Source organism: Streptomyces coffeae, assembly GCF_016741875.1.
GTDB classification, from domain to species: domain Bacteria; phylum Actinomycetota; class Actinomycetes; order Streptomycetales; family Streptomycetaceae; genus Streptomyces; species Streptomyces coffeae.
Map to the genome: position 1 here is coordinate 115,344 of NZ_JAERRF010000019.1, position 56,778 is coordinate 172,121.

Consider the following 56,778-nt stretch of genomic DNA (forward strand, 5'->3'; position numbering starts at 1 on the left):
CATCAATACCGCCGACGGCGTGCGGTTGAACGCCTCCCTCACCCCCCACCTGCCCATCCCCGGACGGCTCGGGCTGTTCACCCAGTCCGGGGCCATCGGCATCGCGCTGCTGTCCGGGCTGCACCGGCGCGGCGCGGGGCTGGCCGGCCTGGCCGGGATTGCCGGGATATCGACCTTCGTCTCCGCGGGGAACCGCGCCGATGTCTCGGGCAACGACCTCCTCCAGTACTGGTTCGACGACCCGCAGACCGACGTGGCCCTGATGTACCTCGAATCCATCGGCAACCCGCGGAAGTTCACCCGGCTCGCCAAGCGCACCGCCGCGGTCAAACCGGTGGTGGTGGTCAAGGGCGCCCGGCACAGCGGCGCCGCCCCCACCGGCCACGCCGTGCCCACCACCAGGATCCCCGACGCCACCGTCTCCGCGCTGCTGCGGCAGGCGGGCGTCATCCGCGTCGACACCGTCACCGAGCTCGCCGACGTCGGCGTCCTGCTCGCCTCCCAGCCGCTTCCGGCCGGGCCGCGCGTCGCCATCCTCGGCAACTCCGAGTCCCTGGGGCTGCTCACCTACGACGCCTGCCTCACCGAGGGGCTGCGCCCGCTGCCGCCCCGCGATCTCACCACGGCCGCCGAGCCCGGGGACTTCCACTCCGCCCTCACCGAGGCGCTCGCCGACGACGGGTGCGACGCGGTCGTCGTCACCGCCATCCCCTGGGTCGGCGACACCTGCGCCGCCGATCTCGCCGCGGCCGTGCGCGAGGCGGCCGACGCGGCACCGGGGCCCGGCGGCACCAAGCCCGTGGCCGTGGTCCATCTGGAGATCCCGGACCTGGTGGAGTCCCTGGCCGGGATGCGCGACGAGGGCGACGCCCCGCGGGCCCGGCGGATCCCGGCGTACCCCGCGGCCGAGCGGGCCGTCCGGGCGCTCGCCGAGGCCGTGCGGTACGCGCGCTGGCGCGAGGAGTCCGCCGAGCCAGGACGGGTACCGGAGTACGACGACATCGACGAGTCCGGGGCCGCGGCCGACATCGAGGTGCTGCTCGCCCCGGCCGCGAGCGCCCCCGCTGAGAGCGTCCCGGCCCCCGGCGTCCCGGCCGAGGGCCGACCGCACTCCGGCGCCCCGCCGCCGGACGACGCCGCGACCGCCGCGGCCGGTGTCGAGCTGTCCGCCGCCGACACCCAGCGGCTGCTGGCCCGCTACGGCGTCAGTGTGCTGCCCGCCCTGCCCGCGCCCGGCCCCGACGCCGCCGTCCGGGCCGCCGAGCGGCTCGGCTTCCCGGTGGCGCTCAAGCCGACCGCCCCCCATCTGCGCCACCGCACCGACCTGGGCGGCGTACGGCTCGGCCTCGGCGGCGAGGCGGAACTGCGCCGCGCCTACGCCGAGTTGACCGACTACCTCGGCCCGCCCGAGGAGCTGGGGCTGGTCGTCCAGCGGATGGCGCCGCGCGGTGTGGACACCGTGGTCCGGGCCGCGATCGACCCCGCGGCCGGGGCCGTGCTCTCCTTCGGCCTCGCCGGTGCCCCCTCCGAACTGCTCGGCGACACCGCCCACCGCCTCGTCCCGGCCACCGACCGGGACGCCGCCGAGCTCATCCGGTCCATCCGGACCGCCCCGCTGCTCTTCGGTTGGCGCGGCTCCAAACCCGTCGACACCGCGGCCCTGGAGGAGCTGCTGCTGCGGGTGTCACGTCTGGTCGACGACCATCCCGAAATGGTCGCCGTCGACCTCGAACCGGTCGTTGTCGCTCAGCGTGCTCTGTCGGTGCTCGGCGCCTCCGCCCGCCTCGCCCCACCCCCCGTCCGGACCGACCTCGGTCCCCGCCACCTCCCCGCCTACTGACCGCCAGGAGGTCCTGACGGTGGACACCACCTTCCCGTACCCGGCGATCCGGCTCCCGGAGGGCTCCTGGTGGGACTGGGACGTCCTCGCCTCGGACTCCGGCGCGTTCCGGCCGGCTGCCGGGCCCGACCTCACCTATGGCCACGGACGGGAACTTCTCCTCCGCGATCCGGCCTTCGTCAGCTGCCCCACGGCGTTCCACGATCCGGTCTTCCGCGCGCCGACCCCCGAGGAGCCGGCCGCGGTCACCCGGCACCGCGGTGAACAGCTGACCGTCCTGGTCGCCTTCGAGGCGGACGCACACGGCCCGGAGCCCGGCTCCTGCGTCGTCGCCGCGGAGCGGCTCGAGATCATGCGGGAGCACGTCCTGCGGTACTGGCGCGACGATGCGCCCCCCGGGCAGCGCTTCGCGCCGTGGGTCCGCCCCGCGGCGCACCGGACGGGCTCTCCGGCCGCGGCCCCCGGTGGGGCCCGAACCGGCCGTCCGCGCATCCGTACGGCCGGACCGGCCACACCCACGGATTAGGATGGTGCACATGGCGAAGACCGGTACGACGACCCAGGGGCTGCGCGCGGCGATCGAGCGCAGCGGCTATTACCCGGCACTCGTGGCCGAGGCGGTGGAGGCCGCCGTGGGCGGGGAACCGATCGTTTCGTACCTCGTCCACCAGGAGACCACCTTCGACGCCAACGAGGTCCGCCGCCATGTCACGGTCCTCGTCCTCACCCGCAACCGCTTCATCGTCAGCCACACCGACGAGCAGGCCGCGGACGGCACCTCGCCGTCGCCGTACGCCACCACCTCCACCGAGTCGGTGAAGCTCCAGCGGATCTCCTCGGTCGTGGTCAGCCGGGTCGTCGCCAATCCCGAGTCGTACACCCCGGGCACCCTGCCGCGGGAGGTCGTGCTCACCATCGGGTGGGGCGCGGTCAACCGGCTGGACCTGGAGCCCGCCGCGTGCGGCGATCCCAACTGCGAGGCGGACCACGGCTACACCGGCTCCTCCACCGCCGACGACCTGAGCTTGCGCGTCAGCGAGGCGGGCGACGGTCCCGACAGCGTCCGCCAGACCCTCGCCTTCGCCCAGGCGCTCTCGGAGGCCACCGCGGCCACGCCGGACTCCGGCCGCTGATGTCCGGTTCCGCCATCGGCCCCGCCCCGGCCGGCTCCGCCTGGCCCGAGCCCGCGCCGCTCGACCCGCGTTCCGCGCCGCTGCCGAAGTACGGCTCCGCGTCGCTGGCCGATCTGCTGCCCGCCGTCGTCGCGGGGCAGGAGGTCCCGGGCTTCACCTCCGGGCTCACCCTCGCCCCCGCCGACCGGGTCTGCGTCTTCCTGGTCGACGGTCTCGGCTGGGAGCTGCTGCGCGCCCACCCCGCCGAGGCGCCCTTTCTGACCACGCTGCTGTCCAGTTCGCTGAACGGCGCCGGGGCGCCGCTGACCGCGGGCTTCCCGTCCACCACCGCGACCTCGCTGGCCTCGGTCGGCACCGGACTGCCGCCGGGTGCCCACGGGTTGCCCGGCTACACCGTGGCCGACCCCGCCACCGGCCATCTGATGAACCAGTTGCGCTGGCAGCCCTGGACGGATCCGCATCTCTGGCAGCCGTACCCCACGGTCTTCCAGCAGGCCGACGCGGCGGGTGTGCACACCTGCCAGGTCTCCGCGCCGACCTTCGAGGAGACCCCGCTCACCAAGATCGCGCTGAGCGGCGGCACCTTCCACGGACGGCTCACCGGCGAGGAGCGGATGGACCTCGCGGCCGAGCAACTCGCCGCCGGGGACCGCTCGCTGGTCTACACGTACTACAGCGAAGTGGACGGCAAGGGCCATCGCTTCGGTGTGGACTCCATGGAGTGGCGCGAGCAACTGCGCTATGTGGACCGGCTCGCCCAGCGGCTCGCCGAGCAACTCCCGCCCCGCGCCGCCCTCTACGTCACCGCCGACCACGGCATGATCGACATCCCCTTCGATCCGGAGTCGCGGATCGACTTCGACGAGGACTGGGAACTGCGGGCGGGCGTCGCGCTCCTGGGCGGCGAGGGCCGTGCCCGGCATGTGTACGCGGTCCCCGGAGCCGCCGGTGATGTGCTCGCCGTCTGGCGCGAGGTGCTGGGCGACCGGATGTGGGTGGCCGGGCGCGACGAGGCCATCGAGGCGGGCTGGTTCGGCCCGCCCGGCGACGGCGGGGTGGACGAGCGGGTCTACCGGCGGATCGGCGATGTGGTGGCGGCTGCCGCCGCCGATGTCGCGATCGTCGCCTCGGAGACCGAGCCGAAGGAGTCCGCGATGGTGGGGCTGCACGGTTCGATGACCCCCGTGGAGCAGTTGGTGCCGCTCCTCGAAGTACGCTCCTGAAGCGCGATCCGTCATCTCCGCCGTACGAAAGGCTCTGCCACCCTCATGCCCGAGCTGGTGTTCTTCTCCGGAACCATGGACTGCGGAAAGAGCACCCTCGCTCTTCAGATCGAGCACAACCGCTCGGCGCGCGGACTGCAAGGGATGATCTACACCCGGGACGACCGGGCGGGCGAGGGCAAACTCTCCTCCCGGCTGGGGCTGGTCACCGAGGCGGTCGAGGCCGTCGAGGACCTGGACTTCTACGCCCATGTGGTCGGGGTGCTGACGGCCGGGGGCCGGGCCGACTACGTCATCGCGGACGAGGCGCAGTTCCTCGCCCCGGCCCAGATCGACCAACTCGCCCGGATCGTCGACGATCTGGGCGTGGACGTCTTCGCCTTCGGCATCACCACCGACTTCCGCAGCAAGCTGTTCCCCGGCTCTCAGCGCCTGGTGGAACTCGCCGACCGGGTGGAGGTGTTGCAGGTCGAGTCGTTGTGCTGGTGCGGGGCGCGGGCCACGCACAACGCCCGTACCGTCGGCGGCCGGATGGTCGTCGAGGGCGCCCAGGTCGTCGTGGGCGACGTCAACCAGTCGGAGAGCGCGGTCGGTTACGAGGTGCTGTGCCGCCGCCACCACCGGCGCCGGATGACGGCCGCCACCGCCCACGCCGCCGCCCTGTCACCGGATGTGCTGCCCGTCGACGCGCCCTCCGGCCCGATGGCGGCCGGTACGGGGCCCGACGGGACCGCGCACCGGCGTCACCACGACCCGGCCGTCACCTCCGCCTGAGAGGCCCTGAGGCCATGGCCGTCGTACCGTCAGCGGTTCGCGGCCCGTACGACGGTGAAGGCCGCGCCCTCGGGGTCGGTCACCGTGGCCGAGCGCCCCGCCGTCCCCTCCGACGGCGGCCGCACCACCTGGCCGCCGGACGCGGTCACCCGGCGCACCGCCTCGTCCACATCCGTCACCGCGAAGTGCGTCATCCAGTGCGGTCCCCGGTCGCGCGGCAGCGCGCCGCCCACGCTCCGGATCGCGCACACCGGCCGCCCGTCCAGCCGCAGGGTGCGGCAGCGGGAGTCCGCCGGGTCCGCGGGCTCCGGCTGGTAGCCGAAGACCATCTGGTAGAACGTGGCGACGCCGGCGGCGGAACGGGTCATCAGCTCGTGCCAGACGGGTGCGCCCGGCGCCCCGGTCGCCGGGGTCTCCGGCTGGTGCACCTCCTGCCACACCCCGAACACCGCGCCCTCCGGGTCGGCCGCCAGCAGCATCCGCCCGGCTTCGTCCGCGTCGAGCGGGCCCACCGCCACGGTGCCGCCGCAGGCGCGGATCATCTCCGCCGTCTCATCGGCGTCGTCCGACGCGAGATAGGTCATCCAGGCCACCGGAAGGTGGCGCTCCGGAGGCAGCTCACCCAGCCCGGCGACCGGCCGGCCGCCCTGTACCGCGCGGACGTACGCGCCGAGCTGCTGTGGGCCCGGTGTGAACTCCCAACCGAACACGGCGTGGTAGAAGTCCTGTGTCGCGGCAAGGCCGTGCACCATCAGACTCGTCCAGCAGGGCGTGCCCGGTGTGCGCCGAGTCGCTGCCTCGGTCATACGTCAATCTCTCCTCGGACCATTTGTTGTGGTCGTACGTCCCCGGGCGCCGGTCGGCGGCGCGGGGCGGTGGTGCGGAGGTACTGCGTGGGGGGTCCGGAAGATATTTGCACCACCCGTCGCACAGCGACCCCCGGCCGCGCCGCAATTCGCGGGTTCCCACTGGAGAATGCCCGAAATCACACGGTGCATCCGTTTCGGCTTCATTGCGGTCTTGTGGCCATCAGCTGTACGTCGGGTGACTCGATAGTCCAAAAGTCGCAGGGATTTCTACGTAAGGATGGTTCCCATGAATCCCCTCATCACCGCATCTGAACTCATGGGTGAGATGGCTGGAGACCGGCCGCCGCTGCTGCTCGATGTGCGCTACCAACTCGGTGGCCCTCCGGGGCGCCCCGTGTACGAGGCGGGCCATCTGCCCGGTGCCGTCTACGTCGACCTCGACACCGAGCTCGCGGGACGGGCCGGAGCCGCGGGGCGTCATCCGCTGCCCGAACTGTCCACCTTCGCAGCCGCGATGCGCGGGGCGGGGGTCGACCGGGACCGGAGCGTGGTGGCGTACGACGGCGGCCAGGGGTGGGCGGCGGCGCGTGCGTGGTGGCTGCTGCGCTGGGCGGGACATCCGTCCGTACGGGTGCTGGACGGCGGTCTGCCCGCCTGGACGGCGCAGGGCGGCGCGCTGACCACCGATGTCCCCGCCGTGGCCGAGGGGGACTTCGTCCCCGAGCCGGGCGCCGTGCCGCTGCTGGACGCGGACGGCGCGGCGGCGCTCGCCCGGCGCGGTGTGCTGCTGGACGCGCGGGCCGCCGAGCGCTACCGGGGCGAGGTCGAGCCCATCGACCCGGTCGCCGGCCATATCCCCGGTGCGGTCTCCGCCCCCACGGCCGAGAACGTCACCGCCGACGGCCAGTTCCTGCCCCCGGCACGGCTGGCCGAGCGCTTCGCGGGGCTGGGCGTCACGGAGGCCACCGAGGTGGGGGTGTACTGCGGTTCCGGTGTCTCGGCCGCCCACCAGGTGCTGGCGCTGGCGGCTGCGGGCGTACCGGCGGCCCTGTACGTCGGCTCCTGGAGCGAGTGGACCGCCTCCGGTGAGCGCCCGGTGGCCACGGGCCCGCAGCCGGGCTGAGCGCGCCGATGGGCCCCGTCGACCCCCAACGGGGTGGCGGGGTCCACCGGATGAGCACCTACGGGCCGTGGGCGCCCGGCGCGCGGCCGGGGCGCCCCACGGCTACTCCTGCTTCTTGCGGCGGGTGCCGAAGACGATCTCGTCCCAGCTGGGCACCGCCGCCCGGCGGCCCGGACGCACCCCGTCAGCCTCCGCCTGACGGTCCGTGGTCCCGGTCAGCCGGTCGCGATGGCCCGCCACCGACCGCGGCATCAGCACATCCGCGTACGCCGAACCGGCGCTCGCCGCCGGGGCGGGCGGCTCCACGGCCTCCGGCTCCTCGGTGGGCTCGTCCGGCGGGGAGGTCGACGCGACGGGCGCGTCGGGCACGACCATGTCCCCCCGGAAGTTGGGCACGGCCTCCAGCAGGCTGGTGAGCGAGTCCCGCTCACCGCCGACGCCGTCGTCCGCCGAGACGGACGCCGATGCCGACGTGGGGCTGTCGGTCTCCTCGCCGCCGCGCTCGCCCGACGTCCGGTCGCGGTCTCTCTCCCGGTCCCGGTCCCGGTCGCGCGGCAGCCGGGCGATCCTCGGCACGAAGGGGAAGCTGGGCTCGGGGGTGTCGTCCGCCTCGCCGATCAGCGCCCGCGCCTCGTCGTCGACGGCCTGGACCAGCCGCCGGGGCGGGTCATAGGTCCAGCTCGCCGAATGCGGCTCACCGGCGACCCGGTAGACCAGCAGCACCTCCCAGGTGCCGTCGTCACGCCGCCAGGAGTCCCACTGTGTGGTGTCCTTCTCGGCGCCGCGCAGCAGCAGCCGCTCCGCGACGGCCTCGCCGAGCTGCGGGCCGGTGTTCTCGCCGGGGCGGCGCACGGGTGTCTTGCGGGCGCGCTCGGCCATGAACGCGCGCTCCGCGAGCACCGGGCCCTCGAAGCGGCGCACACGGTCGACGGGGATGCCCGCCATCTGCGCGACCTCTTCGGCCGAGGCGCCGGCGCGTATACGGGCCTGGATGTCACGGGGCCGCAGATGGCTCTCGACCTCGATCTCGATCTGGCCGAGCCGAGCGCGGTCATTGCGCACCGCGGCGCGCAGTCGCTCGTCGATGGGAAGTGTGTACTCCGTGCTGTCCGCAGCCTTGAGCACCAGCCGTGTGCCGTCGTTGCTGACGGCCACGACACGCAGTTCGGGCATGGGGACCTCCCGGGTGGTGCCTGCCGACGTCACGGTTGCGTCGCTGCTCTCCCGCTAGACGAGTGTGGCCTGCCCGGGTGCAGCCTGCCACAACTTTGCCGAGTTGCCCGGCGTGTCGGGCATGGGCCCCGATCCGCCGTTATGGCACGGTGACCTGTTTGCAACCCAAAGTGACGGCGCTGTCACCTCGGGCGGCGATCCCCATGTCATGTCGCGGCGGCGCCGGTTGAGTTGCCGCCTTCCGGCCCCTCTCGTTGGGTCCGGGCAGCCGGACGGGGGGAGGGGGGCCAGGGCTCGCCACAGTACTCCATTCGGGCCGCTCGGGTGGAGCGGCGCGCCAGTCGAGTTCGGCCGCGGCATGGTGATCGGACCCTCAACCCTTCGAAGTGAGCCCGGATGTGGGTGGCAATGTTCACAGAATCGCCAGAATCGGAACGATCCGCTTCGTTTATCGGTCACTTCTCCTTGCAGGCTGGAACGAATGTCCACGCAAGGGCGAGAGATGCACGGCAAGGCCGAGAGCGACGGACAACAGAAGAGCGGGCGCGCGGAGCTGAGTGTGGCCCAGGTGGCCGGGAGCGCGCTGGCAGCCGTGGCCGCCGCGGTGCTCGCCTCCAAGCTCGGTGTGTACGGGACGATCCTCGGCGCCGGTCTGGTGAGCGTGGTCGCGACCGCGGGCGGCAGCATCTTCCAGCAGCTGTTCCGGCGTACCGGTGAGCAGATCAAGGAGGCGCGGGACCAGACCCGGACCCCGCGTCTCGCCGGCCGTGGCGCCGCGACCGCGCCCAGGGAGCACGGCGTCTGGAACGATCCCACCACGCACGGCGCCCGGCGGCGTGGCGGGCGGCGGCCCGCGCTCGCGGCGCTGGCCGTGTTCGCCGTCGCCATGGCGGCCATCACGGGGATCGAGTGGGCATCGGGCGGCCCGGTGTCCAACGTCTGGGGCGGCGACCGGGGCGGGACAACGGTCAGCGAGAGCGTCAACGGCCCGTCGGGCTCCTCGGGGTCGAAGAGCGACCCTGCGCCATCGGACACCCGTTCGGGCACCCCGTCCCGGGACCGGGGCCCCGAACGTGGATCCTCTCCCTCCCCGGGCTCTTCCCGCGAGCGCGGCGACGACGGTGCCGACCGTCCGGCCACGCCGACGCCCGGCCCGTCCAGGTCCTCCGGTGCGGGGGGCGGTGACGGCGGCGCGTCACCGGATCGCACCCCCGGAACCTCCGACCCCACCCCGGCTCCCTCGACGACCCCGTCGCAGAGCGCTCCGGACGGGAGCGCCGAGGGCACCGGGGGCGCCACGCCCGAGCCGGACTCCTCCGCCGGTGAGTGACTCCGCGCGGTGAGCGACCCCGCGCCCAAGGAGCCGGGACCGGGCGTCAGTCGCCGAGCACCCGCCGTAGATAGTCGTTGGCGAACAGCCGGTCGGGGTCCAGCCGGTCGCGGATCGCGGTGAACTCACCGAACCGCGGATAGACCCCGGCCAGATAGGCGGCGTCACGGCTGTGCAGCTTGCCCCAGTGCGGGCGGCCGCCGTGCGCGGTCATGATCTGCTCGGCGGCGGTGAAGTACGCCCGGTGCGGTGTGCCCTGGTACAGATGCACCGCGATGTACGCGGTGTCCCGGCCCGAGGCGGTGGACAGCGGGATGTCGTCGGCGGGCGCGGTGCGCACCTCCACCGGGAAGCTGACCCGCAGATCCGAGCGGTCGACGGTCCGCTTCAGCTCGCGCAGCGCGTCGACCGCGGCCTCGCGCGGCAGGGCGTACTCCATCTCCAGGAAGCGGACCCGGCGCGGACTGGTGAAGACTTTGTAAGGAATGTCCGTGTAGCTGCGGGCGGACAGCGCCCGGCTGGAGATCTTGGCGATGCCGGGGATGGTCGCGGGGACCGCCCGCCCCACCGAACAGGCCATCTGGAAGATGCCGTTGGACAGCAGTTCGTCCTCGACCCAGCCGCTGACCCGGCCCACCGGCTCGGCCGGACCCTGGCTGCGGTTGTTCCGCTTGGTGTTGCAGTTTCCGGTGTGCGGAAACCAGTAGAACTCGAAGTGCTCGTTCTCGGACACCAGGTGCGGGAAGTCGGCCATCACCCGGTCGAAGGACATCGGCTCCTCCCGCGCGGTGAGCAGGAACTCCGGCTCCACCCGGAAGGTGATCGCGCTGACCACACCGAGCGCGCCCAGTCCGACCCGCGCCGCCGCGAAGATCTCCGGGTGCTCCTCCGCCGAGCAGCGCAGCACCGAGCCGTCCGCCGTCACCAGTTCGAGTCCGGCGATCTGGGCGGAGATCGAGGCGCTGTCCCGTCCGGTCCCATGGGTGCCGGTGGAGGTGGCCCCGGCCACCGTCTGCTCCATGATGTCGCCCATGTTGGTCAGCGAAAGACCATGGGCCGACAGCGTCTCGTTGAGCTGCTTGAGCGGAGTGCCCGCGGCCACCGTCACGGTCCCGGCCCCGCGGTCCAGATCCCGTATCCCCACCAGCCGGTCCGGGCGTATCAGCAGCCCGTCCGTGGCGGCGGCGGTGCTGAAGGAGTGGCCGGTGCCCACCGCCTTCACCGTCAGCCCCTCGGCCGCCGCCCCGCGCACCGCCTCGACGAGGTCCTGAGTGGACGACGGGCTCACACTCCGCGCCGGACGGGCCGCCACATTGCCCGCCCAGTTACGCCACACGCTGCTCCGACCGGTCCTCACGGTCCTGACGGCCATCCGCACCCGACCCCTCCCGTTCTGGCGCCGACCGCAGCCGGCGGTATCCGAGGAACGCCACCGCCGCCGCGAGCGCCCCGGCCACCGCCGGCACCAGGTACCCCGCCCCGGCCCCGGCGGCGTCGACCACCGAACCGGCGGTCGACGAGCCGAGCGCCACCCCGACCGCGAGCCCGGTGGTGGTCCAGGTCATGCCCTCGGTCAGATGCGCGCGCGGTACATGCCGTTCGACGAGGGCCATGGTGGTGACCATGGTCGGAGCCACCGTCATGCCCGCGACGAAGAGCGCCCCGGCCAGAAACGGCAGGTTTCCGACCAGTAGGAGGGGGATCATACTCACGGCCATCGCACAAATACCCACCAGCCACTGGCGGGACACCGACCCGCGCGGCCTCTTCATCCCGAACACCGCGCCCGCCAGACACGAGCCCAGCGCGTACACCGACAGCACCAGGCTGGCCGCGGCCTTGTGGCCCTCCTCCTCGGCGAAAGCCACCGTCACCACGTCGATCGCGCCGAAGATGGCGCCGGTCGCCGCGAAGGTGGCCACCAGCACCCGCAGTCCGGGCGAGCGCAGCGCCGAGCCGCCGGTGTGGTGCTCGCGCGGATGCGGAACCGGCTCGGTGGCGCGCTGGAGGGTCAGCGAGAAGACGCCGACGGCCAGCAAGCAGGCCGACAGCAGTACGCCCGCCTCCGGGAACCAGGCCGTGGACAGACCGATCGAGATCACCGGTCCGACGATGAAGCACACCTCGTCGACGATCGACTCCCAGGCGTACGCGGCGTGCAGCTCCCGCGGCGCGTCCTGGTGGATCGCCGCCCAGCGGGCGCGCACCATCGCCCCCACGCTCGGGACGCACCCGGCCGCCGCGGCCCAGACGAACAGCGTCCAGTCCGGCCAGCCCCGGCGCGCGCTCACCAGCAGCCCCGCGACACCGATCAGCGCCACGAGGGTCGCCGGGCGCAGCACCTTGCGTTGGCCGTACCGGTCCACGAGCCGGGAGATCTGCGGCCCGGCGACCGCCACGGACAGCGCGACGGTGGCCGAGAGCGCGCCCGCCAGTCCGTACCGGCCGGTGAGCTGGGAGATCATCGTGACGATGCCGACGCCCTCCATCGCGATCGGCAGCCGCCCGACAAATCCGGCGAGGGAGAACGCCGTGGCGCCGGGAGTGGCGAAGAGCGCACGGTAAGGAGACTTGGGCACGACAGGACTCCGCCGATGAGCAGGACTGGACAGCGGGACAGGCCCGCTGGGTAAGGAACGTGAGAGCTGATACAGCTTACGGCCGCCGTCGGTTCCGCGCAGGGGTATTTCCCGCCTGTCAGAGGCTGGTGGCAGGATCGGGAGCATGCCGGATCTGTCAGAACAGCCATCTTCCGCCCCGTACGACGCCCTGCTCCTGCTCTCCTTCGGCGGGCCGGAGGGGCCGGAGGACGTCGTCCCGTTCCTGGAGAACGTGACGCGCGGACGGGGCATCCCGCGCGAGCGGCTGAAGGAGGTCGGCCGGCACTACTTCCTCTTCGGCGGCGTCAGCCCGATCAACGCCCAGAACCGCGAGCTGCTCCAGGCGTTGCGCAAGGACTTCGCCGAGCACGGGCTCGATCTGCCGGTCTACTGGGGCAATCGCAACTGGGCGCCGTATCTGACCGACACCCTGCGCGAGATGGTCACCGACGGCCGCCGCCGCATCCTGGTGCTGGCCACCAGCGCCTACGCCTCCTACTCCGGCTGCCGCCAGTACCGGGAGAACCTGGCGGACGCGCTCGCCACGCTGGAGACGGAGGGGCTGCCGCTGCCGCGCGTCGACAAGCTGCGGCATTACTACAACCACCCCGGCTTTGTGCGCCCCATGGTGGAGGCGACGCTCGCCGCGCTCGGCGAGCTGCCCGAGGGGCTGCGCGCCGCGGCGCACCTGGCCTTCACCACCCACTCCATCCCGACCGCCGCCGCGGACACCTCCGGGCCCCCGGCGGACCACGGCGAGGGCGGCGCGTATGTGGCCGAGCACCTCGAGGTGGCCCGGCTGGTCGCCGACGCGGTGCGCGAGCGGACCGGTGCCGACCATCCGTGGCGCCTGGTCTACCAGTCGCGCAGCGGCGCGCCGCACATCCCGTGGCTGGAGCCGGACATCTGCGATCACCTCGAGGAGCTGCACGGCGAGGGCGCGCCCGCGGCGGTCATGGTCCCGATCGGCTTCGTCTCGGACCACATGGAGGTCAAGTACGACCTCGACACGGAGGCCGCGGCCAAGGCCGCCGAGCTGGGTCTGCCGGTCTCCCGCGCCTCGACCGTCGGTGCCGATCCGCGGTTCGCGGCGGCGGTCCGCGATCTGGTGCTGGAGCGCGCGGCCACCGAGCGCTTCGCCGAGGGCGGGGCTGCCGCCGCCCCCGAGCGGTGCGCGCTGGGCTCCCTCGGCCCGAGCCATGACCTCTGCCCGGTGGGCTGCTGCCCGGCCCGCTCACCGCGGCCCGCGGCCGCGGGCGCCGACTAGGGCCGGTCCCGGTGGATCCGGGTTGATCCACAACGAGGGCCCGGCCCACCGAAGTCCACGGCCCGTCACCGCCGCCGGCGCCGCTCGCACCCACGGATACATCCGCGAAGGAGCACGATGACCGACCCGCTCACCACCGAACTGCTCGACCTGGCGCTGGAGGTCGCCCGCCGGGCCGGGGACCTGCTGCGGGACGGCCGCCCGGCCGACCTCGGCGTGGCCGCCACCAAGTCCAGCCCGATCGACGTCGTCACCGAGATGGACATCGCCTCCGAGAAGCTGATCACCGACTTCCTGGAGCGGCACCGCCCGGCCGACGGTGTGCTGGGGGAGGAGGGCGCGAGCCGCGAGGGCAGCAGCGGTGTCCGCTGGGTGATCGATCCGATCGACGGCACGGTGAACTACCTCTACGGCCTGCCCGCGTGGGCGGTCAGCATCGCCGTCCAGAAGGACGGCGAGACGATCGTCGGGGTGGTGGCGGCCCCGGTGCGCGGTGAGACGTACCACGCGGTGCTCGGCCAGGGCGCGTACGCGGACGGTCGGCCGGTGCGCTGCCGCCCCGCGCCGGAGCTGGAGCGGGCGCTGATCGGCACCGGCTTCGGCTATGTGCGGGAGCGGCGTTTCGGGCAGGCCAGGGTGGTGCACGAGCTGCTGCCCACGGTGCGTGACATCCGCCGCGGCGGCTCGGCGGCCATCGATCTGTGCGACGTGGCCTGCGGGCGGCTCGACGGCTACTACGAGCGCGGGCTCAACCCCTGGGACTACGCGGCCGGGGAGCTGATAGCCCGCGAGGCGGGGGCGCTGACCGGCGGACGGCCGGGGACCCCGGGCTCCGGGGAGCTGATGGTCGCCGCGGCCCCCGGGCTCTTCGAAACGCTCCAGGGCCGTCTGGACGAGCTGGGCGCCTGGCACGACTGACGCGGTGCCCCGCGGGTGACTTCCCGCGGACGCCGAAGCGCCCCGGTGCCACTGGGACACCGGGGCGCTCGGGCGTGGGACCGGAAACAGCCGCTGGATCGTCGGCGCGTTTCCGCTCTTGAACCTGGATCTTCTGAACCTGGATCTGTATCTGGATCTTGAAGCAGCGGATCAGTATCCCCGGAGGGATCAAGCGACGGCGCTGACCTCCACGCCATGCTCGGCGGCCAGCCGACGAAGGTCGTCCAGCTCCGCCTGCTCCACATCGGCGAGGAATTCGTCGCCCGTCTCACGGGCGCGAGTGAGGTCGGACTGGGTGGTCTCTATACGCTGCAGAATGCCTGCGGTGAACGCGTCCATGGTGCGCCCCCTCGTCGTGGGTCGGTGGCACGGGGGTGTGCCGACGGCGGGGCGATCACGTACGTGGTCCCTGCGGATGACAGCAAGATCATGGGATGCCAAAAGACAGGGCGTGATCGCGGGTGTGCACTCGTCCTCCCCACCCCGTTGTGAGCGGAAACCTCCGGCGCGAAAAGAATCTGAATTGCCTGTTCCGGTGGATCCGTCCCGCGCCGGTGGCGGTGCGGCGGGCCCCGCTCCCCCTTACCGCCGGTTTATGAGACTTCGAGGCAGGATGGAGGGCGCCGAACGCTCATCGAGTTTGGCGAGATCACGCCCGCTGTGGCCATGACGGAAGGACTAACGACGTGCGTGTACTCGTCGTCGAGGACGAGCAGCTGCTCGCGGACGCGGTGGCCACCGGTCTGCGCCGGGAGGCCATGGCCGTCGACGTCGTGTATGACGGAGCGGCCGCCCTGGAGCGCATCGCCGTCAACGACTACGACGTCGTCGTCCTCGACCGGGACCTGCCCCTCGTCCACGGCGACGACGTCTGCCGCAAGCTCGTCGAGCTCGGGATGCCCACCCGGGTCCTGATGCTCACCGCCTCCGGTGACGTCAGCGACCGGGTCGAGGGCCTGGAGATCGGCGCGGACGACTACCTGCCCAAGCCCTTCGCCTTCAGCGAGCTGATCGCGCGGGTGCGGGCACTCGGCCGCCGTACCACCGTCGCGCTGCCGCCCGTGCTGGAGCGCGCCGGGATCAAGCTGGACCCCAACCGCCGCGAGGTGTTCCGCAACGGCAAGGAGATCCAGCTGGCGCCGAAGGAGTTCGCGGTGCTGGAGGTGCTGATGCGCAGCGAGGGCGCCGTGGTCTCCGCGGAGCAGCTGCTGGAGAAGGCCTGGGACGAGAACACCGACCCGTTCACCAACGTGGTCCGGGTGACCGTGATGACGCTGCGTCGCAAGCTGGGTGAGCCCGCGGTGATCGTCACCGTTCCCGGCTCGGGTTACCGGATCTGACCGGGCATGGCGACGACCCCGCTTCCGCCGACCGCGCCCCCCAAGCCCAGCTGGGACCCGCCGCACGGTTCGCCGCCCAACCCGTGGCTGCGCCCCACCATCCGGATACGGCTCACCCTGCTGTACGGCGGGATGTTCCTGATCGCCGGTGTGGTGCTGCTGACGATCATCTATCTGCTCGCGGCCGACGCCATCCGGCGCGGCAGTGAGTTCCCGCTGCAGATCGTGCGGATCGACTACAAGCCGACCGACACCTGCCATCTGCCCAGCCAGGGCAACAACGACGCGTTCAACCGCGCGGTGGCCCAGTGCATGAAGCAGCAGCGCGACTTCGCCCTGGACGGGCTGCTGCGCCGCTCGCTGATCGCCCTGCTGGGGCTGGCCGTGGTTGCCTTCGCGTTCGGCTACGCCATGGCCGGACGGGTGCTCTCGCCGCTGGGCCGGATCACCCGTACGGCGCGCCAGGTGGCGGGTTCGGACCTGTCCCGCCGGATCGAGCTGGACGGCCCGGACGACGAGCTGAAGGAGCTGGCCGACACCTTCGACGAGATGCTGGAACGGCTGGACCGGGCGTTCACCGCCCAGCAGCGGTTCGTCGCCAACGCCTCGCACGAGCTGCGCACCCCGCTGGCGATCAACCGCACCCTGCTGGAGGTCCATCTCTCCGATCCGCAGGCGTCCCCGGAGCTGGTACAGCTGGGCAGAACACTGCTGGCCACCAATGAGCGCAGCGAGCAGCTGGTGGAGGGCCTGCTGCTGCTCGCCCGCAGCGACAACGAGATCGTCGACCGTAAACCGGTGGACCTCGCCGAGGTCGCCTCCCAGGCGCTGGACCAGGTCCGGGCCGAGGCGGAGGCCAAGGGCGTGGAGGTGCGCGGGGTGCGCGAGCCCGCGGTGGTCCAGGGCAACGGTGTACTGCTGGAGCGGATCGCGTTGAACCTGGTGCAGAACGCGGTGCGCTACAACGTCGCCGAGGGCGGCTGGGTACAGGTCACCACCGGGATCGAGCAGGGTCAGGCGGTGCTGGTGGTGGCGAACACCGGCCCTGTGGTCCCGGCCTACGAGCTGGACAACATCTTCGAGCCCTTCCGGCGGCTGCGTACCGAGCGCACCGGCAGCGACAAGGGCGTCGGCCTCGGACTGTCGATCGCGCGCTCGGTGGCACGCGCCCACGGCGGCAGGATCGCGGCGGAGACGCGCGAGGGAGGCGGCCTTGTCATGCGGGTGGCGCTCCCGCTCTGAGCGGGCAGACGGGCCGGGAATCGGAAGCTGGGGTACCGTCGGGAGGTGTTCGCTTTGGGCGGAATTTTCGTGATCCGACCCGCACCTGTATGGTGTGTGATCGATCACATGGGCGATTTTCAGGCCATATACTCTGCGTGATCGCCGAGGTTGACGGAAAGCCGGGAAAATCCGGGTTTTCGGTGACCGAGATCACGGGAAGTACACGTCATGGCGCATGCGAGTGCGACAGTCGGACCGTGTACGGTCCCGATGGCCATCCAACCCGATCACCTCTTCAGGGGTGCGGTTGGGTGTCGATTGAGTAACAGACCTTGATGTGAGGCAAAATCTCCGCCTCGGGTCGGGCACAAGTCCGGCCTCTCACGCGTTACGTGCGCTGGAGACACCGCAGACACCCAGAGGGGGAGAGCGACATGGCAACGGATTACGACACCCCACGCAAGACCGACGATGACGTCAACGAGGACAGCATCGAGGAGCTGAAGGCCAGGCGGAACGACAAGTCCGCCTCGACCGTCGACGTGGACGAGTTCGAGCAGGCCGAGGGCCTCGAGCTGCCCGGTGCGGACCTCTCGAACGAGGAGCTGTCCGTGCGGGTACTGCCCCGCCAGGCGGACGAGTTCACCTGCATGAGCTGCTTCCTCGTGCACCACCGCAGCCAGCTGGCCAACGAGACCAAGAACGGCCAGCCGATCTGCCGCGACTGCGCGGCCTGAGCCACGACGCAGGCGTGGACGCGGAGCACGGCAGCGTGACCGAGGCGCACCCCGAGCGAGGCCGGACGGCCTCGCTCGCGAGCGCCCTGGGCCGTGGTGTCCGCTCAGGCGGCGAGCGTGCGAGAGCGGGGGTTTACGCGGTCGCCGACCGAATCATCGCGAACGCTCCGCGGATCCCGGTCCGCGACCTGGAGACACTGCGTCGGCAGTTCCCCGGGCTCGGCCCGGAGCAGATCGCGGACAAGTTGGTGGCGGGTGCCGTACATGGCACCTCCACCGTGGGCGCGGGCGTCGGGGCGGCGGCCATGCTTCCTGCGCCGCCCGCCATGCCCACCGAACTGGCCGCCGAGATCATCGGGGTGGCCTCCATAGAGATCAAGCTCATCGCCGAGCTGCACGAGGTCTACGGACTGCGGCCGCCCGGCGGAGTGCGCCAGCGCGCCACCGCCTGTCTCGGGGCGTGGGCCGCGGAGCGCGGGATCGACGTCACGGTCCCGGCCACCGTCAACGCCGCGCTGGGCGTCCAGATGCGGCGCGAGATGCGTCAGCAGGTGCTCAGGCGCAGCTTCCGCAATCTGCCGGTGCTGACCCCCTTCATGGTGGGCGCGGTCGTCGGGGCCGCCATGAACCGGCGTGACACCAAGAGGCTCGCGCGCAAGGTCCGTAAAGATCTGCGCGCCAAGCAGATCCCCTGGAGCGAGCTGGTCCCGCTGGCCGAATGAGCCCCCGGGCCCTCGGCCCCACGGGGAGCTACGAGGCGTCCGAGCGCACCGCCGCGAGGGCGGCGGCGAGGGCCTTGGGGTCCCGGGTCGACACATACACATAGGGCGTCGGGTCCTGCGGATCGGTGACCTCCACCCGCAGTGCGGTGGGGATGTAACTGCGCAGCAGCATGAACGCCCGCGGATCGGCCTTGTAGCTGCGCCAGGCGGTCGCCTCGTCGGCGTCCAGCACCTCGGCGGTCCCCAGCGCCGACACCGGGATCTTCGCGTCTCCTGCCACCAGCGAGCCCGCCACCACCCGCACCCGCGCCGAGCCGTACGAACTCACCGCCACGGCGGCCAGCGCGCTGCCGCCGATCAGACCGCCGAGCATCGGCAGTGTGCCGAACGGCAGCATGATCAGCCCCATGGCGACCCCGACCATCAGGGCGATGAACCACCAGGAACGGGGCGCGGTGAGGCGTTCGTCGTAAGGCTCCATGCCTATCAGCTTGGCATGGCCGCCGATCCCGGCTGTCCGCGCGGGTAAGGTCAGCCGTTGTGAGTGGAACAACTACAGCGCTGAAGCCGCCGGAGGATGCCAGGGCACCCGTGCGCCACCCCGACGCGCCCGCGCCCGGGGAGCTTCTCGACGCCCACAACCACCAGTGCTTCGGCTGCGGTGACCAGGAGAGCGGTCTGCTGCTTCGGGCCCGCGCCGGCGAGGGCGTCGCCGTCACCGCCGAGTTCGAGGTGCGCCCGGTCCACCAGGGCGCTCCGGGGCTGGCCCACGGCGGGCTGCTGAGCGCGGCGCTGGACGAGACGCTGGGGGCGCTCAACTGGATGCAGCGGGTGATCGCGGTGACCGGGCGGCTGGAGACCGACTTCGCCCGTCCCGTCCCGGTCGGCACCGTGCTGCACCTTCAGGCGCGGGTGACCGCCGTGCACGGCCGGAAGATCTACTGCACCGCCACCGGCCGGATCGATGCGCACGACGGCCCCGTCGCCGTCCGCGCGGACGCCCTCTTCATAGAGGTACGGGTGGACCACTTCATCCAGAACGGGCGGGCGGAGGAGATCAACGCGGCGATCGCCGACCCGGACCAGGCGAAGCTGGCGCGTGTGTGCGAGGTGAACCAGTGAGTCCGCAGCCGGTCGAGGTGCTGATCCGCAGGGTCGATCCCGAGGTGCCGCTCCCCGGGTACGCCCACCCCGGCGACGCGGGCGCCGATCTGGTCACCACACAGGCCGCGGAGCTCGCCCCGGGGGAGCGCACGGTTCTGCCCACCGGGGTGTCTATCGCGCTGCCGGAGGGGTATGCCGCCTTTGTGCATCCGAGGTCCGGACTCGCCGCCCGCTGTGGCATCGCCATGGTGAATGCCCCGGGGACCATCGATGCCGGGTACCGTGGAGAGATCAAGGTGATCGTGGTCAATCTCGATCCGCGCGAGAGCGTGCGATTCGAGCGCTTCGACCGGATTGCCCAGTTGGTCGTCCAGCAGGTCGAGAAGGTGCGCTTCCACGAGGTGGCGGAGCTTCCCGGGTCGGCGCGGGCCGAAGGGGGCTTCGGGTCCACCGGCGGCCACGCCGCCGTGGACGGCATAAAGGGTGGGAATGGATACGCTTCGGTCGGTTCCGACCGGGAAGGACGATGACGTGTTCGGACGTCGCCGCAAGCGCAGCGAGGAGGACGTCGAGGCCCTCGACGTGGCCTCCGAGGAGTTGACCGAGGACGCGGAGGACGCGGAGGACCCCTCCGAGGCGGTGGAGGCCGCCCGGGTGAGCCTGCCGCCCGCGCCGCGCCCCGACGGCCCGTGGGACGTATCCGAGGTGCGTGAGCCCGGCGAGGGCCGGGTGGACCTGGGCGGCATGCTCGTCCCGGGTGTCGAGGGCATGGAGCTGCGGGTGGAGGTCGCGGGGGACGCGATCGTCGCCGCCACCGTGGTGCTGCGGGACAGCGCCGTGCAACTCCAGGCGTTCGCCGCGCCCAAGAAGGAAGGCATCTGGACCGAGGTCCGGGACGAGATCGCCACCGGTATCACCCAGCAGGGTGGCGTGGTGGACGAGGTCGAGGGACCGCTCGGCTGGGAACTGCGGGCTCAGGTGCCGGTGCAGCTGCCCGACGGGAAGAACGGCGTGCAGGTGGTCCGCTTCATCGGCGTCGACGGGCCGCGCTGGTTCCTGCGTGGAGTGATCTCCGGGCAGGGGGCGGTGCAGCCCGAGACCGGCAGCCTGCTGGAGGCGATCTTCCAGGACACGGTCGTGGTGCGCGGCGAGGGCCCGATGGCCCCGCGCGATCCGATCGTGCTCAAGCTGCCGAACGACGCGCAGATGGTGCCCGACGGGGTGCAGCAGGACGAGGCGCAGGGCTCGCGGTTCGCGGGCGGCGCCGACCGCCTCCAGCGCGGCCCGGAGATCAGCGAGGTGCGCTGAGGCTCCTTCCGCGCACGCGCCCGCGCACAGGGAAGGCCAGGTCCGAAGGGGCCCGGGGCAGTGCCCCCGGGCCCCTTCGGCTTTTTTCCGGGCTCATTGAACACGGCTGCCCCGCGCGCCGTACTCCTGGGTGCGAGACCCGGCCCCCGGTTCGACCTCGACGAGGTGAGATCAGATGGCGCACCGCCTTCCGTTACGGCTCCGCCGGCGCATCGTCGCCGCCGCTGCCATCGGCGGCGTCACCTGTGCGTCCGTCGTCGCCGGAGCCGCGCTGGCGGATCTGTCGGATCCGTCGGGCCAGGGTGACGTCACGGCGTCGGCCGCGGCCGCCTCCCGGATCAGCTGTCCCCCGGTCTCCGGCTCGCTCCCCGAGGTCCCGGCGGGCGCCCGGGCCGAGGTGGACCGCAATCTCGCGCTGCTCGACGCCCAGCTGGCCGAGGCCGGCTCTCGGCTGGCCGCCTCTCCGGGCACGGGCGGCCCGGACCCGGCGTTCGTCCGGGACACCGTGCTGGGTCCGCTGAAGGACCAGCGCAGCTCGACGATCGAGCGCATCGCCCGCTCCATCTCCCGCCAGGGCGTGACCGCCCCCTCCGGTCTCGGCGCCTTGGCGGGCTGCTCGCTCGGATCAGGCTGAGCCCTTGGCGTAAGGCGTGGCCTGATGTGAGCGTTCACGGGTGGGCCGTACTCTTCTCTGCGGAGTACGGCCCACCGCTTTTCGCAGGTGGGAGCGGTCGGCGTCAGGGATGCGTCAAAAGGGCGCCAATGGCCGTAAGGGAGCCGTCAACGGGTGTCGTCGAGTGCTCTGGGCGGGGGTTTCCTCTAGAGGTCCGTTCGTATCCGAGCCTCTAGGAGCCCACGATGGCCGACCTGGCCTTCGTCGTCGCCACGATCGCGGTATTCGCGGTCGTGGCCGTCGTCGCCAGGGGGGTGACGAAGCTGTGACCGCCGAGAACGTCGTCGGCCTGGTGGTGGCCGTCGCCCTGCTGGGTTATCTGGTCCTCGCGCTGATCTTCCCGGAGAGGTTCTGAGGTCCCGCACATGAGCCCCGAACTCGCTGGGGTGCTCCAGCTGGCCGCGCTGATCGGCGCGCTCGCCCTGGTGTACCGACCGCTCGGCGACTACATGGCCGCCGTCTACAGCTCCGAGAAGCATCTGCGCCCCGAGAAGTGGATCTACCGCTGCATAGGCGCCAACCCGTCCACCCAGATGCGCTGGCCCGCCTATCTGCGCGGCGTCCTTGCGTTCTCCCTGATGGGCGTCCTGTTCCTGTACCTGTTGCAGCGCGTTCAGGGCAGCCTGCCGCTCTCGCTCGGCTTCACCCCGATCAGCCCGCACCAGGCGTTCAACACCGCCGCGTCCTTCGTCGCCAACACCAACTGGCAGTCGTACTCGGGCGAGCAGTCCATGGGACACGTCGTCCAGACGGCCGGTCTCGCGGTGCAGAACTTCGTCTCCGCCGCCGTCGGCATGGCCGTGGCCATCGCGCTGGTCCGGGGCTTCGCCCGCTCGCGCACCGGTGAGCTCGGCAACTTCTGGGCCGACCTGGTGCGCGGCACGGTCCGCATCCTGCTCCCGCTGTCGGTGGTGGGCGCGCTGGTGCTGGTCGCCTGCGGCGCCATCCAGAACTTCGCGGGCATCCACGAGGTTGGGCAGCTCACCGGCGGCAGCCGGCAGATGAACGGCGGCGCCGTGGCCTCGCAGGAGGTCATCAAGGAGCTGGGCACCAACGGCGGCGGCTTCTTCAACGCCAACTCCGCCCACCCGTTCGAGAATCCGAGCGGTTTCACCAACCTCTTCGAGATCTTCCTGATCCTGGTCATCCCCTTCGCGCTGACCCGCACCTTCGGGAAGCTGGTGGGCAACATCCGGCAGGGCTACGCGATCCTCGCCGCGATGGGTCTGATCTGGCTCGGTTTCACGGCGCTGATGATGTGGACCGAGTTCCACCACGGTGGCGCGGCGCTCCAGGAGGCGGGCGGCGCGATGGAGGGCAAGGAGCAGCGGTTCGGCGTCGGCGCCTCCGCGATCTTCGCCACCAGCACCACCCTGACCTCGACCGGCGCCGTGGACTCCTTCCACTCCTCCTTCACCGGCTTCGGAGGCGGGCTCACCATGCTGGGCATGATGCTCGGCGAGATCGCCCCCGGCGGTGTGGGCTCGGGTCTCTACGGCATGCTGTCCATGGCGATCATCGCGGTGTTCATCGCGGGCCTCATGGTCGGCCGCACCCCCGAGTACCTCGGGAAGAAGATCGGCTCCCGCGAGATCAAGCTCGCGGCCTGCTACATCCTCATCACCCCGACCCTGGTGCTCGGCTTCACCGCCCTGTCGATGGCGCTGTCCACCCCGCCGGACTCCATGCTCAACACCGCCGGGAACTCGGTGAACCACAGCGGGGCGCACGGCTTCTCCGAAGTGCTGTACGCCTTCACCTCCGGCGCCAACAACAACGGCTCCGCCTTCGCCGGGCTCAACGCGAACACCCAGTGGTACAACACCACGATCGGCCTGGCCATGCTGCTCGGCCGCTTCCTCCCCATGGTGTTCGTCCTGGCGCTGGCCGGCTCGCTGGCCGAGCAGAAGCCCGTCCCCGAGACCGCGGGGACCCTGCGCACCGAGAAGCCGCTCTTCGCGGGGCTGCTGGTCGGCGCGATCCTCATCATCACCGGTCTGACCTACTTCCCGGCCCTGGCCCTTGGCCCGATGGCGGAGGGACTCTCATGAGCACAGCCACCACTCCCGTACGCACCGCACCCGAGGGCGGGCACCCGCACGGCCCCGAGGGCTCCGGCGGCCGGGTCTCGGGCGGTCTGTTCGACCCCCGGCAGCTGGTGAAGTCGCTGCCGGACGCCTTCCGCAAGCTGGACCCGCGGATCATGGCGAAGTCCCCGGTGATGTTCGTGGTCGAGATCGGCTCGGTGCTCACCACCGTGCTCGCCTTCCTCGACCCCGGCGACTGGTTCGGCTGGGCCATCACCGTCTGGCTGTGGCTGACCGTGGTCTTCGCCAACCTGGCCGAGGCCGTGGCCGAGGGCCGCGGCAAGGCGCAGGCCGACACCCTGCGCAAGGCCAAGACCGACACCGTGGCGCGCCGGCTGACCGGCTCCGCCGAGGAGCAGGTGCCCGGCACCGAGCTGCGCATCGGCGATCTGGTGGTCTGCGAGGCGGGCGACATCATCCCGGGCGACGGCGATGTCGTCGAGGGCGTGGCGTCCGTGGACGAGTCCGCCATCACCGGTGAGTCGGCCCCGGTCATCCGGGAGTCCGGCGGCGACCGGTCCGCGGTCACCGGTGGCACCAAGGTGCTGTCCGACCGCATCGTCGTCAAGATCACCACCAAGCCGGGCGAGACCTTCATCGACCGGATGATCAACCTCGTCGAGGGCGCCGCACGGCAGAAGACCCCGAACGAGATCGCGCTGAACATCCTGCTGGCCTCGCTCACCATCGTCTTCCTGCTGGCGGTGGTGACCCTCCAGCCGTTCGCGATCTACGCGGGCGCCGAGCAGACGATGATCGTGCTCACCGCGCTGCTGGTCTGCCTCATCCCGACCACCATCGGGGCGCTGCTCTCGGCCATCGGCATCGCGGGCATGGACCGGCTGGTCCAGCGCAATGTGCTGGCCATGTCCGGCCGCGCGGTCGAGGCGGCGGGTGATGTGTCCACCCTGCTGCTCGACAAGACCGGCACCATCACCCTCGGCAACCGGCAGGCCGCGGAGTTCGTCCCGGTGACCGGGGCGTCCGAGGCGGAGCTCGCCGACGCCGCCCAGCTGTCCTCGCTGGCCGACGAGACCCCCGAGGGCCGCTCGATCGTGGTCCTGGCCAAGGAGCGCTACGGGCTGCGGGCGCGGGACGAGGGTGAGCTCGGCCATGCTGCCTCTTTGACGTTTGTGCCCTTCACCGCCCAGACCCGGATGTCCGGCGTCGACGTGGACGGCACCACGGTGCGCAAGGGCGCCGCGGGCGCCATCGTCGCCTGGGTCGGCCAGCGCGGCGGGGAGGTCTCCTCCGACGCCCGGGAGACGGTCGACGCGATATCGGCGGCCGGTGGCACCCCGCTGCTGGTCGCGATCGAGGACGCCGACGGTCCGCGGGTGCTCGGCGTGATCCACCTCAAGGACGTGGTCAAGGAGGGCATGCGGGAGCGGTTCGACGAACTGCGCCGGATGGGCATCAAGACCGTGATGATCACCGGGGACAACCCGCTGACCGCGAAGGCCATCGCCGACGAGGCGGGGGTGGACGACTTCCTGGCGGAGGCCACCCCCGAGGACAAGATGGCGCTCATCAAGCGGGAGCAGGCGGGCGGCAAGCTGGTCGCGATGACCGGCGACGGCACCAACGACGCCCCCGCGCTGGCCCAGGCCGACGTCGGCGTGGCCATGAACACCGGCACCTCGGCCGCCAAGGAGGCCGGGAACATGGTGGACCTGGACTCCAACCCGACCAAGCTGATCGAGATCGTGGAGATCGGCAAGCAGCTGCTCATCACCCGCGGCGCGCTGACCACCTTCTCGATCGCCAACGACGTCGCCAAGTACTTCGCGATCATCCCCGCGATGTTCGGCGCCGTGGCGGGCTACGAGGGCCTGGACACGCTCAACATCATGCGGCTGTCCTCGACCGAGTCGGCCATCCTCTCGGCGGTGATCTTCAACGCGCTGATCATCGTGGCGCTGGTGCCGCTCGCACTCAAGGGTGTGCGCTACCGCCCCATGAGCGCCGACCGGATGCTCCGCCGCAACCTGGGCCTGTACGGCCTCGGCGGCCTGATCGCCCCGTTCATCGGGATCAAACTCATCGACCTGCTCATCTCCCTCATCCCCGGGATCGGGTGACCCACCACCATGACCTCCATGAACAGCTCGGTCCGCGGTACGGCGCGGCTGATCGGCGCGGGGCTGCGCGCCCTGCTGGCGCTCACCGTCGTCTGCGGGGTGCTCTACCCCCTCGCCGTCACCGGGATCGCCCAGGCCGCCTTCCACCACAAGGCCAATGGCTCCGAGGTGACGTCCGGCGGCCGGGTCGTCGGCTCCGAAAACATCGGCCAGCGCTTCGACCTCGACAAGAAGGACGAGGACGGCAATCCGCTGCCGGATCCGCACTACTTCCAGCCCCGGCCGTCCGCGGCGGGCACCAACGCCTACAACACCCAGTACTCGATCATCGTCTCCGGCGCGTCCAACCTCGCCTCCGACAGCAAGGTGCTGAAGGAGACCGTCATCGACCGCCGCAAGCAGGTGGCCCACTTCAACCATGTCTCCGAGTCCCGGGTGCCGGTGGACGCGCTCACCGCCTCCGCCTCCGGTCTCGACCCCCACATCTCCCCGGCCTACGCCGAGCTCCAGGTGAACCGGGTCGCCCAGGCCAACGGGCTGGCGCGGGACACGGTGGCCCGGCTGGTGAAGGACCACACCGAGGGCCGTCAGCTCGGCTTCCTCGGTGAGCCGCGCGTCAACGTGCTCAAGCTGAACATCGCGCTGTCCCGGCTCACCCAGCGCTGACAACTCGGAACAGGCAGGGAAAATAGGGCCATGGGACGCGGCAAGCTACGGATCTACCTCGGTGCGGCCCCGGGGGTCGGCAAGACCTACGCCATGCTCTCGGAGGGCCACCGCCGGGTCGAGCGGGGCACCGACCTCGTGGTCGGCTTCGTCGAGCACCACGGCCGCCGCCGCACCGAGGTGATGATGCACGGGCTGGAGGCGGTGCCCCGCCGGGAGCTGGAGTACCGGGGCGCCGTCTTCACCGAGATGGACGTGGACGCGGTGCTCGCCCGCCGCCCCGCCGTCGCACTCGTCGACGAGCTCGCCCACACCAACGTCCCCGGCTCCCGCAACACCAAGCGCTGGCAGGACATCGAGGAGCTGCTGCGGGCGGGCATCGACGTCGTCTCCACCGTCAATATCCAGCACCTGGAGTCGCTGGGCGACGTGGTGGAGTCGATAACGGGCGTCCGGCAGCGGGAGACCGTGCCCGACGAGGTGGTGCGCCGCGCCGACCAGATCGAGCTGGTCGACATGTCGCCCCAGGCCCTGCGCCGCCGGATGGCGCACGGCAACATCTACGCCCCCGACAAGGTCGACGCGGCGCTGTCCAACTACTTCCGGCCCGGGAACCTGACCGCGCTGCGCGAGCTGGCCCTGCTGTGGACCGCCGACCGGGTCGACGAGTACCTCCAGCAGTACCGCTCCGAGCACAGCATCCGCTCCACCTGGCAGGCGCGCGAGCGCATCGTCGTCGGCCTCACCGGCGGCCCCGAGGGCCGGACGCTGATCCGCCGGGCCGCGCGGATGGCGGCCAAGGGCTCCGGCAGCGAGATCCTCGCCGTCTACATCGCCCGCAGCGACGGGCTCACCTCCGCCTCCCCCAAGGAGCTGGCGGTCCAGCGCACCCTGGTCGAGGACTTGGGCGGCACCTTCCACCACGTCATAGGGGAGGACATCCCCGGGGCGCTGCTGGAGTTCGCCCGCGGGGTCAACGCCACGCAGATCGTGCTCGGTTCCAGCCGCCGCAAGGCGTGGCAGTACATCTTCGGACCCGGGGTGGGCGCCACCGTCGCCCGCGACTCCGGACCCGACCTCGACGTCCACATCGTCACCCACGACGAGGTCGCCAAGGGCCGCGGGCTGCCCGTGGCGCGCGGCGCCCGGCTCGGCCGCTCCCGGCTGATCGCGGGCTGGGTGGTGGGCGTGGCCGGACCGGTGCTGCTCACGCTGCTGCTCACGGCCGGCGGAGCCACCCTCGCCTCCGAGGCCGGACCCGGCTTCGCCAACGAGGTACTGCTCTTCCTCTTCCTCAATGTGCTGGCGGCGCTGCTGGGCGGGATGCTGCCCGCCCTCGCCTCGGCGGCTGTGGGATCACTGCTGCTCAACTACTACTTCACCCCGCCCACCCACACCCTCACCATCGCCGACCCCGAGAACATCGTCGCCATAGCGATCTTCGTGGCGGTGGCGGTCAGCGTGGCCTCGGTCGTCGACCTCGCGGCGCGACGCACCCACCAGGCCGCCCGGCTGCGCGCCGAGTCCGAGGTGCTGTCCTTCCTCGCGGGCAGTGTGCTGCGCGGCGAGACCAGCCTGGAGGCACTGCTGGAGCGGGTCCGCGAGACCTTCGGCATGGACACGGTGGCGCTGCTGGAGCGGGAGAGCGATGTCGCCCCCTGGACCTGCGCGGGCAGCGTCGGCAGCGCCGGGGGAGCGGGGCCGCCGGAGCGGCCCGAGGACGCGGACGTGGACATGCCGGTCGGCGACCATATGGCGCTCGCGCTCTCCGGCCGGGTGCTGCCCGCCGAGGACCGCCGGGTGCTCGCCGCCTTCGCCGCCCAGGCCGCCGTCGTCCTCGACCGGCAGCGGCTGGCCGTCGAGGCCGAGCGGGCCACCGAGTTGGCCGAGGGCAACCGCATACGGACCGCCCTGCTGGCCGCCGTCAGCCATGATCTGCGCACCCCGCTCGCGGCCATCAAGGCCGCCGTGACCTCGCTGCGCTCCGACGACGTCGCCTGGTCCGAGGAGGACGAGGCGGAGCTGCTGGAGGGCATCGAGGACGGCGCCGACCGGCTCGACCACCTGGTGGGGAACCTGCTGGACATGTCCCGGCTCCAGACCGGCACCGTCACCCCGCTCATCCGCGAGATCGACCTCGACGAGGTGGTGCCGATGGCGCTCGGCGGCGTCCCGGAGGGCAGCGTCACCCTCGACATCCCCGAGGAGCTGCCGATGGTCGCCGTCGACCCCGGGCTGCTGGAGCGCAGCGTCGCCAACATCGTGGAGAACGCCGTGAAGTACAGCCCGCCGGACTCGCCCGTGCTGGTCTCGGCCAGCGCTCTCGGTGAGCGGGTCGAACTGCGCGTCGCCGACCGCGGCCCCGGAGTGCCCGACACCGCCAAGGACCGGATCTTCGAGCCCTTCCAGCGGTACGGTGACGCCCCGCGCAGCGCCGGGGTCGGCCTCGGGCTCGCCGTGGCCCGCGGCTTCGCCGAGGCGATGGGCGGCCGACTGGCCGCCGAGGACACCCCGGGCGGCGGGATGACCATGGCGCTCACCCTGCGGGCCGCCCCCGGCCGGTCGCCGGTCCGGCCCGACCTCCCGGCACGGGCGGTTTCCTGACCGGCTCCCCGAGCCGCGAAGGGGGGCGGCCGGGCGGGCGGGACGACAACACAGAGATGGGAAGGCAGACCAGATGAACCGGGTGCTCGTGGTGGACGACGAGCCGCAGATCGTACGCGCCCTCGTGATCAACCTGAAGGCCCGCAAGTACGAGGTGGACGCCGCGTCGGACGGCGCGACGGCCCTGCGGCTCGCCGCCACCCGCCACCCCGACGTCGTCGTGCTCGACCTCGGTCTGCCGGACATGGACGGGGTGGAAGTGATCAAGGGGCTGCGCGGCTGGACCCGGGTGCCGATCCTGGTGCTCTCCGCCCGCCAGACCTCCGACGAGAAGGTCGAGGCCCTGGACGCGGGGGCGGACGACTACGTCACCAAGCCCTTCGGCATGGACGAGTTGCTGGCCCGGCTGCGCGCCGCCGTCCGCCGTGCCGAGCCCACCGTGCAGTCGGAGGACCCGGTGACCGTCGAGACCGAGGCGTTCTCGGTCGACCTGGCGGCCAAGAAGGCCCACCGCGACGGCCGCGACGTGCGGTTGACACCCACCGAATGGCACCTGCTGGAGGTGCTGGTGCGCAACCCCGGCCGTCTGGTCAGCCAGAAGCAGCTGCTCCAGGAGGTCTGGGGCCCCTCCTACGGCACCGAGACCAACTATCTGCGGGTCTACATGGCCCAGCTGCGCCGCAAGCTGGAGGTCGACCCTTCCCATCCGCGGCACTTCATCACCGAGCCCGGGATGGGGTACCGCTTCGAGCGGTGATCAGCGAGTCGGGGTGTGCGGCCGGGGGTCCGGGGGTTGTCCCCCGGGGGATGCAGTATCACCGAGCCGGGGATGGGATACCGCTTCGAGCGGTGATCGGGGCGCGCGGTGATCGCTTCGAGCGGTGCGGGACACAACGGGGTTGCGGGAGGGGCTCACCGGTACGCTGGCCGTATGAGTTCCGTACGCCAGCCCTCCGAGAAGGGTGACAAGCCGGTCGGCCGCTTTCGGCGGATGCTCGACCGGCTGTCGAGTTCCCAGGAGGAGCTTCACTCCGCCGAGCTCCAGCAGGACGCGGAGGACGCGGGCTGTACCAAGATCGGTGACTGCGGCGACCGGCAGATCGTCAAGGTGACAGGTACGCTGCGCACCGTCACACTGCGGCCGAGGGCCGGGGTGCCCGCACTGGAGGCGGAGCTCTTCGACGGCACTGCCGCGTTGGACGTGGTGTGGCTGGGCCGTCGCTCCATCATCGGCATAGAACCGGGCCGCAAGCTGATCGCCTCCGGCCGGATCTCCATGAGTCACGGGCGCCGGGTGCTGTTCAATCCGAAGTACGAACTCCGACCGCTCGGACAGGAGTAGCCGGTGACGTCAGACGACAAGCCGACCCCCACCGATGACCAGGACACCGCCTCCCGGAGCAGGGCTGCGGCCGACACAGCGCTCCTCGAGGCGTTCGGCGGCGTACGGGGCATGGTGGACACCACTGTCCCCGGCCTGGTCTTCGTCCTGCTCTACACCATCAAGCGCGACATCCACCTCGCCGCCATCGCCGCGCTCGGCCTGACGGTGCTGCTGGCGCTGGCCCGGCTGGCGCGCAAGGAGACCCTGAAGCACGCCTTCAGCGGGGTCTTCGGGGTCGCGTTCGGCGCGATCTTCGCCATGATGTCCGGCGACGCCAAGAACTTCTATCTGCCGGGCATGCTCTACACCCTCGGCCTGGCGGTCGCCTACGTCCTCTCGGCGATCTTCCGCTATCCGCTGATCGGTGTGCTGCTCGGGCCGATGCTCAAGGAGAACCTCTCCTGGCGCACCCGCAATCCGGGCCGCTTCCGCGCCTACACCAAGGCCACCTGGGCGTGGGGGCTGATCCTGCTGGCCAAGTCGGCGATCCTCTTCCCGCTCTACTGGTGGGGGGACGTCACGCAGCTCGGCTGGGTCAAGGTGGCGCTGGGCATTCCGCCGTTCCTGCTCTGTGTCTATCTGACCTGGATCTTCCTCGCGAAGGCCCCGCCGCCGATCGATGTCATCGCGGAGATGGAGGCCGAGGAGAAGGCCGAACGGGACCGTGAGCGCGCCAGGGCCGCGGCCGAGAGGGTCGCCGACCCGCTGCTCTCGGAGTGGACCGACCAGATCGTGAGCGAGGTCCGTGGCGAGTCGGCCGACCGACAGCCGCCCCGCCTCCCCTGACGCGGCCGCCGTACGACGCATACGAGGGCCCCGGGAACCGAAGAGGTTCCCGGGGCCCTCGCCCGTGTCACGGCCCGGGGCTCAGCCGCCCCCTCACGGACCGGGGCTCGGCTCCCGGCGCACCGACAGCAGGTCCTCCAGCTGCTCCTCACGGGCCTGCGCCGCCACGAACAGCAGCTCGTCGCCCGCCTCCAGGACATCGTCCTTGTTCGGGGTCAGCACCCGGGTGCCGCGGATGATGGTGACCAGGGTGGTGTCCTCCGGCCACTCCACATCCCCGACCCGGGTCCCGGCCAGCGCCGCCTCCGGCGGCAGCGTCAGCTCGACCAGGTTGGCGTCGCCGTGGCTGAAGCGCAGCAGCCGCACCAGGTCGCCGACGCTCACCGCCTCCTCGACCAGCGCCGACATCAGCCGCGGGGTGGAGACGGCGACATCGACGCCCCACGCCTCGTTGAACAGCCACTCGTTCTTGGGGTTGTTGACCCGGGCGACCACCCGGGGCACCCCGTACTCGGTCTTGGCGAGCAGCGAGACGACCAGGTTCACCTTGTCGTCCCCGGTCGCCGCGATGACCACGTTGCAGCGCTGGAGCGCGGCCTCGTCCAGCGAGGTGATCTCACAGGCGTCGGCGAGCAGCCACTCGGCCTGCGGCACCCGCTCCACCGAGATGGCGGTGGGCGCCTTGTCGATGAGGAGTACCTCGTGGCCGTTCTCCAGCAGCTCGCCCGCGATGGAGCGCCCCACGGCGCCCGCTCCGGCAATGGCGACCCTCATCGGTTGTTCCCCTCCTCGGGTCCCTCATCGAAGGCCGCCTCGACCTTCTCGACCTCGTCGGTGCGCATCATCACATGGACGAGGTCGCCCTCCTGCAACACCGTCTGGGAGGTCGGCAGGATGGCCTCGCCGAGCCGGGTCAGGAACGCGACCCGCACCCCGGTCTCCTCCTGGAGCTTGCTGACCTTGTGCCCGACCCACGAGGGGGAGGTGTGCACCTCGGCCAGCTGCACGCCACCACTGGGGTCGCGCCACAGCGGCTCCGCGCCGGACGGCAGCAGCCGCCGCAGCATCTGGTCAGCGGTCCACCGGACGGTGGCCACGGTGGGGATGCCCAGGCGCTGGTAGACCTCGGCGCGGCGGGGGTCGTAGATCCGGGCCGCCACGTTCTCCACACCGAACATCTCACGGGCCACCCGGGCCGCGATGATGTTGGAGTTGTCACCGCTGCTGACGGCGGCGAAGGCTCCGGCCTCCTCGATGCCCGCCTCGCGCAGGGTGTCCTGGTCGAAGCCGACACCGGTCACCCGGCGCCCGCCGAACCCCGCGCCGAGACGGCGGAAGGCGGTGGGGTCCTGATCGACGACCGCGACGGTGTGGCCCTGCTGCTCCAGGGTCTGGGCGAGCGCGGAGCCCACCCGGCCGCAGCCCATGATCACGATATGCATGCGTCCTACCCCGCACTCCTGATGACCGTGCTGACCTGCACAAACACCCTGCTCACATCTTCCTTCCAGGACCTACGGGGCAACAGCGGGGACACCGTCCCCGCCGCTGGTGCGTCAGCGGGGACGGACTGTCGTCACCGCGGCGCTAGTCCCCACCGTATCCGTACCGATGGGAAAGTTCCCCGGGGCGGTGGAGAGGGCGTCGGGCCAGGGTGGAATACTGATCATTTCCGATAGGGGCGAACTCGTGGAAATGCGGTGGACGATCACATCGGTCCGTGCGGGAGAAGCGGCCCAGGGGTTTTTCCCGAGTCGCATTCGCGTCATCTTCGCCCCGCATCCAGGACCTTCACCGAACCATCACGGCAAATAGCAATAGAGTCCGCCGTGTTCGAACTGTGTTCCGGGCGTCGGACACTCGGTCATGGCGTGGCTAAGATGATCGCCGTTATTCCGTTTCCGGACGGGACATCAGGGTTCTGAATCGTTCCTTCCGCGCCCGGCGCCCGCGTTCTCTGCACGAGGTTCCTGATGACTGATCACATATCGGAGGCGGTGAGCTGGTGCCTGGCCGTCGTCGTCCTGGTCGTGTCGGTGCTGTTGACGCGCCAGCGGCGGATCACCGCAGGCGTGCGCAGGCGCAACGCCACACTCGAAGAAAGCCTGCGGGCCCGGGACGAGGAGGTGCGCCATCTGGTCGATGTCCGGCTCCCCGCCGTCGCGGACGGGGTGAACCTGCCCACCCCGCTGCCGGGGCTGAAGGACGAGAAGCTGGCCGGCACCACCTTCGCGCAGAGCCTGCACGCCGTCATGGAGCAGTTCACACGGGCGGTCGACAAGGCGCAGACGCGGGCCGACGCCTCCGCCAAATCCGCGCTCAAGGCGTCGATGCGCGCCCTCCAGGGGCTCGCCCATGAGCAGCAGGTGTCCATCTCGCAGATGCAGGACCGGCACGACAACCCCGATGTGCTGCGCGACCTGCTGGAGATCGACCACGCCAACTCCCAGTTCGGCCGGCGCGCCCAGGCCATCGCGGTGCTCTGTGGCTCCTGGCCGGGACGCCAGCGGCTGGCCTCCTCGCTGACCGATGCCGTCCGCGGTTCGAAGTCGCGCATCCGCGACTACCAGCGGGTGCAGGTGCACAGCCTGATCGATGTCGCCGTGGTGAGCCGGGCGGTGGAGCCGGTGGTGCTGGCGGTCGCCGAGCTGCTGGACAACGCCGCCCGCCACTCCCAGCCCAACACCAGCGTCGAGGTCAGCCTGCAACCGGTGCACAACGGCGCCTGCATCGTGATCGACGACGCGGGTGTCGGCATGGACGGCCTGGAGGTGCAGCGGGCCGCCACCCTGCTGTCCGGACAGCGCGCCGTGGACGTCTCCCGGCTCGGCGACCCGCCGCAGTTCGGCTTCGCCGTCGTCGGGCTGCTCGCGGCCCGGTACGGCTTCAGCGTCTCGGTGGACACCCGGTCGCCGTACGGCGGGGTGCGCGCCGTGCTGTTCCTCCCCTCCGCGCTGCTCACCCACATCGACGCCGGTACCCGTGGCGCCGCCGGGGCTCCGGAGGCGCAGCAGGCCGCCCCGGCGCAGCCCCTCCCCTCCCGTCCGACCCGCCGTCGCGCCGCGCCCCCGAGCCCGGCGCCCGGATCCGCACCCGCCTCCGCGGGGGTACCGGCCCAGGCCGGGCCCCCCGCCGCCACCTACACCCCCGATCCCGCACCCGCGACGGCCCCACCCGCCGCGGACGAGGCCGCAACCAGCTTCGGTGTGACGGCCGGCGGACTGCCCAAGCGCCGCCGCCGTCAGGCCACCGACACGCCGGGACCGCGGCCGGTCGGCCAGCCCGAGCCGGACACCGGCTCGCACCGGGTCCGCTCCGCCGAGGAGACCGCTCAGCGGATGGGCGCCTTCGCCCGGGGCACCCGCTCCGGCCGAGCGGCTCACCAGGAAAACGCCCCCCACCCTGAGGACGCCGCCCCCCACAGCGAAGAAGGGAATCGCCAGGCATGAACGACCACATGAACAACGAGCTGGGCTGGATGCTCGACGAGGTCGTCAAAATGCCGGAGGCGCGGCACGCGATCCTGCTGTCCGCGGACGGGATGCTGCGGGCGCACTCCGCGGGCATCCCCCGCGACGAGGCGGAGCGTCAGGCAGCCGCGCTCTCCGGACTCCAGTCCATCAGCCGCAGCACCTCCGAGTTCTGCGATCCGCACGAGACCCCGTGGCAGCAGACCCTGGTGGAGTTCGTCGGGGGCTATGTCTTCCTGATCGCCGCCGGACCCGGTGCCTATCTCGCGGTCTCCGCCACCGAGACGGTGGACATGGAGGCGGTCAGCTACCGGATGCAGAAACTGGTCGACCGGCTCGGCAAGGAACTCACCAGTCCGCCGCGGCAGGACATCGGGCGGCAGGGCTTCGGCAGCTCCGCATGAGCCCCGGCCGGCGCGAACGAGGACTGGTACGCCCGTATGTCGTGACCGACGGCCGTGCCTACCCGACCCGCAACACCTTCGACCTGGTGACCCTGGTCCTGGCCCACACCGACCGTCCGCTCTCCGGGCTCAGCCCGGAGAAGCGGCGGGTGATGGAACTCTGCCTCGGCGGTGCGCTCTCCGTCGCCGAGGTCGCCGGTTATCTGGAGCTGCCGGTGAGTGTCACCAAGGTCCTGCTCGGCGATCTCGTGGACAGCGGCCACATCACCACCCGGTCCCCGATTCCCCCCGCCGAGCTCCCCGAGACGCAGCTGTTGCAGGAGGTGCTCGATGGACTCCGCGCTCGCCTCTGAGCAGGCGGTCTATCTGCCCGGAAGTGTGCGGACGGCCGTCAAGCTGCTGGTGGTCGGTCACTTCGCGGTCGGCAAGACCACCTTCGTGGGCTCGCTCTCCGAAATCCGCCCGCTGCGCACCGAGGAGACGATGACGCAGGCCGGAGCGCTGGTCGACGATCTCGCCGGTACCGAGCAGAAGACCACCACCACGGTCGCCATGGACTTCGGCCGGCTCACCCTCAGCGACTCGCTGGTGCTGTATCTGTTCGGCGCCCCCGGCCAGCACCGGTTCACCCGGCTGTGGAAGGACATGACCCAGGGCGCGCTGGGCGCGCTCGTCCTCGCCGACACCCGCCGGCTGGAGCAGTCCTTCCCGGTGATGTCCGTACTGGAGGAGCAGGGCCTGCCGTACGCGGTGGCCGTCAACCGCTTCGAGGGGTCGCCGGTCTTCGCCGAAGAGGAGATCAGGGAGGCGCTCGATCTGCTCCCCGAAACCCCCCTGGTGGTCTGCGACGCCCGCAACCGGATCTCCTCCACCCGCGCCCTGATCGCCCTCGTCCAGTACCTCCAGGCCCTCCACACCCGCACCCCGCAGGAGAAAGCGTGACCTACAGCTCAGACGTCGGGGCCGGCCCGGGAGCCGTACCGCCACCGGGGTGCCCCGCGCACACCGGCGGCCCGGCCCAGGGGAGTCTTGCCGGTGGCCGGGGCGCATCCGTGCCGCTGTACGGGGCCGACTTCGCCGCGGATCCGCACGCCTTCTACGCGCGGCTGCGGGCCATGGGACCGATCGCGCCGGTCGAGCTCTCCCCGGGGGTCGGGGCGTACCTGATCACCAGCTACTCCCTGGCGCTGGAAGTCCAGCGCGACACCGAGCGGTTCGCCAAGGACCCGCGCAACTGGCGGGCGCTGGCCGAGGGCGAGGTGCCCCAGGACTGCCCGGTGCTCCCGATGCTGATGTACCGGCCCAATGCCCTGTTCACCGACGGCGAGGAGCACGCCCGCTTCCGCGGGGCGATCAACGACAGCCTCGGCCGGGTGGATGTGCACGCGCTCAGCGACTTCGTGGAGCGCAGCGCGGATGTGCTCATCGACGCCTTCGCCGGGAGGGGCGAGGCCGATCTGCTGAGCGAGTACGCCGCGATCATCCCCCTGCTGGTGTTCAACCAGCTCTTCGGCTCCCCGCCGGAGAAGGGGCGGGAGCTGGTCCGCGCGGTGACGGGGCTGTTCGACGTCGACCACAAGTCAGCGCGGGCCAACGAGGAGATGCTGGGCTACATGGCCGAACTTGTGGCCGTCAAGCGCCGGGAGCCGGGCCCCGATGTCACCTCCTGGATGATCGCCCATCCGTCCCGGCTGACCGACGAGGAACTCATCGAGCAGATGGGGCTGCTGCTGGCGGCCGGTACCGAACCCCAGCTGAACCTGATCGCCAACGCGCTGCGGCTGCTGCTCTCCGACGACCGGTTCGCCGGGGAACTGTCCGGCGGCAGCCTCCCGGTCCAGGACGCGCTGGACGAGGTGCTGTGGTCCGACCCGCCGATGGCGAACTTCGGCACCCGGTTCGTCCGGTACGACGTCGAGGTGGGCGGGGTGCGGCTGCGCAAGGGCGATGCCGTCCTCACCAGTTTCGCCGCGGCCAACACCGACCCCCAGCTGACCTCCGTCGGCCGGCTGGGCAACCGCGCTCATCTGGCCTGGAGCGTGGGCCCCCACCGGTGCCCCGCCGAGAGCCCGGCGCGGGTGATCGCGTCGGTGGCGATCGAGAAGCTCCTCGACCGGCTGCCGGACCTGGAACTGGCCGTTCCGGCCGAGCGGCTGGCCTGGCGCACCGGCCCCTTCGCCCGCGCTCTGGTGGCGCTGCCCGTGCGCTTCCCCGTGGTGGCCCCTCCGCAGCCGGTGCCCGCCGCGATGCCGACCGTGGCCTCCGCGCCGCCGCCCGCCCCCGCGCCGCCGCCCGCCCCCGCGCCGTCGGCCCCGGCGGCCGGGACCCCTGGGCCGGAGCAGCCCGCGCCCAGTACCGCGGGCCCGCGCCGTCTGTGGGGCTTCCTCGGGACGTGGTGGCGCGGGTAGTAGACCGCCGTCGTACCACCGGGGAAGCGGGCGGTGGCGCCGCCGCCGGGCGGACGTGAGCTGTACGACATTCCGGCCCGTCACCGCGCTTGCGAGCGCACCCTCCCGCACGGTGTGCGGGAGGGTGCCCCGGAGCGCCGTCCCGCACGCCCGGAAGCGGTCGAATCGGGTCCTTTCCGGCGGTCACCGCGGGCTTCCTGTGCCGTTGTCCCGGCCGCGCCACCGCCCGCCGCGCGCCCCCGCCGAAGGAGCGGGGTGGGCGGGTGGGCGGCGGCAGTAGCTACCGCTTACGATCCTCTGCGTGTCCAAACTGACCGACCTCCCGAAACGGATCCTGATCGGGCGGGCGCTGCGCAGCGACAAGCTGGGGGAGACCCTTCTCCCGAAGCGCATCGCGCTCCCCGTCTTCGCCTCCGACCCCCTGTCCTCCGTCGCGTACGCGCCGGGGCAGGTGATGATCGTTCTGTCCGTGGCGGGGGCGTCGGCCTACAGCTACAGCCCGTGGATCACGATCGCGATCATCGTGCTGATGTTCACCGTGGTCGCCTCGTACCGCCAGAACGTCCACGCGTATCCCAGCGGAGGCGGTGACTACGAGGTCGCCACCACCAACCTCGGCCCCAAGGCGGGGCTCACCGTCGCCAGCGCCCTGCTGGTCGACTACGTGCTGACGGTGGCGGTGTCGATCTCCTCCGGTGTGGAGAACCTCGGCTCGGCCGTCCCCTTCGTCGTCGAGCACAAGACGCTGTGCGCGGTCGGCATCATCCTGCTGCTGACACTGATGAACCTGCGCGGGGTGCGGGAGTCGGGCAAGCTCTTCGCGATCCCCACCTACGTCTTCGTCGGCGGCGTCTTCGCGATGATCATCTGGGGCGCCTACCGCGGGCTGGTCCTCGGTGACGACATGAAGGCCCCCACCGCCGGTTACGAGGTCCACGCCGAGCACACCGGGCTGGCCGGTTTCGCGCTGATCTTCCTGCTGCTGCGAGCCTTCTCCGACGGCTGTGCCGCGCTGACCGGTGTCGAGGCGATCAGCAACGGTGTGCCCGCCTTCCGCAAGCCCAAGAGCCGGAACGCGGCGACGACGCTGGCGCTGATGGGCGGCCTGGCCGTCGCCATGTTCGTCGGCATCATCTCGCTGGCCCTGGCCACCGACGTCAAGATGGCCGAGGACCCGGCCCGTGACCTGCTGGACAAGGGGGTCGCACTCGGCTCCGACTACACCCAGAACCCGGTGATCTCGCAGGTCGCCGCCGCCGTCTTCGGCGACGGCTCGATCCTGTTCGTGGTGCTGGCCGCGGCCACCGCGCTGGTGCTGTTCCTGGCCGCCAACACGGCGTACAACGGCTTCCCGCTGCTCGGCTCGATCCTGGCCCAGGACCGTTATCTGCCCCGCCAGCTGCACACCCGCGGCGACCGGCTCGCGTTCTCCAACGGCATCGTGCTGCTGGCCTCGGCCGCGGCGGTCCTGGTCTATGTCTACGGCGCCGACTCGACCCGGCTGATCCAGCTCTACATCGTCGGTGTCTTCGTCTCCTTCACCCTCAGTCAGACCGGCATGGTGCGGCACTGGAACCGCCATCTGGCCACCGAGCGGGACCCGGCGGCGCGCCGGCGGATGATCCGCGCCCGCGCCATCAACACCTTCGGTGCCTTCTTCACCGGTCTGGTGCTGGTCGTGGTGCTGCTGACCAAGTTCACCCACGGCGCGTGGGTCGCCCTGCTGGGCATGTTCATCTTCTACGTCACCATGACGGCGATCCGCCGCCACTACGACGGGGTCTCCGAGGAACTCGCCGCCGCCACCGAGCAGCTCGACGAGGAGGAGGTGCGCCCCTCCCGGGTGCACTCCATCGTCCTGGTCTCCAAGGTCCACAAGCCGACACTGCGCGCCCTGACCTACGCCAAGCTGATGCGCTCCCACCGGCTGGAGGCAGTGAGCATCAGCGTCGACCCCGCCGAGACCAAGGCCCTCCAGACGGAGTGGCACGAACGCGGTATCGACGTCCCGCTGAAGATCCTCGACTCCCCGTACCGCGAGATCACCCGGCCGGTCATCGACTACGTCAAGGGCCTGCGCCGGGAGAGCCCGCGCGATGTGGTCTCGGTGTACATCCCCGAGTACGTGGTCGGACGCTGGTACGAGCATCTGCTGCACAACCAGAGCGCGCTGCGGCTCAAGGGACGGCTGCTGTTCACCCCGGGCGTCATGGTGACCTCCGTTCCCTGGCAGCTGGACTCCTCGGAGCTGGCCCGTAAGCGGGCCCGCAAGCGGGCCGAGTGGAACGCGCCGGGCGCGGTGCGGCGCGGTCCGGTCACCCCGCCGAAGGGCGAGCGGACGGGCACCAAGTCGCAGACCCCGGGACGCTAGGGCCCGGGAGACCGGTGCGCCACCGGCGGCCGGAGCGGGGGAGGGGCGGCGGCACGTAGACTGGTGGGCTGTTGTCCCACCGCCGGGCCGCGCCCCGCGGCCGGGCCGCTGTCCCACCGCCCCTCATACCTTCAGGAGCCGAGCCCGCCATGCACCGTGAACCCAAGGCGTCGCTGGTCGGCGAGGAGTACGAGGTCGAGGTCGGCCCGGTGGCCCACGGCGGCCACTGCATCGCCCGCACCGAGGAGGGTCAGGTCCTCTTCGTCCGGCACGCCCTGCCCGGTGAGCGGGTCGTCGTCCGCGTGACCGAGGGCGAGACCGGCGCGCGCTTCCTGCGCGCCGACGCGGTGCGGGTGCTGGACGCCTCCAAGGACCGGGTCGAGGCGCCGTGCCCGTTCTCCGGACCGGGCCGCTGCGGCGGCTGCGACTGGCAGCACGTGGCCCCCGGAGCCCAGCGCCGGCTGAAGGCCGAGGTGATCATCGAGCAGCTGCGCCGGCTCGCCGGGCTCACCCCCGAGCAGGCGGGCTGGGACGGCACCGTCGAGCCCGCGCCGGGCGACAAGGTGTCCCGCGGTGAGGTCCCCGCCTGGCGCACCCGGGTGCAGTACGCCGTCGACGAGCAGGGGCGGCCCGGGCTGCGCCGCCACCGCTCGCACGAGGTCGAACCGGTGGACCACTGTCTGATCGCCGCGCCCGGCGTCACCGAACTCGGCGTCGAGAAGCGCGCATGGCCGCAGATCGAGACGGTGGAGGCGATCGCCGCCACCGGCTCCTCCGACCGTCAGGTCGTCCTCACCCCGCGCCCCGGCGGCAGGCTGCCGATCGTCGAACTGGACCGGCCGGTCTCCGTGTTGCGGGTCAGTGAGTCCCGTGGCCGGGACCGGGCCCGGATGGTGCACCGCGTCCACGGCCGCCCCTTCGTCCGTGAGCGCGCCGCGGGCCGCACCTGGCGGGTCGGTGAGGGCGGCTTCTGGCAGGTCCACCCCAAGGCGGCGGATCTGCTGGTCGAGGCCGTGATGCAGGGACTGATGCCGCGCAAGGGACAGACCGCGCTCGATCTGTACTGCGGTGTCGGACTGTTCGCGGGCGCGCTCGCCGAGCGGGTCGGGGAGAGCGGCGCGGTGCTCGGTATCGAGTCCTCCAAGCGTGCGGTGGAGGACGCCCGCCACAACCTCCAGGACTTCGACCGGGTCCGGATCGAGCACGGCAAGGTCGAGCAGGTGCTGCCGCGCACCGGAATCACCGAGGCCGATCTGATCGTGCTGGACCCGCCCCGCTCGGGCGCGGGCAAGGAGACCGTGACCCGGCTCGCGGGCATGGGCGCGCGCCGGATCGCCTACGTCGCCTGCGACCCGGCGGCGCTCGCCCGCGATCTGACGTACTTCGCCGCGGCGGGCTATGTCCCGCGCCGGATGCGGGCGTTCGACCTCTTCCCGGTCACCCACCACGTGGAGTGCGTGATGATCCTGGAGCCGCGCCGCGAGGACGGCTGACCCGCGCCCCGTCCTGGTGGGCCGAAGGATGTAGTGCGCTTTCCCCCTTGCGCAGGAGCCCGCGCTCCGTACCGCCGGTGAGGATGACTGGGTGCGGCACTCGGTACGGGTGCCGCGTCCGGGCCGGACACGGGGGAGTGGACAGATGGTGGAATCCAGGCGCGGTAGGCCCGGCGCCTCACGCATGGGGGCGTTGGGCCGGGCGCTGACCGGCGGGCTCATCATGGCGACGGCGCTGGGCGCCGGTACCGGGCTGGGTCCGGCCGCCGCCGACGCCGTGGGGGCGTCGGGACTGGTGGCGCGACTGATACCGGCGGCGCTCGTCACGGCCGTCGCGCTCTCGCTGGTGGCCGTGGCGTACCGGGGGCGGTCGCCGCGGCGGCTCGGGTTCGGCGGGCCGTGGGCGAGCGCGGGCGCCTTCCTGACCGGGGTGGGCGCCACGGCGGCAGCGGCGGCGCTCGTCCTGGGCACGGCGACGGCCGGGGGTCTGCTGCGCTGGTCGGACCCGGATCCCGGGGCGCTGGCCGGATTCCTCGCCTCGAACGCGGTGGTCGCGTTCCTGCTGGAGGCGCTGCCGGAGGAGACGACCCTGCGCGGCTACACCTGGACCTCGCTGCGCGGACGGTTCGGCGGGACGGTCACCGCGCTGGCCACCACAGCGGTCTTCCTGCTGGTCCCGGGGGCGTCAACGGTCGTGGAGGCCGGGGCGGCGCGGCTGGTCGGCGAGGACGCGGGGCCGGTCGGCATCGCGCCGGACGGGCAGAACCCGGTCGACTACCTGATCCTGATCGTGGTGTTCGGGCTGACCCTGGTCGCGGCGCGGACGGCTCTCGTACGGGCTCCGCTGTGGACCTCCATCGGCGTCCATCTGACCTTTCTGACCATCAACCGGATCGCCCTGGAGGGCGACAAGCGCCACGCGGGCTGGTACGTCGAGCACGGCGCGGGGGACGCGGGGCTGCTGGTGCCGGTGTATCTGCTGGTCGTCGCGGCCGGGTTCGCGCTCTGGGGACGGCGGACACGTCGGCGGCGCCGGGAGGGAACGGCGTACGCGGCGGACGTGCGTGGCCCGGCCACGGTCGGCGCGGTGCGCTGACGGGCTCGGCGTCAGCCGGAGTCCGGTGCGTCGGGGCGCGCCCAGTCGGCGCGGACGTGGCGCAGATGTTCCTGGAGCAGGCCCGCCAGCCGGGCGGTGTCCCGTTCGGCGACGGCGGCCAGGATGGCGCGGTGCTCACCGGCCGCGCCCCCGAGTGATCCGCGGGCGGCGAGCGCCTCCAGACCGTACAGCCGGGTCCGGTCGCGCAGCGCGGCGACCGTGTCGACCAGGCGCTTGTTGCCGCCGAGGGCCAGCAGTTCGAGGTGGAAGCAGCGGTCGGCGTCGAGGAGCCGGGGGACGTCGCGTGCCTCGGCGGCGGTCTCGATGTCCGCCGCGATCGACTCCAGGCGGCGCAGATCCTCCGGTCCGGCGTGGGCGGCTGCCTTGAGGGTGCCGGGGATCTCCAGGAACAGCCGCATCTCGTGGATCTCGTCGAGGTCGTGCTCGCTCATCGGGACGACGCGGTAGCCGCGGTTGCGGACGGGCTCCATCAGGCCCTGGCTGACCAGGGTCAGCATGGCCTCGCGCACCGGACTGCTGGAGACGCCGAGCCGGGTCGCCAGGGCCGCCGCCGAGTAGATGTCGCCGGGGCGGATCTCACCGGAGACGAGGGCCTGCCGCACCATCGCGAGGATCTGGTCGCGCAGGCTGGTGCGGTGCAGCGGTGCGGATTCCGGCTGGGTCACCTCTGCCTCTCCTCCGTCCCTGTCATCTGCCCGTGTGCCACCGGCCCTTGACTTCGGGGGCGAGGGGGTTGCATCGTACCCGGCAGTGGTAGCCGGTAACCGATTACTTGTGGGTAGCGCAATGCCCCCGATCCCTCAGCCGCCTCATGCCAAGGACGCCATGCTGCACTTCACCGCCGAGGACACCGTCCGTGCGCTGCCGTTCGACGCGCTGGTCCCCGCGCTGCGCCAGGGGTTCGCCCGTGGTGCGCACGCCCCGGCTCGGCACCACCACACCCTGGACGAAGCGAGCAACGCCACCCTGCTCCTCATGCCGTCCTGGACGACCCGGGGAACCTGGGCCGAGGGCGACTTCGTGGGCGTCAAGCTGGTCAACGTCTTCCCCGGCAACGCCGACCGGGGGCGCCCGGCGCTGTCCTCCGCCTACCTCCTCGCCGGCGCCGAAACCGGTGAACACCTCGCGCTGATCGACGGCAACGAGCTGACCCGGCGCCGTACGGTGGCCACCTCCGCGCTCGCCGCCTCCTTTCTCGCCCGTCCGGACAGCGCGACCCATCTGGTCATCGGCGCGGGGCATGTCGGCAGCCTCGCGGCGGCCGCGTACCGCAGTGTGCTCGACATCCGGACCGTGCTCATCCATGACCGCACCCCCGCACGAGCCGAGGCGCTGGCCGAGCGTCTGCGCGCCGAGGGCATGGACGCGCGGGTGGCGCCGGACCGGGCCGAGGCCGCGGCGTCGGCCGATGTCATCAGCTGCGCGACCCTGGCCACCGAGCCGGTGGTGCGCGGCGAGTGGCTGCGGCCGGGCACCCACCTCGATCTGATCGGCAGCTTCCGGCCCACCATGCGGGAGGCGGACGACAGCTGTGTACGGCGCGGCTCCGTCTACCTCGACACCCCTGTCGCTCTGGAGGAGTCCGGCGATCTGACCGAGCCGATCGCCTCCGGTGCGCTGGGCCGGGACGCCGTGGTGGGCACCCTGCCGCAGCTGTGCCGGGAGGAGGTGCCCGGCCGCCGCGACAGCGAAGAGATCACCGTGTTCAAGTCCGTCGGCAGCGGGCTCGCCGATCTCGCGGCGGCGGCACTGGTCTACCGCGGAGCGGGGGCGTCGGCCGCGTGAGGTGCCCTGCGGTGAGGTGCCCCGAGTGAGGTGCCGTTACACCTCGTGCAGGGCGGTCCGCGCCGCGTCGACGAACTCCGTCAGCGCCTGCCAGAACGGCCGGTAGGCGCTGTCGAAGCGGCCCGCCGCCTCCGCGTCCCCGGAGCGCATCGCGCTCAGGGCCCGGTGGAACGGACCGGTCGCCTTCTGGAGCGCGTTCGCCGCGGTGGCCACCGCGGCCGGCCCCTCCAGCTCCACCACCCGGACGCAGCGGCGCAGTTTGCCGTACTCGTCGCGCTCGCGCTCGGCCAGTTCGTGCAGGGCCTCGGGGCGGCGCCGAGCCTCGCCGGTCCGGTCGGCCGCGGACACCTCCCAGTACAACTCGCCGATGCCATGGGCCTGTTCGATGAGGTCGAGATAGGCCGTGCGTCTGCTGTCGCGCAGCCGCTCCGCCCGCTGGGCGAGCGCCGCGGTGTCCGCCTGTATCCGGGCCGCGCGGGTGTTGCCGCGGCTGGTGACCCAGCTGGCCACGACGGCGGTGCCACCGGTGAGGGCGGCGATCCAGAAGGTGCTGTCAGCCACGGCCGCGCCGCGCCGCGCCCTCGGTCAGCAGGGTGTCGAACCCGCCCTCGCGCGCGAGCCGTTCGAGGTCGTCGAGGGCGCCGCGGGCCCGCTCGGCGGCGGCCGGGTCGCGCTCGGCGAGTCCGCTCTCCAGGAACTCGTCCTCGTCCAGCCGCAGCACGGCCGTCCGGTCCGCCGAGACCCACAGGTCCAGGTCGAGGTCGGTGACGACCAAGGTGTCCGGCTCGACGACGGTGGGCCGGGTGATGTCGCAGTACCAGCCCTTGAGTTCACCGGAGGCCGACCGGACCTCCTTGACCGCATACCAGCGGTCGCGCCAGTAGTGCTCGGTGAAGACGTCACCGCTCTCGAAGCGGACGAAGCCGAAGTCGCGGACCGCCGCACCGGCCCAGGGGGCGCGCACGGTCACCCGGGTTCCGTCGTCGGCGACCACGGTCGCGGGGTAACGGACGTCGGGGCGGGGATGTTTGACCAGTCTGACCGTGATCTCACCGCCCGGTGCCAGGATGCCGGGCGCCGTCGTGATGTCCGTGCCGCTCATGGTGTGCTCGTTCTCCCCGTGCCGCTCGTCGCTGTTGCCGTCGTCGAGCTTTCCGTACGCATGGTCACATCGGCCACTCCATTTCCCGGAGGATCTGCCTGCGCAGAGTCATCTTCAGTAACCGCCCTTATCCCCCGATGGTAGGAAGATACGGAAGGCGTAACGGTTCGCCGGTATATTCCAGGGATATGTTCCGGGCATGAGCGCATCGGGGCTGCTGCCCAGGACCGAACTGCGGCCCACCGTCTCCGAGTTGAGGCTGTCGGCCTTCAAGAGGCACCGCCGTGCCGCCTTCCCGCTGGGCCCGCTGACCCTGATCTCCGGTCCGAGCGGCAGCGGCAAGTCCGGTGTGCTGGAGGCGTACGCGGCGCTCGCGCGGCTCGCGGGCGGCGCCCGGCTCCCGGAGGTGTTCCCCGACCCGGCGGCGTACATCCCGCGCTGGGCACGCCCGGACCGGCAGGGGCGGCGCGGCTTCCGGATCGGCTGCACGGTGGACGGCCCGGTCGGGCCGGTGCGGCTGGATGTCGCCGTGCAGGCCGAGCCCGAGCTGCGGATCGTGGGCGAGCGGCTGACCGGCGCGGGGGAGACCCTGCTGGAGACGGCGCTGCGTGACCCGGGGCGGCGCTGCGTCCAGGCGGCCTGGCACACCGCGGGGGCGGTCGCGGTCACCCGCGCTCCGCTGCCCGACGACCGGCTGGCCACCTCGCTGCTGCCGCTGCGGGTGGCGGGGACCACGGAGGGACAGCGGCTGGCGCTGTCCGCCGCCGAGCAGGTTGTCATCGCGCTGCGCTCGGTCTTCCCCTGCGATCCGAGGCCGGAGCGGATGCGGGCACCGGTGCCGCCGCGCGACGGCCGGTTACGCGGCGGCTGCGAGAATCTGGCGGCGGTGCTGCGACGGACCAGCCGGGAGTGCGGCAGCCGGCACGCGGCGCTGGTCGCGGCGGTCCGCGCGGGGTGTGCTGGACCGGTCGAGGGCCTGGTGACGGAGGGGCGCGCGGACGGGGTGGTGCGCGCCCTGCTGGAACAGGGCCCGCTGGGGCCCATGCCGGTGGAGCGGCTGGGGGACGGCGAGCTGCGGTACATCGCGCTCGCGCTGGTGCTGCTGACCGGACCGGGGGTGCTGGCGGTGGACCCCGCGACCGATGTGCTGCCCGCGCGTCAGGTGCTGACGGTGCTGGCCGACGGGTTCGACCGTTGTCTGGACCGGCGGCAGGCCCGGGAGCTGCTGGGGGTGGCGGCCCGGATGTGCGCACGGGGGCACATCCGGCTCGTGGGCACGGTGGGGGCGGTGGGGGATGTGACGGGGGCGCTGGGGGGCGCCCCCGTCACGGTGGTAAACCTGGGGCGTGAGCGAGTCTGCTGAGAGCCAGTCCCCCGGGAACCAGCCGCCGGGGAGTCAGTCTGCTGAGCGCCGGTTCCCTGAGAGCCGGTCGGCCGGGCGCCGGTCGCCCGAGAGCCGGTCCCCCCAGCGTGGGGATCGATCCGACGGCCTCGATGTGGCGGGGTTGCAGCGCAGGCTGGCCGCCTTCGCGGCGGCGCGCGACTGGCAGCAGTACCACACCCCCAAGAACCTCGCGGCGGCGCTGAGCGTCGAGGCGTCGGAGCTGGTGGAGATCTTCCAGTGGCTGACGCCGGAGCAGTCGGCACGGGTGATGGAGGACGTGGGGCAGGCGGCCCGGGTCGAGGACGAGGTCGCCGATGTGCTGGCCTATCTGCTCCAGTTCTGCGAGGTGTTGGGGGTCGACGCGCTCAGCGCGCTCTCCGCGAAGATCGACCGCAATGAGGGACGGTTCCCGACGACGGCTGCCACGCGCCCCGTTCATCACTCTCAGTAGTGAGTAGGTTATCCACAACGCAACTGTTGTCAACAGATTCCTGAATTCCCCTAGCTTTTCGGCCTGTTAGTCATCACTCTGGGTAGTGGAGGAGTGACGGGTGCGAGAAGTCCGTTGAGAGGGGAACGGGGCATGGACGCGATGCGGCTGATCGGTGTCACGCGGCACGCCCTGGCCAAGGCCGGGAGCGTGCACGACATCGTGGCCGAAGCCTGGCAGGTCCAGGCACTGGCAGAGGCGGTCGGCGGATATTTCGTGGTCAGCGGCCCGGCGGCGGCGCGGGCCGAGGCGCGAGGGCTGTGCGAGGCGGGTGGCAGGGCGCGGGGAGCCCTCTTCCACCCCGCGTTGCACCACCCCGCGTTGCACAGCGGCGGTTTACGGGCCGCGCAGCTGTCGGAAGTGAGGGATCCCAAAGCGGTGCTGCTCGCGCTGGGGGATCTGCTCGCGGAGGCGGGCTTCGCCCTGGTCGGGGTGGCCTCCAGCACCGAGGAGGAGGCGCTGTACTGGCAGTGCGTGGAGGCGATCGACGCGGCGGACGAGGCCAGGGACCGGGTGCACGGCATGCTCAGGCACCTCACGGTGCGGGAATGGGGTGGAGAGTGGGGCGGCGCGGCATGACGAGGCAGGATGGAGCGCATGGATCTCCGCATCTTCACCGAGCCCCAGCAGGGGGCGACCTACGACACCCTGCTGACCGTCGCCAAGGCCACCGAAGCCCTGGGCTTCGACGCTTTCTTCCGCTCGGACCACTATCTGCATATGGGCGATGTCGATGGGCTGCCGGGCCCGTCCGACGCGTGGATCACCCTGGCCGGGCTGGCCCGAGAGACCCGGCGGATCCGGCTCGGCACCCTGATGACCGCCGCCACCTTCCGGCTGCCGGGCGTGCTCGCGATCCAGGTGGCGCAGGTCGACCAGATGTCCGGCGGGCGGGTCGAGCTGGGCCTGGGCACGGGCTGGTTCGAGGAGGAGCACCGGGCCTACGGGATTCCGTTCCCGAAGGACAAGTTCGCCCGGCTGGAAGAGCAGCTGGAGATCGTCACCGGTCTGTGGGAGACACCGGTCGGCGAGACCTTCAGCTACGACGGCGCCCACTACCAGCTGGTCGACTCGCCCGCGCTGCCCAAGCCCGCCCGGAACAGGCCGCCGGTGCTGATCGGCGGTCATGGGGCCACCCGCACCCCGCGGCTGGCCGCCCGGTTCGCGGATGAGTTCAATATCCCCTTCGCCTCGGTCGAGGACAGCGTGCGGCAGTTCGGGCGGGTGCGGGAGGCGGCCGAGGCCGCCGGCCGCAAGGGGGACGACCTGGTGTACTCCAATGCGCTGGTGGCCTGCGTCGGCAAGGGCGACGCCGAGGTCGCGCGGCGGGCCGGGGCGATCGGCCGGGAGATCGATGAGCTGAAGGCGAACGGACTGGCGGGCTCCCCGGCCGAGGTCGTCGACAAGATCGGCCGCTATGCGGAGGCCGGAGCGTCCCGGATCTACCTCCAGATCCTGGACCTTGACGATCTCGACCACCTGGAGCTGATCTCCTCCCAGGTCCAGGCCCAGCTGGGCTGACCGGCCAACCGGCCCACCCCGCTGACCGGCCGGCTGGCCGACCGCACCACCAGGAGCGCCTGTGATGTCCGCTCGTTCGATGACCCTCGCCACCGCGCTGGAAGGCCGCACACCGCTGGTCCTCGACGGTGGGCTGTCCAACCAGTTGGAGGCGCAGGGCTGCGATCTGTCCGACGACCTCTGGTCGGCCCGGCTGCTCGCCGACGACCCCGGGCAGATCGAGGCCGCACATATGGCCTATGTGCGGGCGGGCGCACAGGTGCTGATCACCAGTAGCTATCAGGCGACTTACGAGGGGTTCGCACGCAGGGGGGTGAGCCGGAAGGAAACGACGGAGCTGTTGCGGCGCAGTGTGCGACTGGCCCGGAGTGCGGCCGAGCGGGCGGGCGGCGGGGAGCCGGGTCCGGCCGGTGCCCCGGGAGCCGGTCCGGCGTGGGTGGCCGCGTCCGTCGGCCCGTACGGCGCGATGCTGGCGGACGGCAGTGAGTACCGCGGGCGCTATGGGCTGGGAGTGGAGGAGCTGGAGCGGTTCCACCGGCCCCGGATCGAGGTGCTGGCCGGAGCCGGACCGGATGTGCTGGCGCTGGAGACCGTGCCGGACCTGGACGAGGCGGTGGCGCTGCTGCGGGCCGCCGAAGGATGCGGACTGCCGGTCTGGCTGTCGTACACCATCGCCGGGGAGGCCACCCGGGCCGGACAGCCTCTGGGTGAGGCGTTCGCCCTGGCCGCCGGGAACGACCAGGTGATCGCTGTGGGCGTCAACTGCTGTGCGCCGGAGGACGCCGACCGGGCCGTGGAGATCGCGGCCGACACCACGGGAAAGCCGGTGGTGGTCTATCCCAACAGCGGAGAGGAGTGGGATGCCGGAGCACGTGGCTGGCGGGGGCGGCCGACGTTCGGCGCGGCCCGGGTGCGGGCATGGCGGGACGCCGGGGCGAGGCTCATCGGCGGCTGCTGCCGGGTGGGACCGGACCGGATCGCCGAGTTGAGCGCCGTGCTGGGTGAGCGGTGACAGCCTGCTGAGCGCCGTGGGGGTGAGCATCGGATGCCGAGTTGAGCGCCATGGGGTGGGAGCCGTGGCCGTCGTGCTGAGAAAGCATTAGCAGCCCGCCCGCCGTGCGGTGATACTCGGACGGGTGTTCTTGACGATAACCACCACCGGCACTGACGAGAGCCCCGCGACCGACCTCGGGTTTCTGCTGCATAAGCACCCCGACAAGGCGCAGCGGTTCTCCACCTCCCATGGCACGGCACATGTTCTCTACCCCGAGGCGACCGCCCAGCGCTGCACCGCGGCGCTGATGCTGGAGGTGGATCCCGTGGCGCTGGTGCGGCGGGGCCGGGGCAAGGGCCGGGGCGGCGCGCCCGACTCCGCGCTGGCGCAGTATGTCAACGACCGCCCGTACGCCGCCTCCTCGCTGCTGGCCGTGGCGCTGAGCAGCGTCTTCTCCAGCGCGCTGCGGGGGCAGTGCAAGGCGCGGCCCGAGCTGCCGGAGCGGCCGCTGCCGCTGCGGATCGAGGTGCCCGCGCTGCCTGCCCGCGGGGGAGCCGAGCTGGTCCAGCGGCTCTTCACACCGCTGGGGTGGGCGGTGACGGCTGAACCGGTGGCGCTGGACGAGGAGTTCCCGGAGTGGGGTGACTCCCGGTATGTCCGGTTGGTGCTGGAGGGTGAACAGCGACTGGCCGACGCGCTGCGCCATCTGTATGTGCTGCTGCCGGTGCTGGACGACGCCAAGCACTACTGGGTCGCCCCGGACGAGGTGGACAAGCTGCTGCGGTCCGGCGAGGGCTGGCTGGAGGGCCACCCCGAGCAGCGGCTGATCACCAGCCGCTATCTGACCCGCCGCTGGTCGCTGACGCGCACCGCGCTGGAGCGGCTGGAGCTGGCCCGGCTCGCCGAGGCGGATGACACCGAGGTGGAGGAGATCGACAACGCGGTGGCCGAGACCACGGCCGAGTTCGCGGGCGAGTTCGCGGGCGAGTCCGCGGAAGAGGAGGACGGGACGCAGAAGACCGAAGGAGGTGTGAGCGGCGAGACGACGGAGGCCGCCGGGAAGCCGGTGCCGCTGGCCGTACAGCGGCGCGAGGCGATCCTCGACGCCCTGCGCGGGACCGAGTCCGCCCGGGTGCTCGATCTCGGCTGTGGCCAGGGCCAGTTGCTGGCCGCCCTGCTGAAGGACGCTCGGTTCACCGAGATCGTCGGTGTCGATGTCTCGATGCGCGCGCTGAACGAGACGGCGCGGCGGTTGCGGCTGGACCGGATGTCCGAGCGGCAGTCGACCCGGCTGAAACTGATGCAGGGTTCGCTCGCGTACACCGACAGCAGGCTGCGCGGCTATGACGCGGCGGTGCTCTGCGAGGTGATCGAGCATGTGGATCCGCCGCGGCTGCCCGCCCTGGAGTACGCCGTGTTCGGTGCCGCGCGGCCCCGGGCCGTCGTGGTGACCACGCCCAACGTCGAGTACAACGTGCGCTGGGAGACCCTGCCCGCCGGGAAGGCGCGCCATCCCGATCACCGCTTCGAGTGGACCCGGGAGGAGTTCCGGAGCTGGGCCGGTGAGGTCGCGGAACGCCACGGCTACACCGTGGAGTTCCGTCCCGTCGGCCCCGACGACCCCGAGGTGGGACCGCCCACCCAGCTCGCCCTGTTCCGCTTCGGCGCCGACGGTACGAAGACCGACGGCACGAGCACCGACCGCACCAGCACCGACGACAAGCGCACCGACCACAGCACCACCGAGACCACCAGCACCACGACCGCGAAGGAGGCGGCCGCATGACCGACGCCGACGTCAGCACCGTCAAGCGCAGCCTCGCCGTGCCCGACCTGTCCCTCGTGGTCCTCGTCGGCACCACCGGCTCCGGCAAGTCCACGTTCGCCCGGCGCCACTTCCTGCCCACCCAGGTCGTCTCCTCCGACGTCTGCCGCGGGCTGGTCGCCGACGACGAGAACGACCAGAGCGCCACCCCCGACGCCTTCGACCTCCTCCACTACATCGCGGGCAAGCGGCTGGCGGCCGGGCGGCTGACCGTCGTGGATGCCACCAACGTCCAGTCCGAGGCGCGTCGCAGCCTCATCAGGCTCGCGCGCGAACACGACGTCCTCCCCGTCGCCATCGTCCTCGACGTCCCCGAGGGCGAATGCGCCCGGCGCAACGCGGTGCGGCCCGACCGCGCCGGCATGCCCGCCCATGTCATTCCGCGCCAGCGGCGTGAGCTGCGACGCTCCCTGAAGTCCCTGGAGCGCGAAGGCTTCCGCAAGGTGCACATCCTGCGCGGCTCCGAAGAGGTCGAGGCCGCCGAGATCACCACCGAGCGCCGCTACAACGATCTGCGCCACCTCACCGGTCCGTTCGACATCATCGGTGACATCCACGGCTGCCGTTCCGAGCTGGAGACCCTGCTCGGCAAGCTGGGCTACGCCCTGCGCCGTGACGAGCGCGGCCGCCCGGTCGACGCCGCCCACCCCGAGGGCCGTACCGCGGTCTTCGTCGGCGACCTCGTCGACCGCGGGCCCGACAGCCCGGGGGTGCTGCGCCTGGTGATGGGGATGGTGGCCTCCGGCGCGGCGCTGTGCGTCCCCGGCAACCACGAGAACAAGCTCGGCCGTTATCTCAAGGGCCGCAAGGTCCAGGTCACCCACGGCCTCGCCGAGACCGTGGAGCAGCTGGAGCGGGAGCACACCGAGGACCCGGAGTTCGGCGACCGCGTCCGGGTCTTCATCGAGTCGCTGGTCAGTCACTACGTACTGGACGGCGGGGCACTGGTGGTGTGCCACGCCGGGCTGCCCGAGAAATACCACGGCCGCACCTCGGGCCGGGTCCGCTCGCACGCGCTGTACGGGGACACCACCGGTGAGACCGATGAGTTCGGCCTGCCCGTGCGCTACCCCTGGGCCGAGGACTACCGGGGCCGCGCCGCCGTCGTCTACGGCCACACCCCGACCCCCGTGGCCTCCTGGCTCAACAACACCATCTGCCTGGACACCGGCTGTGTCTTCGGCGGCCGGATGACCGCGCTGCGCTGGCCGGAGCGGGAGCTGGTGGACGTTCCGGCCGAGCGGATCTGGTACGAGCCGGTCAAACCGCTGACCAACGAGGCGCCCGGCGGCGCCCAGGGCCGTCCGCTGGACCTGGGCGATGTGCAGGGGCGCCGGGTGGTGGAGACCCGGCACATGGGCCGGATCGCGGTCAAGGAGGAGAACGCCGCGGCGGCGCTGGAGGTCATGAGCCGCTTCGCGGTCGACCCGCGGCTGCTCGGCTATCTCCCGCCCACCATGGCGCCGTGCGCCACGTCCTCGGAGGACGGCTATCTCGAGCACCCGGCCGAGGCGTTCGCCGCCTACCGCTCCGACGGGGTGCGCGAGGTGATCTGCGAGGAGAAGCACATGGGCTCCCGCGCGGTGGCCCTGGTCTGCCGTGACGACACGGTCGCGCGGAAGCGCTTCGACGCGCCGGACGGGGTGTCCGGCATGGTGTACACCCGCACCGGGCGCCCGTTCTTCGACGACCCGCGGCTGACCGGGAAGATCCTTCGACGGCTGAGCCGCGCCATCGACAGCGCCGGTCTCTGGCAGGAGCTCGACACCGACTGGCTGCTGCTGGACGCCGAGCTGATGCCGTGGTCCCTCAAGGCCGAGGGGCTGCTGCGCAACCAGTACGCGGCGGTCGGCGCCGCCTCGCGCGCCGTCCTCCCCGGTGTGCTCACCGCGTTGGAGAACGCGGCGGCGCGCGGTGTCGAGGTCTCCGGCCTGCTCGGCAAGCAGCGTGAACGAGCGGTGGACGCGGCCGCGTTCACCGAGGCGTATCGGCGCTACTGCTGGCCGGTCGGCGATCCGCAGCGCGGGTGGCCTGGCGAGGAGCGGGAGGAGCCGAGGGGCCGCCGCACGGTCGGATCGCGGGGCACGGACGGTCTGGACGGCATCCGGCTGGCCCCGTTCCAGATCCTGGCGGTCCAGGGCCGCAGCCTCGCTGCGCTCCCGCACGACCAACAGCTCGCGATGATCGACCGGATGGTCGAGGCCGAGGGGCTGGATGCCGACGCGAACAACTCCATCTGCGCCTACGTCCCGACCTATGTGAACCGGCTGCTCGCCCCCACTCGCCGTCTGGTCGTCGACACCGAGGACGACGCGTCCCGCGCCGCCGGTGTCCAGTGGTGGCTGGACCTGACGGCGGCGGGCGGCGAGGGCATGGTCGTCAAGCCGCTCCAGGGCTTTGTGCGCAAGGGCGACGGCCGACTGGTCCAGCCGGGCGTCAAGTGCCGTGGCCGCGAGTATCTGCGCATCATCTACGGCCCGGAGTACACCCGTCCGGAGAACCTGGACCGGCTGCGTGTGCGCCACCTCGGCCACAAGCGCTCGCTGGCGCTGCGGGAGTATGCGCTCGGCCTCGAGGCGCTGGACCGGCTGGCCGACGATGAGCCGCTGTGGCGCGTCCACGAGGCGGTCTTCGCGGTGCTCGCGCTGGAGTCCGAGCCGGTGGACCCCCGCCTCTAGGGTCCTCTTCAAAGGGGGCCGCCCGGCCTTGCCACCCGCGCGCCCCGCCAGGCCGCCGGAGCTCGCCCCGCCGCGGGCTCCGGCGGCCCTGGCGGCCCCGGCGTACTGCCCCCCCCCGGGGCCGGGCGCGGACGCGGACCATTGACGTGACCGTGTCGGCTGCCTAGCGTGCTGCTCGATCCCATCGTTCTCCATTCCATCGATCTCCATCCCACCGGTTCTCCGCGAGCGTGACGACCAACGAGCAGAGCGGGGAGGGCGGATGAGTCTCTTCGAGGACGGACGGCCGTTCCTCCACGCGCTTCCCGCCGACGACCGGCGTGCGCTGCTCGCCCTCGGCAGCCCCCGGGTCTACGACCCCTCCCAGGTCGTGCTGCGCGAGCACGACCGCACCACCTTCGTCGTCGCCATCACCTCCGGCTGGGCCACCGTCTCGGTGGAGACCGAGCGCGGCGTCCGGCTGATCCTGGCGCTGCGCGGAGCGGGCGAAGTCGTCGGGGATCAGGCCGCGGTGGACCACGGCTCGCGCAGCGCCACCGTCACCGCGCTCGGCCGGATGGAGGCGGTCGTGGTCTCCGGCGACCGGTTCCGCGCCTATCTGGCCGCCCGTCCGGTGGCCACCATGCTGATTATGCGTCAGTTCAGTTCCCGGCTGCGCAGCTCCGACGGTGAGCGGCGCTCGCTGGCCTCCGAGAAGGTGTTGCAGCGGCTCGCCGCCCGGCTGGTCGAACTCGCCGAGCGCACCGGCCACTCCGGTCCCGGCGGCGCCATCACCGTCGATCTCCCGCTGCCCCAGCACGACATCGCCGCCGCGGTGGGCTCGACCAGGGAAGCGGTCGCCAAGGCGCTGCGGCTGCTGCGTGACCAGCGCGTCGTGCAGACCGCCTCGCGCCGCTTCGTGGTGATGGACCTCGGACTGCTGCGGCTGTTGGCCGAGGGGCGCGCGACGGGTGAGCAGATCCCGGCACGCCCCCGCGATTGAGCGCGGGCGCGTACGCCCCGGCCTGTTCCGCGACTGTGTAAACGGCTACAGCCCCCGCACCGCTCCCCGGGCACGCTGGACACGCACGGGGGAGCCGGACCGTGTGCGACGGGGGTGCACACGGCCCAGCGCCCGGCACCGGAGAGGGGCGGCGGGACGGGCAGGGGGAGAGAGAGTCCCGCCGCCCGCTTCGGGCCCCGGAGTCCAAGCGGTCCGGAGCCCAAGCGATCCGGTGCCCAAGCGATCCGGTGCCCAAGCGGTCCGGAGCCCCAGCGGTCCGGTGCCCCGGCCGGTCCGGTACCCCGCGCCGCGGCGCTCCCGCGCCCGGTGAGACGACAACGGGCCCGCTCCCGGCCATACGGGGGCCACGGCGGCGAAGGACGGCGGGCGATGAGCGGAACCGAGAACATCGACGTCACGGCGGACCACACCGGCATACGGCGGCTGGACATCCCGAAGGGCGGCCCGCTGGACGGCGCGGGCGAGGCGGGCGGCGCCCGCACCGCGCGCGAGGCCCGTGCGCATCTGCACCTCACCGACGGGCCGGCGCCGCTCCCCGCCGACGAACCCTGCCCCACCCTCCCCGAAGGGCCCGTTCCGTACGAGGAGTTGGCGCGGCTGCAGCGGCTCCACCGCACCGGGCCCGGCCACTCGCAGCTGCGTGAGCAGCTGCGGCGCACCCGCCTTCTCGCGTTGTGCGGCGAACCGGGCACCGGCCGCGCCTGGACCGGGCTCGCGCTCCTGGCCGAACGCGCCGAGCGCGCCGGAGGCGGTGTCACCCGCCTCGCCCCCGGAATCCTCCTCGGCACCTCCACCGCGCAGGAGCTGCAACGCGGCCACGGCTATCTCCTCGAACTGCCCGCCGCCGCCGTCGTATCCAGCGTCACCACGCCGGACACCAGATCGGGAACCACACCGGGAACCACGCCGGACACCACGCCCGGCACCCTGCTGGACCGGCTGCGCGCCCGGGCCGTCGAGCGTGGGGCGTTCGCCGTTGTCCTGGTCCCCGGCGGACCGCTGGCCGAACAGCTGCTGGGCGACCGCCGTCACGCACTGCCCCATGAGCCGCCCGCCGCCGCCGATGTCCTCGAGGTCCATCTCGCCGATCTGCTCGCGGACGCACCCGCCGAACTGCTGGAGCTGGCCCGGACCACCGCCGCCCGGCCCGAGGTGGCCGAGGCGCTCGGCCTGGACGAGCTGCGCCCCGGTGAGGCGGCCCGGCTCGCGGGCCATCTCGCCGCCCACGCGCGGGGCGGGATGTCCGATGGACGGCTGCTGGCGCACTGCCGGTCGTTCGCCCCGCGCCAGGCCCGTGCGTGGTTCGCGGCGCCAGGCCGCTTGGACACCTTGCCCGCTGCCCTGCCCGAGCTGCGGGCCGCCGCGCTGCGGATCGCGCTCGCCGTCTTCAACGGCTCGGCGCACAGCCTCACCGCGGAGGCCGCCGAGCTGCTGACCTGGGAGCTGGCCGTCACCCTCGACCCCCAGCACGCCCCGGGCCGCCCGCTGTTCACCGCCCGCCCCGGGGCCGCGCCCGGCACCGCCCGTGCGGTGTGCGGGGACGGCATGGAGGACCTCGGGGAGGCGTCCGTACCGGTCCGCGCCGTGTGGTTCCGGGGGCGGCGGCTGGCGCCCGCGGTGCTGTACGAGGTGTGGGACGGCCACCACAACCTCCGTGGCCCGACGGCCCGTTGGCTGCGCGCGCTGTGCGACGACCCGCGCCCGCAGGTGTGGGTGCGGGCCGCGGTCGCCGCGGGTGTGCTGTGCGCCCGGGACTATCTCTATGGTCTGACCGAGCTGCTGCTGCCGCTGGTGCGCACCGACAGC

Annotated in this window: 54 protein-coding genes (2 of these 54 running past the window's edge); 43 read left to right on the forward strand and 11 right to left on the reverse strand. The window is 72.1% G+C overall.

The window, feature by feature from the left end:
* The 5 genes in view from JK363_RS28095 to JK363_RS28115 are tightly spaced (at most 45 nt apart) and all read left to right on the forward strand, a layout consistent with a single transcriptional unit that may run on beyond the window.
* A protein-coding gene (locus JK363_RS28095; RefSeq protein ID WP_201878520.1) for a bifunctional acetate--CoA ligase family protein/GNAT family N-acetyltransferase crosses the window boundary here: on the forward strand, positions 1–1,840 show its 3' portion. It extends 1,028 nt beyond the left edge of the window; only the last 1,840 of its 2,868 coding nucleotides appear in the window; its start codon lies beyond the left edge, outside the window; the stop codon is at positions 1,838–1,840.
* A gap of 19 nt (positions 1,841–1,859) precedes the next feature.
* Positions 1,860–2,366: a hypothetical protein gene (locus JK363_RS28100; protein ID WP_201878523.1), complete on the forward strand. Its 507-nt coding sequence runs from the start codon at positions 1,860–1,862 to the stop codon at positions 2,364–2,366.
* Between the two features lie 10 nt (positions 2,367–2,376).
* Positions 2,377–2,973, forward strand: coding sequence for a DUF5998 family protein (locus JK363_RS28105; protein WP_201878531.1), 597 nt, complete (start codon positions 2,377–2,379; stop codon positions 2,971–2,973).
* Positions 2,973–4,196 carry an alkaline phosphatase family protein gene (locus tag JK363_RS28110; protein ID WP_201878532.1) on the forward strand — a complete coding sequence of 408 codons (1,224 nt, stop codon included), beginning with the start codon at positions 2,973–2,975 and terminating at the stop codon, positions 4,194–4,196. The genes JK363_RS28105 and JK363_RS28110 overlap by 1 nt, the downstream gene beginning before the upstream one ends.
* Before the next feature lie 45 nt (positions 4,197–4,241).
* On the forward strand, positions 4,242–4,970 hold the full coding sequence (locus JK363_RS28115) for a thymidine kinase (protein WP_201878534.1): 729 nt from the start codon (positions 4,242–4,244) through the stop codon (positions 4,968–4,970).
* Between the two features lie 29 nt (positions 4,971–4,999).
* Here the strand turns inward: JK363_RS28115 and JK363_RS28120 are convergent, their stop codons facing one another.
* Positions 5,000–5,776, reverse strand: coding sequence for a VOC family protein (locus JK363_RS28120; RefSeq protein ID WP_201878536.1), 777 nt, complete (start codon positions 5,774–5,776; stop codon positions 5,000–5,002).
* Between the two features lie 289 nt (positions 5,777–6,065).
* Between JK363_RS28120 and JK363_RS28125 the strand changes: the two genes are divergently transcribed.
* On the forward strand, positions 6,066–6,902 hold the full coding sequence (locus tag JK363_RS28125; protein ID WP_201878538.1) for a sulfurtransferase: 837 nt from the start codon (positions 6,066–6,068) through the stop codon (positions 6,900–6,902).
* Between the two features lie 102 nt (positions 6,903–7,004).
* Here JK363_RS28125 and sepH read toward each other — a convergent pair whose 3' ends face one another.
* Positions 7,005–8,108, reverse strand: a complete 1,104-nt coding sequence (sepH, locus tag JK363_RS28130; RefSeq protein ID WP_201878540.1) for a septation protein SepH — start codon at positions 8,106–8,108, stop codon at positions 7,005–7,007.
* A 448-nt stretch (positions 8,109–8,556) separates the two neighbouring features.
* On the opposite strand from sepH, the gene JK363_RS28135 reads away from it, so the two are divergent.
* Positions 8,557–9,405 (forward strand): hypothetical protein, encoded by an 849-nt coding sequence (locus JK363_RS28135; RefSeq protein ID WP_236076162.1) that lies wholly within the window; start codon positions 8,557–8,559, stop codon positions 9,403–9,405.
* Between the two features lie 46 nt (positions 9,406–9,451).
* Here the strand turns inward: JK363_RS28135 and JK363_RS28140 are convergent, their stop codons facing one another.
* Positions 9,452–10,777, reverse strand: a complete 1,326-nt coding sequence (locus JK363_RS28140; RefSeq protein WP_201878548.1) for a D-arabinono-1,4-lactone oxidase — start codon at positions 10,775–10,777, stop codon at positions 9,452–9,454.
* Entirely contained in the window at positions 10,731–11,984 is a 1,254-nt protein-coding gene (locus JK363_RS28145; RefSeq protein ID WP_307821894.1) for an MFS transporter, read from the reverse strand. The genes JK363_RS28140 and JK363_RS28145 overlap by 47 nt, the downstream gene beginning before the upstream one ends.
* 145 nt (positions 11,985–12,129) lie before the next feature.
* Here JK363_RS28145 and JK363_RS28150 point away from each other — a divergent pair, with 145 nt between their 5' ends.
* Together JK363_RS28150 and JK363_RS28155 are read left to right on the forward strand one after the other, a co-directional pair.
* Positions 12,130–13,272: a ferrochelatase gene (locus JK363_RS28150; protein WP_201878552.1), complete on the forward strand. Its 1,143-nt coding sequence runs from the start codon at positions 12,130–12,132 to the stop codon at positions 13,270–13,272.
* Positions 13,273–13,389: 117 nt separating this feature from the next.
* Complete coding sequence (locus JK363_RS28155) at positions 13,390–14,190, forward strand: inositol monophosphatase family protein (RefSeq protein ID WP_201878554.1); 801 nt, start codon at positions 13,390–13,392, stop codon at positions 14,188–14,190.
* 189 nt (positions 14,191–14,379) lie between these two features.
* On the opposite strand, the gene JK363_RS28160 is transcribed toward JK363_RS28155, so the two are convergent.
* Positions 14,380–14,550, reverse strand: a complete 171-nt coding sequence (locus tag JK363_RS28160; protein ID WP_201878556.1) for a hypothetical protein — start codon at positions 14,548–14,550, stop codon at positions 14,380–14,382.
* Between the two features lie 347 nt (positions 14,551–14,897).
* Between JK363_RS28160 and JK363_RS28165 the strand changes: the two genes are divergently transcribed.
* The 4 genes from JK363_RS28165 to JK363_RS28180 all read left to right on the forward strand — a co-directional run bounded on the left by JK363_RS28165 (position 14,898) and on the right by JK363_RS28180 (position 18,234).
* The gene (locus JK363_RS28165; protein ID WP_176180222.1) at positions 14,898–15,551 is read left to right on the forward strand and encodes a response regulator transcription factor; all 654 of its coding nucleotides are present in this window, start codon (positions 14,898–14,900) and stop codon (positions 15,549–15,551) included.
* 6 nt (positions 15,552–15,557) lie between these two features.
* Entirely contained in the window at positions 15,558–16,793 is a 1,236-nt protein-coding gene (locus JK363_RS28170) for a sensor histidine kinase (RefSeq protein ID WP_201878558.1), read from the forward strand.
* 416 nt (positions 16,794–17,209) lie between these two features.
* Entirely contained in the window at positions 17,210–17,512 is a 303-nt protein-coding gene (locus JK363_RS28175; protein ID WP_014175864.1) for a DUF4193 domain-containing protein, read from the forward strand.
* 14 nt (positions 17,513–17,526) lie between these two features.
* Positions 17,527–18,234: a hypothetical protein gene (locus tag JK363_RS28180; protein WP_201878560.1), complete on the forward strand. Its 708-nt coding sequence runs from the start codon at positions 17,527–17,529 to the stop codon at positions 18,232–18,234.
* Between the two features lie 28 nt (positions 18,235–18,262).
* Here JK363_RS28180 and JK363_RS28185 read toward each other — a convergent pair whose 3' ends face one another.
* Positions 18,263–18,715, reverse strand: coding sequence for a DUF3093 domain-containing protein (locus JK363_RS28185; RefSeq protein WP_201878562.1), 453 nt, complete (start codon positions 18,713–18,715; stop codon positions 18,263–18,265).
* A gap of 59 nt (positions 18,716–18,774) precedes the next feature.
* On the opposite strand from JK363_RS28185, the gene JK363_RS28190 reads away from it, so the two are divergent.
* The 12 genes from JK363_RS28190 (at position 18,775) to JK363_RS28245 (ending at position 30,927) form a co-directional block, all read left to right on the forward strand.
* Positions 18,775–19,356, forward strand: coding sequence for a PaaI family thioesterase (locus JK363_RS28190; protein ID WP_201878564.1), 582 nt, complete (start codon positions 18,775–18,777; stop codon positions 19,354–19,356).
* Complete coding sequence (gene dut / locus JK363_RS28195; protein ID WP_201878565.1) at positions 19,353–19,868, forward strand: dUTP diphosphatase; 516 nt, start codon at positions 19,353–19,355, stop codon at positions 19,866–19,868. Before JK363_RS28190 ends, dut begins: the two co-directional genes overlap by 4 nt.
* A gap of 1 nt (position 19,869) precedes the next feature.
* Positions 19,870–20,646 carry a DUF3710 domain-containing protein gene (locus tag JK363_RS28200; protein ID WP_201878567.1) on the forward strand — a complete coding sequence of 259 codons (777 nt, stop codon included), beginning with the start codon at positions 19,870–19,872 and terminating at the stop codon, positions 20,644–20,646.
* Between the two features lie 175 nt (positions 20,647–20,821).
* Positions 20,822–21,280, forward strand: coding sequence for a hypothetical protein (locus tag JK363_RS28205; protein ID WP_201878569.1), 459 nt, complete (start codon positions 20,822–20,824; stop codon positions 21,278–21,280).
* A 304-nt stretch (positions 21,281–21,584) separates the two neighbouring features.
* The gene (gene kdpF / locus JK363_RS28210) at positions 21,585–21,674 is read left to right on the forward strand and encodes a K(+)-transporting ATPase subunit F (protein ID WP_009326374.1); all 90 of its coding nucleotides are present in this window, start codon (positions 21,585–21,587) and stop codon (positions 21,672–21,674) included.
* A gap of 10 nt (positions 21,675–21,684) precedes the next feature.
* Positions 21,685–23,370, forward strand: a complete 1,686-nt coding sequence (gene kdpA, locus JK363_RS28215) for a potassium-transporting ATPase subunit KdpA (RefSeq protein ID WP_201878571.1) — start codon at positions 21,685–21,687, stop codon at positions 23,368–23,370.
* Positions 23,367–25,487 (forward strand): potassium-transporting ATPase subunit KdpB, encoded by a 2,121-nt coding sequence (gene kdpB / locus JK363_RS28220; protein WP_201878573.1) that lies wholly within the window; start codon positions 23,367–23,369, stop codon positions 25,485–25,487. Before kdpA ends, kdpB begins: the two co-directional genes overlap by 4 nt.
* An 18-nt stretch (positions 25,488–25,505) precedes the next feature.
* A complete protein-coding gene (gene kdpC, locus JK363_RS28225) occupies positions 25,506–26,153 on the forward strand; it encodes a potassium-transporting ATPase subunit KdpC (protein WP_372444865.1) in 648 nt (215 codons plus the stop codon).
* Between the two features lie 30 nt (positions 26,154–26,183).
* A complete protein-coding gene (locus JK363_RS28230) occupies positions 26,184–28,757 on the forward strand; it encodes a DUF4118 domain-containing protein (RefSeq protein ID WP_201878577.1) in 2,574 nt (857 codons plus the stop codon).
* A gap of 73 nt (positions 28,758–28,830) precedes the next feature.
* A complete protein-coding gene (locus JK363_RS28235; RefSeq protein WP_201878579.1) occupies positions 28,831–29,514 on the forward strand; it encodes a response regulator in 684 nt (227 codons plus the stop codon).
* A 174-nt stretch (positions 29,515–29,688) separates the two neighbouring features.
* Positions 29,689–30,099, forward strand: coding sequence for an OB-fold nucleic acid binding domain-containing protein (locus JK363_RS28240; protein ID WP_201878581.1), 411 nt, complete (start codon positions 29,689–29,691; stop codon positions 30,097–30,099).
* 3 nt (positions 30,100–30,102) lie between these two features.
* Positions 30,103–30,927, forward strand: coding sequence for a DUF3159 domain-containing protein (locus tag JK363_RS28245; protein WP_201878583.1), 825 nt, complete (start codon positions 30,103–30,105; stop codon positions 30,925–30,927).
* Positions 30,928–31,020: 93 nt separating this feature from the next.
* On the opposite strand, the gene JK363_RS28250 is transcribed toward JK363_RS28245, so the two are convergent.
* Both JK363_RS28250 and JK363_RS28255 read right to left on the reverse strand, forming a co-directional pair.
* Positions 31,021–31,701 (reverse strand): potassium channel family protein, encoded by a 681-nt coding sequence (locus tag JK363_RS28250; protein ID WP_176180206.1) that lies wholly within the window; start codon positions 31,699–31,701, stop codon positions 31,021–31,023.
* Positions 31,698–32,369 carry a potassium channel family protein gene (locus JK363_RS28255; RefSeq protein WP_201878585.1) on the reverse strand — a complete coding sequence of 224 codons (672 nt, stop codon included), beginning with the start codon at positions 32,367–32,369 and terminating at the stop codon, positions 31,698–31,700. The genes JK363_RS28250 and JK363_RS28255 overlap by 4 nt, the downstream gene beginning before the upstream one ends.
* Positions 32,370–32,900: 531 nt before the next feature.
* Here JK363_RS28255 and JK363_RS28260 point away from each other — a divergent pair.
* The 8 genes from JK363_RS28260 to JK363_RS28295 all read left to right on the forward strand — a co-directional run bounded on the left by JK363_RS28260 (position 32,901) and on the right by JK363_RS28295 (position 42,169).
* The gene (locus JK363_RS28260; RefSeq protein ID WP_201878593.1) at positions 32,901–34,376 is read left to right on the forward strand and encodes an ATP-binding protein; all 1,476 of its coding nucleotides are present in this window, start codon (positions 32,901–32,903) and stop codon (positions 34,374–34,376) included.
* Positions 34,373–34,801 carry a roadblock/LC7 domain-containing protein gene (locus JK363_RS28265; RefSeq protein ID WP_201878595.1) on the forward strand — a complete coding sequence of 143 codons (429 nt, stop codon included), beginning with the start codon at positions 34,373–34,375 and terminating at the stop codon, positions 34,799–34,801. Before JK363_RS28260 ends, JK363_RS28265 begins: the two co-directional genes overlap by 4 nt.
* Positions 34,798–35,154, forward strand: a complete 357-nt coding sequence (locus tag JK363_RS28270) for a DUF742 domain-containing protein (RefSeq protein ID WP_201878597.1) — start codon at positions 34,798–34,800, stop codon at positions 35,152–35,154. Before JK363_RS28265 ends, JK363_RS28270 begins: the two co-directional genes overlap by 4 nt.
* Complete coding sequence (locus JK363_RS28275; protein WP_201878599.1) at positions 35,132–35,743, forward strand: GTP-binding protein; 612 nt, start codon at positions 35,132–35,134, stop codon at positions 35,741–35,743. Before JK363_RS28270 ends, JK363_RS28275 begins: the two co-directional genes overlap by 23 nt.
* A 173-nt stretch (positions 35,744–35,916) precedes the next feature.
* Positions 35,917–37,209 (forward strand): cytochrome P450, encoded by a 1,293-nt coding sequence (locus JK363_RS28280; protein ID WP_236076174.1) that lies wholly within the window; start codon positions 35,917–35,919, stop codon positions 37,207–37,209.
* A 301-nt stretch (positions 37,210–37,510) separates the two neighbouring features.
* The gene (locus JK363_RS28285; protein ID WP_201878601.1) at positions 37,511–39,580 is read left to right on the forward strand and encodes an APC family permease; all 2,070 of its coding nucleotides are present in this window, start codon (positions 37,511–37,513) and stop codon (positions 39,578–39,580) included.
* Between the two features lie 149 nt (positions 39,581–39,729).
* Positions 39,730–41,073, forward strand: coding sequence for a class I SAM-dependent RNA methyltransferase (locus tag JK363_RS28290; RefSeq protein ID WP_201878603.1), 1,344 nt, complete (start codon positions 39,730–39,732; stop codon positions 41,071–41,073).
* A gap of 145 nt (positions 41,074–41,218) precedes the next feature.
* A complete protein-coding gene (locus tag JK363_RS28295; RefSeq protein WP_201878605.1) occupies positions 41,219–42,169 on the forward strand; it encodes a CPBP family glutamic-type intramembrane protease in 951 nt (316 codons plus the stop codon).
* 11 nt (positions 42,170–42,180) lie between these two features.
* Here the strand turns inward: JK363_RS28295 and JK363_RS28300 are convergent, their stop codons facing one another.
* Positions 42,181–42,855: a GntR family transcriptional regulator gene (locus tag JK363_RS28300; protein WP_307821895.1), complete on the reverse strand. Its 675-nt coding sequence runs from the start codon at positions 42,853–42,855 to the stop codon at positions 42,181–42,183.
* A gap of 160 nt (positions 42,856–43,015) precedes the next feature.
* On the opposite strand from JK363_RS28300, the gene lhpI reads away from it, so the two are divergent.
* Complete coding sequence (gene lhpI, locus JK363_RS28305; protein ID WP_201878607.1) at positions 43,016–43,975, forward strand: bifunctional Delta(1)-pyrroline-2-carboxylate/Delta(1)-piperideine-2-carboxylate reductase; 960 nt, start codon at positions 43,016–43,018, stop codon at positions 43,973–43,975.
* A gap of 36 nt (positions 43,976–44,011) precedes the next feature.
* Here lhpI and JK363_RS28310 read toward each other — a convergent pair whose 3' ends face one another.
* Positions 44,012–44,536, reverse strand: coding sequence for a hypothetical protein (locus JK363_RS28310; RefSeq protein ID WP_201878609.1), 525 nt, complete (start codon positions 44,534–44,536; stop codon positions 44,012–44,014).
* Positions 44,529–45,077: a ribonuclease FAU-1 family protein gene (locus JK363_RS28315; RefSeq protein WP_201878611.1), complete on the reverse strand. Its 549-nt coding sequence runs from the start codon at positions 45,075–45,077 to the stop codon at positions 44,529–44,531. Before JK363_RS28315 ends, JK363_RS28310 begins: the two co-directional genes overlap by 8 nt.
* 199 nt (positions 45,078–45,276) lie before the next feature.
* Between JK363_RS28315 and JK363_RS28320 the strand changes: the two genes are divergently transcribed.
* The 9 genes from JK363_RS28320 to JK363_RS28360 form a co-directional block, all read left to right on the forward strand.
* Positions 45,277–46,440 carry an AAA family ATPase gene (locus tag JK363_RS28320; protein WP_201878613.1) on the forward strand — a complete coding sequence of 388 codons (1,164 nt, stop codon included), beginning with the start codon at positions 45,277–45,279 and terminating at the stop codon, positions 46,438–46,440.
* A gap of 133 nt (positions 46,441–46,573) precedes the next feature.
* Positions 46,574–46,912 (forward strand): nucleotide pyrophosphohydrolase, encoded by a 339-nt coding sequence (locus JK363_RS28325; protein ID WP_201878615.1) that lies wholly within the window; start codon positions 46,574–46,576, stop codon positions 46,910–46,912.
* A 132-nt stretch (positions 46,913–47,044) separates the two neighbouring features.
* Positions 47,045–47,530, forward strand: a complete 486-nt coding sequence (locus tag JK363_RS28330; RefSeq protein ID WP_201878617.1) for a DUF6099 family protein — start codon at positions 47,045–47,047, stop codon at positions 47,528–47,530.
* 18 nt (positions 47,531–47,548) lie between these two features.
* Positions 47,549–48,472, forward strand: coding sequence for an LLM class F420-dependent oxidoreductase (locus JK363_RS28335; protein ID WP_201878619.1), 924 nt, complete (start codon positions 47,549–47,551; stop codon positions 48,470–48,472).
* A 64-nt stretch (positions 48,473–48,536) separates the two neighbouring features.
* Entirely contained in the window at positions 48,537–49,484 is a 948-nt protein-coding gene (mmuM, locus tag JK363_RS28340) for a homocysteine S-methyltransferase (protein WP_201878626.1), read from the forward strand.
* 124 nt (positions 49,485–49,608) lie between these two features.
* A complete protein-coding gene (locus JK363_RS28345; RefSeq protein WP_201878632.1) occupies positions 49,609–51,252 on the forward strand; it encodes a 3' terminal RNA ribose 2'-O-methyltransferase Hen1 in 1,644 nt (547 codons plus the stop codon).
* Positions 51,249–53,969: a polynucleotide kinase-phosphatase gene (locus tag JK363_RS28350; RefSeq protein WP_201878641.1), complete on the forward strand. Its 2,721-nt coding sequence runs from the start codon at positions 51,249–51,251 to the stop codon at positions 53,967–53,969. The genes JK363_RS28345 and JK363_RS28350 overlap by 4 nt, the downstream gene beginning before the upstream one ends.
* A 262-nt stretch (positions 53,970–54,231) precedes the next feature.
* Entirely contained in the window at positions 54,232–54,951 is a 720-nt protein-coding gene (locus JK363_RS28355) for a Crp/Fnr family transcriptional regulator (protein WP_201878643.1), read from the forward strand.
* A gap of 390 nt (positions 54,952–55,341) precedes the next feature.
* Positions 55,342–56,778, forward strand: partial view of a hypothetical protein gene (locus tag JK363_RS28360; RefSeq protein ID WP_201878645.1) — the 5' portion only. 678 nt of this gene lie beyond the right edge of the window; 1,437 of the gene's 2,115 nt are visible here — the first part of the coding sequence; it begins with the start codon at positions 55,342–55,344; the stop codon falls past the right edge of the window.

Coding starts and splice junctions, on each gene's coding strand:
- JK363_RS28105 (WP_201878531.1), top strand. CDS start 2,377: ATGGCGAAGACCGGTACGACGACCCAGGGGCTGCGCGCGGCGATCGAG.
- JK363_RS28110 (WP_201878532.1), top strand. CDS start 2,973: ATGTCCGGTTCCGCCATCGGCCCCGCCCCGGCCGGCTCCGCCTGGCCC.
- JK363_RS28115 (WP_201878534.1), top strand. CDS start 4,242: ATGCCCGAGCTGGTGTTCTTCTCCGGAACCATGGACTGCGGAAAGAGC.
- JK363_RS28120 (WP_201878536.1), bottom strand. CDS start 5,776: ATGACCGAGGCAGCGACTCGGCGCACACCGGGCACGCCCTGCTGGACG.
- JK363_RS28125 (WP_201878538.1), top strand. CDS start 6,066: ATGAATCCCCTCATCACCGCATCTGAACTCATGGGTGAGATGGCTGGA.
- JK363_RS28135 (WP_236076162.1), top strand. CDS start 8,557: ATGTCCACGCAAGGGCGAGAGATGCACGGCAAGGCCGAGAGCGACGGA.
- JK363_RS28140 (WP_201878548.1), bottom strand. CDS start 10,777: ATGGCCGTCAGGACCGTGAGGACCGGTCGGAGCAGCGTGTGGCGTAAC.
- JK363_RS28150 (WP_201878552.1), top strand. CDS start 12,130: ATGCCGGATCTGTCAGAACAGCCATCTTCCGCCCCGTACGACGCCCTG.
- JK363_RS28155 (WP_201878554.1), top strand. CDS start 13,390: ATGACCGACCCGCTCACCACCGAACTGCTCGACCTGGCGCTGGAGGTC.
- JK363_RS28160 (WP_201878556.1), bottom strand. CDS start 14,550: ATGGACGCGTTCACCGCAGGCATTCTGCAGCGTATAGAGACCACCCAG.
- JK363_RS28170 (WP_201878558.1), top strand. CDS start 15,558: ATGGCGACGACCCCGCTTCCGCCGACCGCGCCCCCCAAGCCCAGCTGG.
- JK363_RS28175 (WP_014175864.1), top strand. CDS start 17,210: ATGGCAACGGATTACGACACCCCACGCAAGACCGACGATGACGTCAAC.
- JK363_RS28185 (WP_201878562.1), bottom strand. CDS start 18,715: ATGGAGCCTTACGACGAACGCCTCACCGCGCCCCGTTCCTGGTGGTTC.
- JK363_RS28205 (WP_201878569.1), top strand. CDS start 20,822: ATGGCGCACCGCCTTCCGTTACGGCTCCGCCGGCGCATCGTCGCCGCC.
- kdpA (WP_201878571.1), top strand. CDS start 21,685: ATGAGCCCCGAACTCGCTGGGGTGCTCCAGCTGGCCGCGCTGATCGGC.
- kdpB (WP_201878573.1), top strand. CDS start 23,367: ATGAGCACAGCCACCACTCCCGTACGCACCGCACCCGAGGGCGGGCAC.
- kdpC (WP_372444865.1), top strand. CDS start 25,506: ATGAACAGCTCGGTCCGCGGTACGGCGCGGCTGATCGGCGCGGGGCTG.
- JK363_RS28230 (WP_201878577.1), top strand. CDS start 26,184: ATGGGACGCGGCAAGCTACGGATCTACCTCGGTGCGGCCCCGGGGGTC.
- JK363_RS28235 (WP_201878579.1), top strand. CDS start 28,831: ATGAACCGGGTGCTCGTGGTGGACGACGAGCCGCAGATCGTACGCGCC.
- JK363_RS28240 (WP_201878581.1), top strand. CDS start 29,689: ATGAGTTCCGTACGCCAGCCCTCCGAGAAGGGTGACAAGCCGGTCGGC.
- JK363_RS28250 (WP_176180206.1), bottom strand. CDS start 31,701: ATGAGGGTCGCCATTGCCGGAGCGGGCGCCGTGGGGCGCTCCATCGCG.
- JK363_RS28255 (WP_201878585.1), bottom strand. CDS start 32,369: ATGCATATCGTGATCATGGGCTGCGGCCGGGTGGGCTCCGCGCTCGCC.
- JK363_RS28260 (WP_201878593.1), top strand. CDS start 32,901: ATGACTGATCACATATCGGAGGCGGTGAGCTGGTGCCTGGCCGTCGTC.
- JK363_RS28265 (WP_201878595.1), top strand. CDS start 34,373: ATGAACGACCACATGAACAACGAGCTGGGCTGGATGCTCGACGAGGTC.
- JK363_RS28270 (WP_201878597.1), top strand. CDS start 34,798: ATGAGCCCCGGCCGGCGCGAACGAGGACTGGTACGCCCGTATGTCGTG.
- JK363_RS28275 (WP_201878599.1), top strand. CDS start 35,132: ATGGACTCCGCGCTCGCCTCTGAGCAGGCGGTCTATCTGCCCGGAAGT.
- JK363_RS28280 (WP_236076174.1), top strand. CDS start 35,917: ATGGGACCGATCGCGCCGGTCGAGCTCTCCCCGGGGGTCGGGGCGTAC.
- JK363_RS28290 (WP_201878603.1), top strand. CDS start 39,730: ATGCACCGTGAACCCAAGGCGTCGCTGGTCGGCGAGGAGTACGAGGTC.
- JK363_RS28295 (WP_201878605.1), top strand. CDS start 41,219: ATGGTGGAATCCAGGCGCGGTAGGCCCGGCGCCTCACGCATGGGGGCG.
- lhpI (WP_201878607.1), top strand. CDS start 43,016: ATGCTGCACTTCACCGCCGAGGACACCGTCCGTGCGCTGCCGTTCGAC.
- JK363_RS28315 (WP_201878611.1), bottom strand. CDS start 45,077: ATGAGCGGCACGGACATCACGACGGCGCCCGGCATCCTGGCACCGGGC.
- JK363_RS28320 (WP_201878613.1), top strand. CDS start 45,277: ATGAGCGCATCGGGGCTGCTGCCCAGGACCGAACTGCGGCCCACCGTC.
- JK363_RS28330 (WP_201878617.1), top strand. CDS start 47,045: ATGGACGCGATGCGGCTGATCGGTGTCACGCGGCACGCCCTGGCCAAG.
- JK363_RS28335 (WP_201878619.1), top strand. CDS start 47,549: ATGGATCTCCGCATCTTCACCGAGCCCCAGCAGGGGGCGACCTACGAC.
- mmuM (WP_201878626.1), top strand. CDS start 48,537: ATGTCCGCTCGTTCGATGACCCTCGCCACCGCGCTGGAAGGCCGCACA.
- JK363_RS28350 (WP_201878641.1), top strand. CDS start 51,249: ATGACCGACGCCGACGTCAGCACCGTCAAGCGCAGCCTCGCCGTGCCC.
- JK363_RS28355 (WP_201878643.1), top strand. CDS start 54,232: ATGAGTCTCTTCGAGGACGGACGGCCGTTCCTCCACGCGCTTCCCGCC.